This window comes from Hydrogenophaga sp. FG152 (assembly GCF_057809615.1).
Window position 1 is genome coordinate 54,734 of record NZ_JBMDKH010000018.1, and the last position, 54,564, is coordinate 109,297.

General features: G+C 68.7%; 56 protein-coding genes (2 of these 56 only partly in view). 32 read left to right on the forward strand and 24 right to left on the reverse strand.

Annotated elements, in window-relative coordinates:
* Window positions 1–568, forward strand: the final stretch of a protein-coding gene (locus ACODTB_RS20220) for a sensor histidine kinase (protein ID WP_291119647.1). The gene continues 851 nt to the left of window position 1, outside the view; only the last 568 of its 1,419 coding nucleotides appear in the window; its start codon lies beyond the left edge, outside the window; it ends in the stop codon at window positions 566–568.
* A 10-nt stretch (window positions 569–578) separates the two neighbouring features.
* Here the strand turns inward: ACODTB_RS20220 and ACODTB_RS20225 are convergent, their stop codons facing one another.
* Window positions 579–1,526, reverse strand: a complete 948-nt coding sequence (locus ACODTB_RS20225) for an alpha/beta hydrolase (RefSeq protein ID WP_291119645.1) — start codon at window positions 1,524–1,526, stop codon at window positions 579–581.
* Between the two features lie 206 nt (window positions 1,527–1,732).
* On the opposite strand from ACODTB_RS20225, the gene ACODTB_RS20230 reads away from it, so the two are divergent.
* Window positions 1,733–2,164, forward strand: coding sequence for a hypothetical protein (locus ACODTB_RS20230; protein ID WP_291119643.1), 432 nt, complete (start codon window positions 1,733–1,735; stop codon window positions 2,162–2,164).
* A 114-nt stretch (window positions 2,165–2,278) separates the two neighbouring features.
* Window positions 2,279–2,830, forward strand: coding sequence for a hypothetical protein (locus ACODTB_RS20235; RefSeq protein ID WP_291119640.1), 552 nt, complete (start codon window positions 2,279–2,281; stop codon window positions 2,828–2,830).
* Between the two features lie 8 nt (window positions 2,831–2,838).
* Here the strand turns inward: ACODTB_RS20235 and cls are convergent, their stop codons facing one another.
* A complete protein-coding gene (gene cls / locus ACODTB_RS20240; RefSeq protein WP_291119637.1) occupies window positions 2,839–4,266 on the reverse strand; it encodes a cardiolipin synthase in 1,428 nt (475 codons plus the stop codon).
* Between the two features lie 109 nt (window positions 4,267–4,375).
* Here cls and ACODTB_RS20245 point away from each other — a divergent pair, with 109 nt between their 5' ends.
* On the forward strand, window positions 4,376–5,335 hold the full coding sequence (locus ACODTB_RS20245) for a hypothetical protein (RefSeq protein ID WP_291119635.1): 960 nt from the start codon (window positions 4,376–4,378) through the stop codon (window positions 5,333–5,335).
* A 19-nt stretch (window positions 5,336–5,354) separates the two neighbouring features.
* On the opposite strand, the gene garD is transcribed toward ACODTB_RS20245, so the two are convergent.
* Window positions 5,355–6,995 (reverse strand): galactarate dehydratase, encoded by a 1,641-nt coding sequence (gene garD, locus ACODTB_RS20250; protein WP_291119633.1) that lies wholly within the window; start codon window positions 6,993–6,995, stop codon window positions 5,355–5,357.
* Window positions 6,996–7,082: 87 nt separating this feature from the next.
* Here garD and ACODTB_RS20255 point away from each other — a divergent pair, with 87 nt between their 5' ends.
* The 6 genes from ACODTB_RS20255 (at window position 7,083) to ACODTB_RS20280 (ending at window position 14,194) form a co-directional block, all read left to right on the forward strand.
* Window positions 7,083–8,117: a LacI family DNA-binding transcriptional regulator gene (locus ACODTB_RS20255; RefSeq protein WP_291119630.1), complete on the forward strand. Its 1,035-nt coding sequence runs from the start codon at window positions 7,083–7,085 to the stop codon at window positions 8,115–8,117.
* 435 nt (window positions 8,118–8,552) lie between these two features.
* Window positions 8,553–9,503, forward strand: a complete 951-nt coding sequence (locus tag ACODTB_RS20260) for a Bug family tripartite tricarboxylate transporter substrate binding protein (RefSeq protein WP_291121708.1) — start codon at window positions 8,553–8,555, stop codon at window positions 9,501–9,503.
* 119 nt (window positions 9,504–9,622) lie between these two features.
* The gene (gudD, locus tag ACODTB_RS20265) at window positions 9,623–10,963 is read left to right on the forward strand and encodes a glucarate dehydratase (protein ID WP_291121709.1); all 1,341 of its coding nucleotides are present in this window, start codon (window positions 9,623–9,625) and stop codon (window positions 10,961–10,963) included.
* A 37-nt stretch (window positions 10,964–11,000) separates the two neighbouring features.
* Window positions 11,001–11,789 (forward strand): HpcH/HpaI aldolase family protein, encoded by a 789-nt coding sequence (locus tag ACODTB_RS20270; RefSeq protein WP_291121710.1) that lies wholly within the window; start codon window positions 11,001–11,003, stop codon window positions 11,787–11,789.
* Between the two features lie 36 nt (window positions 11,790–11,825).
* Window positions 11,826–12,710 (forward strand): 2-hydroxy-3-oxopropionate reductase, encoded by an 885-nt coding sequence (gene glxR, locus ACODTB_RS20275; RefSeq protein ID WP_291121711.1) that lies wholly within the window; start codon window positions 11,826–11,828, stop codon window positions 12,708–12,710.
* Window positions 12,711–12,775: 65 nt separating this feature from the next.
* A complete protein-coding gene (locus ACODTB_RS20280; protein ID WP_488929685.1) occupies window positions 12,776–14,194 on the forward strand; it encodes a hypothetical protein in 1,419 nt (472 codons plus the stop codon).
* Between the two features lie 37 nt (window positions 14,195–14,231).
* Here ACODTB_RS20280 and ACODTB_RS20285 read toward each other — a convergent pair whose 3' ends face one another.
* Entirely contained in the window at window positions 14,232–15,197 is a 966-nt protein-coding gene (locus tag ACODTB_RS20285; protein ID WP_291118125.1) for an MBL fold metallo-hydrolase, read from the reverse strand.
* A gap of 2 nt (window positions 15,198–15,199) precedes the next feature.
* The gene (locus ACODTB_RS20290) at window positions 15,200–16,186 is read right to left on the reverse strand and encodes a Bug family tripartite tricarboxylate transporter substrate binding protein (protein ID WP_291118128.1); all 987 of its coding nucleotides are present in this window, start codon (window positions 16,184–16,186) and stop codon (window positions 15,200–15,202) included.
* A 110-nt stretch (window positions 16,187–16,296) separates the two neighbouring features.
* On the opposite strand from ACODTB_RS20290, the gene ACODTB_RS20295 reads away from it, so the two are divergent.
* Entirely contained in the window at window positions 16,297–17,541 is a 1,245-nt protein-coding gene (locus ACODTB_RS20295; protein WP_291118131.1) for a LysR family transcriptional regulator, read from the forward strand.
* Here the strand turns inward: ACODTB_RS20295 and ACODTB_RS20300 are convergent.
* Genes ACODTB_RS20300 through ACODTB_RS20315 form a run of 4 tightly spaced genes read right to left on the reverse strand, consistent with a single transcriptional unit; the run spans window position 17,469 to window position 20,825 of the window.
* On the reverse strand, window positions 17,469–17,873 hold the full coding sequence (locus ACODTB_RS20300; protein WP_291118134.1) for an ACT domain-containing protein: 405 nt from the start codon (window positions 17,871–17,873) through the stop codon (window positions 17,469–17,471). The two genes, ACODTB_RS20295 and ACODTB_RS20300, sit on opposite strands and share 73 nt — an antisense overlap.
* Entirely contained in the window at window positions 17,870–18,976 is a 1,107-nt protein-coding gene (locus ACODTB_RS20305; RefSeq protein ID WP_291118137.1) for a pyridoxal phosphate-dependent aminotransferase, read from the reverse strand. The genes ACODTB_RS20300 and ACODTB_RS20305 overlap by 4 nt, the downstream gene beginning before the upstream one ends.
* The gene (locus ACODTB_RS20310; RefSeq protein ID WP_488929686.1) at window positions 18,973–19,785 is read right to left on the reverse strand and encodes a trypsin-like peptidase domain-containing protein; all 813 of its coding nucleotides are present in this window, start codon (window positions 19,783–19,785) and stop codon (window positions 18,973–18,975) included. Before ACODTB_RS20310 ends, ACODTB_RS20305 begins: the two co-directional genes overlap by 4 nt.
* Window positions 19,782–20,825: an extracellular catalytic domain type 1 short-chain-length polyhydroxyalkanoate depolymerase gene (locus ACODTB_RS20315; protein ID WP_291118140.1), complete on the reverse strand. Its 1,044-nt coding sequence runs from the start codon at window positions 20,823–20,825 to the stop codon at window positions 19,782–19,784. The genes ACODTB_RS20310 and ACODTB_RS20315 overlap by 4 nt, the downstream gene beginning before the upstream one ends.
* 169 nt (window positions 20,826–20,994) lie before the next feature.
* Here ACODTB_RS20315 and ACODTB_RS20320 point away from each other — a divergent pair, with 169 nt between their 5' ends.
* The 5 genes from ACODTB_RS20320 to ACODTB_RS20340 all read left to right on the forward strand — a co-directional run bounded on the left by ACODTB_RS20320 (window position 20,995) and on the right by ACODTB_RS20340 (window position 26,771).
* A complete protein-coding gene (locus ACODTB_RS20320; RefSeq protein WP_488929687.1) occupies window positions 20,995–22,038 on the forward strand; it encodes an ABC transporter substrate-binding protein in 1,044 nt (347 codons plus the stop codon).
* Window positions 22,035–24,686 carry a PAS domain S-box protein gene (locus tag ACODTB_RS20325; RefSeq protein WP_291118146.1) on the forward strand — a complete coding sequence of 884 codons (2,652 nt, stop codon included), beginning with the start codon at window positions 22,035–22,037 and terminating at the stop codon, window positions 24,684–24,686. Before ACODTB_RS20320 ends, ACODTB_RS20325 begins: the two co-directional genes overlap by 4 nt.
* Window positions 24,683–25,114, forward strand: coding sequence for a response regulator (locus ACODTB_RS20330; protein WP_291118149.1), 432 nt, complete (start codon window positions 24,683–24,685; stop codon window positions 25,112–25,114). Before ACODTB_RS20325 ends, ACODTB_RS20330 begins: the two co-directional genes overlap by 4 nt.
* Window positions 25,115–25,139: 25 nt before the next feature.
* Complete coding sequence (locus ACODTB_RS20335; RefSeq protein WP_291118152.1) at window positions 25,140–25,586, forward strand: universal stress protein; 447 nt, start codon at window positions 25,140–25,142, stop codon at window positions 25,584–25,586.
* Window positions 25,587–25,685: 99 nt separating this feature from the next.
* Window positions 25,686–26,771, forward strand: coding sequence for a hypothetical protein (locus ACODTB_RS20340; protein ID WP_291118155.1), 1,086 nt, complete (start codon window positions 25,686–25,688; stop codon window positions 26,769–26,771).
* Between the two features lie 6 nt (window positions 26,772–26,777).
* On the opposite strand, the gene ACODTB_RS20345 is transcribed toward ACODTB_RS20340, so the two are convergent.
* Together ACODTB_RS20345 and ACODTB_RS20350 are read right to left on the reverse strand one after the other, a co-directional pair.
* Window positions 26,778–27,479: an ArsR/SmtB family transcription factor gene (locus tag ACODTB_RS20345; protein ID WP_291118158.1), complete on the reverse strand. Its 702-nt coding sequence runs from the start codon at window positions 27,477–27,479 to the stop codon at window positions 26,778–26,780.
* Between the two features lie 340 nt (window positions 27,480–27,819).
* On the reverse strand, window positions 27,820–28,389 hold the full coding sequence (locus tag ACODTB_RS20350; RefSeq protein ID WP_291118159.1) for a DUF2889 domain-containing protein: 570 nt from the start codon (window positions 28,387–28,389) through the stop codon (window positions 27,820–27,822).
* Between the two features lie 103 nt (window positions 28,390–28,492).
* On the opposite strand from ACODTB_RS20350, the gene ACODTB_RS20355 reads away from it, so the two are divergent.
* Together ACODTB_RS20355 and ACODTB_RS20360 are read left to right on the forward strand one after the other, a co-directional pair.
* Window positions 28,493–29,005, forward strand: a complete 513-nt coding sequence (locus ACODTB_RS20355) for a cupin domain-containing protein (protein ID WP_291118176.1) — start codon at window positions 28,493–28,495, stop codon at window positions 29,003–29,005.
* A gap of 142 nt (window positions 29,006–29,147) precedes the next feature.
* Window positions 29,148–29,900, forward strand: coding sequence for a hypothetical protein (locus ACODTB_RS20360; protein ID WP_291118162.1), 753 nt, complete (start codon window positions 29,148–29,150; stop codon window positions 29,898–29,900).
* A 9-nt stretch (window positions 29,901–29,909) separates the two neighbouring features.
* Here ACODTB_RS20360 and ACODTB_RS20365 read toward each other — a convergent pair whose 3' ends face one another.
* The 6 genes from ACODTB_RS20365 to ACODTB_RS20390 all read right to left on the reverse strand — a co-directional run bounded on the left by ACODTB_RS20365 (window position 29,910) and on the right by ACODTB_RS20390 (window position 35,755).
* Window positions 29,910–31,007 (reverse strand): protein-glutamate methylesterase/protein-glutamine glutaminase, encoded by a 1,098-nt coding sequence (locus tag ACODTB_RS20365; protein ID WP_291118165.1) that lies wholly within the window; start codon window positions 31,005–31,007, stop codon window positions 29,910–29,912.
* A 13-nt stretch (window positions 31,008–31,020) separates the two neighbouring features.
* The gene (gene cheD / locus ACODTB_RS20370; RefSeq protein WP_291118168.1) at window positions 31,021–31,653 is read right to left on the reverse strand and encodes a chemoreceptor glutamine deamidase CheD; all 633 of its coding nucleotides are present in this window, start codon (window positions 31,651–31,653) and stop codon (window positions 31,021–31,023) included.
* Window positions 31,654–31,776: 123 nt separating this feature from the next.
* The gene (locus ACODTB_RS20375) at window positions 31,777–32,637 is read right to left on the reverse strand and encodes a CheR family methyltransferase (protein ID WP_291118171.1); all 861 of its coding nucleotides are present in this window, start codon (window positions 32,635–32,637) and stop codon (window positions 31,777–31,779) included.
* Between the two features lie 80 nt (window positions 32,638–32,717).
* On the reverse strand, window positions 32,718–34,847 hold the full coding sequence (locus ACODTB_RS20380; RefSeq protein ID WP_291113602.1) for a chemotaxis protein CheA: 2,130 nt from the start codon (window positions 34,845–34,847) through the stop codon (window positions 32,718–32,720).
* 40 nt (window positions 34,848–34,887) lie between these two features.
* Entirely contained in the window at window positions 34,888–35,250 is a 363-nt protein-coding gene (locus tag ACODTB_RS20385; RefSeq protein ID WP_291113599.1) for a response regulator, read from the reverse strand.
* 61 nt (window positions 35,251–35,311) lie between these two features.
* Complete coding sequence (locus ACODTB_RS20390; protein WP_291113596.1) at window positions 35,312–35,755, reverse strand: hypothetical protein; 444 nt, start codon at window positions 35,753–35,755, stop codon at window positions 35,312–35,314.
* A 160-nt stretch (window positions 35,756–35,915) separates the two neighbouring features.
* On the opposite strand from ACODTB_RS20390, the gene ACODTB_RS20395 reads away from it, so the two are divergent.
* The 9 genes from ACODTB_RS20395 to ACODTB_RS20435 all read left to right on the forward strand — a co-directional run bounded on the left by ACODTB_RS20395 (window position 35,916) and on the right by ACODTB_RS20435 (window position 44,438).
* A complete protein-coding gene (locus tag ACODTB_RS20395) occupies window positions 35,916–37,064 on the forward strand; it encodes a hybrid sensor histidine kinase/response regulator (protein ID WP_291113593.1) in 1,149 nt (382 codons plus the stop codon).
* The gene (locus ACODTB_RS20400; protein ID WP_291113590.1) at window positions 37,042–37,671 is read left to right on the forward strand and encodes a response regulator; all 630 of its coding nucleotides are present in this window, start codon (window positions 37,042–37,044) and stop codon (window positions 37,669–37,671) included. Before ACODTB_RS20395 ends, ACODTB_RS20400 begins: the two co-directional genes overlap by 23 nt.
* Before the next feature lie 10 nt (window positions 37,672–37,681).
* Complete coding sequence (locus tag ACODTB_RS20405; RefSeq protein WP_291113587.1) at window positions 37,682–38,068, forward strand: DUF2845 domain-containing protein; 387 nt, start codon at window positions 37,682–37,684, stop codon at window positions 38,066–38,068.
* 278 nt (window positions 38,069–38,346) lie between these two features.
* A complete protein-coding gene (locus ACODTB_RS20410; protein ID WP_488929688.1) occupies window positions 38,347–39,126 on the forward strand; it encodes a contractile injection system protein, VgrG/Pvc8 family in 780 nt (259 codons plus the stop codon).
* A gap of 4 nt (window positions 39,127–39,130) precedes the next feature.
* Window positions 39,131–39,655, forward strand: a complete 525-nt coding sequence (locus ACODTB_RS20415; RefSeq protein ID WP_488929697.1) for a DUF2345 domain-containing protein — start codon at window positions 39,131–39,133, stop codon at window positions 39,653–39,655.
* 22 nt (window positions 39,656–39,677) lie between these two features.
* Window positions 39,678–41,030, forward strand: coding sequence for a phospholipase effector Tle1 domain-containing protein (locus ACODTB_RS20420; protein WP_291113581.1), 1,353 nt, complete (start codon window positions 39,678–39,680; stop codon window positions 41,028–41,030).
* Between the two features lie 106 nt (window positions 41,031–41,136).
* Window positions 41,137–42,333 carry a DUF2931 family protein gene (locus ACODTB_RS20425; RefSeq protein ID WP_291113578.1) on the forward strand — a complete coding sequence of 399 codons (1,197 nt, stop codon included), beginning with the start codon at window positions 41,137–41,139 and terminating at the stop codon, window positions 42,331–42,333.
* Window positions 42,334–42,399: 66 nt separating this feature from the next.
* Window positions 42,400–43,983 (forward strand): MFS transporter, encoded by a 1,584-nt coding sequence (locus ACODTB_RS20430; protein WP_291113575.1) that lies wholly within the window; start codon window positions 42,400–42,402, stop codon window positions 43,981–43,983.
* A gap of 26 nt (window positions 43,984–44,009) precedes the next feature.
* On the forward strand, window positions 44,010–44,438 hold the full coding sequence (locus ACODTB_RS20435; protein WP_291113572.1) for a hypothetical protein: 429 nt from the start codon (window positions 44,010–44,012) through the stop codon (window positions 44,436–44,438).
* Here ACODTB_RS20435 and ACODTB_RS20440 read toward each other — a convergent pair.
* Window positions 44,377–45,261 carry a dienelactone hydrolase family protein gene (locus ACODTB_RS20440; RefSeq protein WP_291113569.1) on the reverse strand — a complete coding sequence of 295 codons (885 nt, stop codon included), beginning with the start codon at window positions 45,259–45,261 and terminating at the stop codon, window positions 44,377–44,379. The genes ACODTB_RS20435 and ACODTB_RS20440 overlap by 62 nt on opposite strands.
* 96 nt (window positions 45,262–45,357) lie before the next feature.
* Between ACODTB_RS20440 and ACODTB_RS20445 the strand changes: the two genes are divergently transcribed.
* Both ACODTB_RS20445 and ACODTB_RS20450 read left to right on the forward strand, forming a co-directional pair.
* The gene (locus ACODTB_RS20445) at window positions 45,358–46,332 is read left to right on the forward strand and encodes a GlxA family transcriptional regulator (protein ID WP_488929689.1); all 975 of its coding nucleotides are present in this window, start codon (window positions 45,358–45,360) and stop codon (window positions 46,330–46,332) included.
* Window positions 46,333–46,379: 47 nt separating this feature from the next.
* Window positions 46,380–46,886, forward strand: coding sequence for a GNAT family N-acetyltransferase (locus ACODTB_RS20450; protein ID WP_291113564.1), 507 nt, complete (start codon window positions 46,380–46,382; stop codon window positions 46,884–46,886).
* A gap of 16 nt (window positions 46,887–46,902) precedes the next feature.
* On the opposite strand, the gene ACODTB_RS20455 is transcribed toward ACODTB_RS20450, so the two are convergent.
* From ACODTB_RS20455 to ACODTB_RS20480, 6 genes are all read right to left on the reverse strand, one after another.
* Entirely contained in the window at window positions 46,903–47,268 is a 366-nt protein-coding gene (locus ACODTB_RS20455; protein ID WP_291113561.1) for a cupin domain-containing protein, read from the reverse strand.
* A gap of 26 nt (window positions 47,269–47,294) precedes the next feature.
* Window positions 47,295–48,212, reverse strand: coding sequence for a quinone oxidoreductase family protein (locus ACODTB_RS20460; RefSeq protein ID WP_291113604.1), 918 nt, complete (start codon window positions 48,210–48,212; stop codon window positions 47,295–47,297).
* Between the two features lie 128 nt (window positions 48,213–48,340).
* Entirely contained in the window at window positions 48,341–49,240 is a 900-nt protein-coding gene (locus ACODTB_RS20465; RefSeq protein ID WP_291113558.1) for a beta-keto acid cleavage family enzyme, read from the reverse strand.
* Window positions 49,241–49,252: 12 nt separating this feature from the next.
* The gene (locus tag ACODTB_RS20470; RefSeq protein WP_291113550.1) at window positions 49,253–50,014 is read right to left on the reverse strand and encodes an SDR family NAD(P)-dependent oxidoreductase; all 762 of its coding nucleotides are present in this window, start codon (window positions 50,012–50,014) and stop codon (window positions 49,253–49,255) included.
* 30 nt (window positions 50,015–50,044) lie between these two features.
* Window positions 50,045–50,863 carry a dioxygenase family protein gene (locus ACODTB_RS20475; RefSeq protein ID WP_488929698.1) on the reverse strand — a complete coding sequence of 273 codons (819 nt, stop codon included), beginning with the start codon at window positions 50,861–50,863 and terminating at the stop codon, window positions 50,045–50,047.
* A gap of 47 nt (window positions 50,864–50,910) precedes the next feature.
* Window positions 50,911–51,057: a hypothetical protein gene (locus tag ACODTB_RS20480; RefSeq protein ID WP_488929690.1), complete on the reverse strand. Its 147-nt coding sequence runs from the start codon at window positions 51,055–51,057 to the stop codon at window positions 50,911–50,913.
* A gap of 12 nt (window positions 51,058–51,069) precedes the next feature.
* Here ACODTB_RS20480 and ACODTB_RS20485 point away from each other — a divergent pair, with 12 nt between their 5' ends.
* The 3 genes in view from ACODTB_RS20485 to ACODTB_RS20495 are tightly spaced (at most 34 nt apart) and all read left to right on the forward strand, a layout consistent with a single transcriptional unit that may run on beyond the window.
* Entirely contained in the window at window positions 51,070–52,137 is a 1,068-nt protein-coding gene (locus ACODTB_RS20485; RefSeq protein WP_291113543.1) for a LacI family DNA-binding transcriptional regulator, read from the forward strand.
* Window positions 52,138–52,171: 34 nt separating this feature from the next.
* Window positions 52,172–53,593, forward strand: coding sequence for an amidohydrolase family protein (locus ACODTB_RS20490; protein ID WP_291113540.1), 1,422 nt, complete (start codon window positions 52,172–52,174; stop codon window positions 53,591–53,593).
* On the forward strand, window positions 53,590–54,564 hold the 5' portion of the coding sequence (locus ACODTB_RS20495) for a tripartite tricarboxylate transporter substrate binding protein (protein ID WP_291113537.1). Its footprint extends 15 nt past the window's final position; the window shows 975 of its 990 coding nt (coding positions 1–975); the start codon lies at window positions 53,590–53,592; the stop codon falls past the right edge of the window. Before ACODTB_RS20490 ends, ACODTB_RS20495 begins: the two co-directional genes overlap by 4 nt.

Below are 54,564 nucleotides of genomic sequence, written 5' to 3' on the forward strand. Positions count from 1 at the left end.
CGGGGCGGAGCGCTCGCTGGAGCTGATCCGCCGCGAGGCGCGGCGCGCCACCGACATGGTGAGCGACCTGCTCACGCTGGCCAAGGTGGACCAGGGGCCGCCCAGCCCCGAGGCGGTGGACATGCAGGCCCTGCTGCGCGAATGCCTGCAGTCGCTGGCCGTGCAGTTCCCGCAGGCGCCCGAGGCGGTGCAGGCCGCGCCCCTGCCGGTGGTGCAGGCCGATGCGGGCCTGATGCGCCACGTGCTGATGAACCTGCTGGGCAATGCGCTGAAGTTCGGTGCCGAGCGGCGCGACCTGCACATCGCGCTCGACGCCCGCGAGGAAGGCGGTTTCTGGCGCTTCTCGGTGGCGGACAACGGGCCGGGCTTCGATCCCGACAAGAGCGGGGAGCTGTTCAAGCCGTTTTCCCGGCTGGACGAGCGCCAGGCCGGCGGCACGGGCCTGGGGCTCACGGTGGTCAAGCGCGCGGTGGAGCGGCACGGCGGCACGGTTGGCGCGTGGTCCTCGCCCGGCGAGGGCGCGGCCTTCTGGTGGACCCTGCCGGTGACGGCTGCCCCCCAGGGTTGAGAAAGCGGCTTCAGGCGCGCTGCTCGCCGTCTTGCATCGCCAGGCTTTGCACGATGCCCTCGAAGGCCCGGGCGGCGTTCGGAGAACCGTGGATCATGGAGAGGAAGGCGTGCAGCAGGCCCGGGCAGCGCACGGTTTCGCAGTCCACGCCCGCCGCCGTCAGGCGTTCGCCGTAGGCTTCGCCCTCGTCGCGCAGCGGGTCGCACTCGGCGGTGAAGATGCGCGCGGGCGGCAAGCCGGCGAGGTCGGTGGCCTGCAGCGGTGAGGCGTCGGGGTGGCGGCGCGCCGCCGTGTCGGGGCAGTAGTGGTCCCAGAACCAGCGCATGTCGTCCGCGCTCAGCAAGTGGCCCTGCGCGAAGTCGCGGTAGCTGGCGGTGTCGAAGCCGGCGTCGGTCACCGGGTACACCAGCACCTGCAAGTCCACCGGCCGCGCCCCGGGCAGCTCGCGCAGGCGCCGTGTGGCCACGGTGGCCAGGGTGGCGCCGGCGCTGTCGCCCATCGCGATCAGGCGCCGCAGGGGTTGGCGCAGCCAGGTCGCACCGGCCTGGCCGCCTTGCAGCAACGCGGCGATGGCGTCGTCCACCGGGCCGGGGTGGGGGCTCTCCGGGGCCAGGCGGTAGTCCACCGACAACACGGCCGCGTGGGTGCGGGCCGCCAGCGTGGCGGTGAACGGGTCGTGGTCGGCCACCGAGCCCAGCACCCAGCCGCCGCCATGGAAGTAGACGATCAGGTCGCCGTTGCAGGCTTCGGGCACGTAAAGGCGCGCGGGCAGCGGGTGGCCCTCGGGCGTGGGCAGGGCGAGGTCTTGCACCCGGGCCACCGGCAGGCCCTCGCCGAACAGGCTTTTCATCAGGGTGGGGAAGGCACGCGCCTCCACCGCGGTGCAGGCCGAGAAGGGCTTGCGGCCGGCGGTGCGAACACGTTCGAGGAGGTCGAGGGTGGGCGTGTCAAAGGTCATGGGACTCCGGGCGGTGGAATGAATTCGCGGTGAGTTGACAGGGCAACCGATGGTAGTCCCGTTGATCCATGGGATGGCACTCACGTGAGTCGGGCAACGGCGTGCGCGCGTCGCGTGAGAAAGCCCGCTCAGCGCGGGCTCTTGTTCGGGTGTCGCGCACCGATGTTATGGTCGCGCGTTTTTCTTCAACGCTGAAAGGATGTTCGATGCTGGCCCGCCGACTTGTCTGGACCTTGCTGCTGGTGCCCCTCCTGCTGGTGGGCTGCGGCAAGACCGATCCTCAGGCCGCGCTCGAAGCGGCGGTGCAGAAGCTGCAGGACAGCCTGGAGGCGAAAAAGACCGGGGCCGTGATGGACCAGCTGCACCCGAGTTTCCAGGCGGGCGAGGGCATGGACCGCGAGTGGGCCAAGCGCACGATGGCGCTCATGTTCATGCGCTATGCCAACATCAAGATCATCGCCGTCACACGCAGCAGCCGCATCGACAGTGGCAGTTCGCAGGTGGGCCACACCGACGCCAAGGTGGTGGTGACGGGCGCGCAGGGGCTCATTCCCGAGCGCGCCGAACCCTATGCCGTCCAGCTGCAATGGCGGCTGGACGGCAGCGAGTGGAAGCTGATCGAACTGCATTGGGAGTGAATGTCCGAGGCCTGGGTCGGACTGGGCCTACAGACGCTTCCGCTACCCCTTCCTAGCATGGTGAATCCAGGGGCGGTGCCCCCCGCGCCGCCTCGCTCTCAGGAGGTTCACACCATGTTTGCATCCATTTGTCACCACCCCCGCGGCTGGGTGGCCGCAGCGGCACTCGCCGTCTGCCTGCCTGCGGCCTGGGCCGCCGGCCCCGACAAGGCCGCGATCGAAGCCGCCTACCAGCGCGATCGCGCCGCCTGCCAGGCCCTCAGCCCCACGCAGGACCGCACCAGCTGCCTGCGCGATGCGGGCGCGCACCGCGCGCAGGCCCTGCGCTCCGGCATCCGGGGCGGCACGTCGCCGCAAGACCTTGAACGCAACGCGCTGCAACGCTGCCAGCGGCACACCGGCGAACAACGCACGATCTGCGAGCGCATGGCGCGCGGCGAAGGCTCGGTGTCCGGCTCCGTTCAGGGCGGCGGCACCATTCGCGAGTTGGTGACGCAGGAGACCCTGCCGGTGCCCCCACCACCACCGCCGCCGCCCCAGGCGCCCGTGTTGTCGCCGCCGCTGCAGCCGGCGCCCATGTCCCCACCACCGTCGCTCTCGCCACCGCCTTCGATGAACCCGACGCCCGCGCCGCTGCCACCAACGGCCCCGCTGCCGTCGCGCTAAGGTTCAGGTCAGAGCCAGTACTCCCACATCCGCGCGAAGAATTCCTTGAAGCGCAGGTTCAGGCCGCGCCGCTTCCATTCTTCGAGCGTGACCTGTTTCGACGCCGCGAGATCGGCGTCGAACAGCTTCTGCAACTGGGCGTTGAATTCCGCGCCCAGCACCACGGCGTTGAGTTCGTAGTTGTGCAGGAAGCTGCGCCAGTCCAGGTTGGTGGATCCGATGGTGGACCACACGCCATCGACCGACCCCGTCTTGGCGTGCAGGATCACGCCCTGGCGCTCGTAGATCTTCACGCCGGCCTTGAGCAGCTGCGTGTAGTAGTTGCGCCCGGCGTGGAAGATCAGCCACGAGTCGGTCTTGCCCGGCAGGATGAGCTTCACGTCCACACCGCGCCGCGCCGCGTCTTCCAGTGCCGTCAGCAGTTGCGGGTCGGGCGCGAAGTAGGCATTGGTGAGGTACACGGTGGTTTCCGCGCTGCCAATGGCGGAGAGCAGCGTGGCGTAGATCGCGCTGTAGCTGTCCTTGGGTGAGCTGCCGATGGCGCGCACCACGTCCGAGCCGGCGCGCACCGGGGTGGGGTAGTAGTTGCGCGCGACCATGGGCTCGCCCTTCTGTGCCGCCCAGGCCTCCAGGAACAGTTTCTGGAACTCCGCCACCACCGGGCCCTGCAGCTGCACATGCGTGTCGCGCCAGGGGATGCCGTCGATGTCGCTCTTTTTCCCATCCGTCTTGCCGCTGCTGCCCGACCCCATCGACAGGGAGCCGCTGGAGTACACGCCGCTGATGTTGATGCCGCCCAGGAAGGCGATGCGGCCATCCACGATCAGCAGTTTGCGGTGGTCGCGCTCATTGAGTTCCCATTCCTTGCGCGCCTGCGCGGGATTGATCGGATTGAACTCGACGACCTTGATGCCGGTATCGGCCAGGCGCTTGAAGAACTCGTCGGGTGTGCCGAGGGTGCCCACGCTGTCGTGGATCAGGTGCACCTGTACGCCCTGCAACTGTTTGGCCATCAGCGCGGCCGCGAACTGCTGCCCCACCTCGTCGTCGTCGAGGATGTAGGTCTCCAGGTGGATGTGGTCCTTGGCCGTGTCGATGGCCGCGAGCATGGCCTTGTAGGTGGCCGGGCCGTCCTCCAGCAGATCGACCTTGTTGCCGGCGGTCAACGGGCTGCCGACGATGGCCTCTTCCAGCGCGAGGTGCCGCGAGAGCACGTCGCTGCCCTGGCCACCCGCGCGCAGGCGCTCCAGGATGGCGCGGCTGCGCTCGGCCGACAGCGGGCCTTGGGAGCCTTCGAGGCGAACGGGCGGCGGGCGCCGGTCCAGATCCGGCACCACCCGCGGCAGGCTTTTGCAGCCGACCAGGCCGAATGCGAGCAGCAGACCCGCCGTCAGGCCCTGGGCCCTTCGCCATGATCCGTGGGGCTGGTGCAACATGCTTCGAACCTCTTTTGTGACTTTGTTGTGAACGGCGGCGGGCATGGTGTGCAGGCGAGTTGTAACGAATGGTATGTTCAACGCATTGACATTTTGTTGAGTGTTCATCATGTTGCATCACCTTTCTGCCGCCCGTTGGATGTCCTTGTGTTCCGCTGTGCTGTTGGCGGCTTGTGGCGGAAGCGGGGGAGGGGCTGGCGCGCCCACGGGGCCCGCCCCTTCAACGACGATCAGCCTGAGCGTTCCTGAGCTGGCCCTCGCGGTATCGGGCAAGGCGCGCATTGTCACGGTGACCAACACTGGCTCAGCGCCTGCGTTGTCCGTCATTTACTCCTTGACGCCAGCAACGCCAGTGGCTGTCAACACGGTGTCGAGTTGCAGTACGCTGGCTCCTGGTGCCTCCTGCCAGATCACCATCACGCCCGGCGCCTCGGCGACGGCGGCGCCAGGCATCACCAACCCGACGCCCATCACAATGAACGTGGGTGGCGTCAACACCAACCTTTCGACGACCGCGTTGCATGTACTGGACTACGGCAGCGTTTTTCAAAATGGTTATGTGTTCGCGCTGGATGACACCACGTCCAATGCCACCAGCGTGGGTGGCAAGGTTGCGGCGCTGAATGACCTGGCTTCGGCCCTCCCCTGGAGCACCACGTCAGCGCTGATCAATGCAGCCAGCCTGAACGATGGAATGGCCAACACACAGGCCATCGTGACCATCTACGATGCCCTTTCCGTCTCGCGCGCCGACTACGCGGCGGGCGCCTGCACTGCACTACCTAGCAATGGCCAGAACCCCTGGTACTTGCCCGCCATTTGCGAGATGAGTTCGGCTGCCGCTGGCTGCACGCCGGGCCAACCCAACATGCAGACCAACCTGGTCGACACCAACGGCACGCTGACGGGTCCGGTCACATGGCATTGGAGTTCCACCGAATCACTGGCACAGCCCGTGACGCAAAGTATCCAACACCAATTCGCGACAGGTGGCACGTCGAGTCAGCGATCGGAACCCAAGGGCTCTTCGTTCAGTGCCCGCTGCGTACGAGTCATCAAGACCCTTTGACGCGCGGTCCGCTCTTGAGTCAAGTCACCGGCGCCGGGTTGAACAGCACCAGCGCGTTGTGCAGCTTCCAGCGCTCGGCCCAGGTCTGCCGGCGGCCGCTGGCCACGTCGAGCATGAGGTGGAACAGCGCCCAGCCCACGTCCTCGATGCTGGCCGTGCCGTCGGCGATCGTGCCGGCGTTGAGGTCCATCAGGTCGTGCCAGCGCCGCGCCAGGTCGCTGCGGGTGGCGACCTTGATCACCGGCACCGGTGCCAGCCCGTAAGGCGTGCCGCGCCCGGTGGTGAACACGTGCAGGTTCATGCCCGCGGCCAGCTGCAGCGTGCCGCAGATGAAGTCGCTCGCGGGCGTGGCGGCGTAGGTCAGGCCTTTGGCCTTGAGCTTCTCGCCGGGTGAGAGCACGTTGCTGATCGGCGCGCTGCCCGACTTCACGATCGAGCCCATGGCCTTCTCCACGATGTTGGACAGGCCGCCTTTCTTGTTGCCCGGCGTGGTGTTGGCGCTGCGGTCCACGCTGCCGCGTTTCAGGTAGGCGTCGTACCAGGCCATCTCGCGCACCATGGCCTGGGCCACCTCGGGCGTGGTGGCGCGCGCGGTGAGCTGGGCGATGCCGTCGCGCACCTCGGTGGTCTCGGAGAACATCACGCTCGCGCCGGCACGCACCAGCAGGTCGGTGCAGAAGCCCACCGCCGGGTTGGCCGTGACGCCGGAAAACGCGTCGCTGCCGCCGCACTGCACGCCCACCACGAGTTCGCTGGCCGGCACGGTCACGCGCTGGCGCGCGTTCAGGCGCTTCAGGTGTTCTTCGGCCTGGCGCAGGATGGACTCGACCATGGACATGAAGCCCACGTGCGCGTCGTCCTGCAGGCAAACGGTGTCTAACCCCCCCGCGCCGCTGCGCGGCTCCCCCCCTGGGAGGGGGGGCACACCCTGTGGCCCGGCGAAGCCGGTTCCACGGGCGTTCTGGATCGGGATCGCGTCCGAGGGAAACAGGCGCTCGGGCTGCAGCTTCTCGCAGCCCAGGCTGACCACCATCACCTCGCCGCCGAAGTTGGGGTTCAGGCTGATGTGGCGCAGCGTGCGGATGGGAATGACCGCGTCGGGCGCGTCGATGGCCACGCCGCAGCCGTAGCCGTGTTCCAGCGCGACCACATCGTCCACGTGCGGGTACTTGGGCAGCAGCTCGGCCTTGATGCGCTTCACTGCGAAGTCGGTGACGCCGGCCACGCACTGCACCGTCTGCGTGATCGCCAGGATGTTGCGCGTGCCGACCGAGCCGTCCGGGTTTCGGTAACCCTCGAAGGTGTAGCCCTCCAGCGGGGGCTGTGGCTCGGGCTTTACCGTGGCCATGGGCAGGTTCTCCAGGCCGCGCGCCTCGGGCATCTGCAGCAGGCGCTCGTGCACCCAGCTGCCGGCCGGGATGGGGTCCAGCGCATGGCCGATGGGCACGCCGTAGCGCAGCACCGCCGCGCCGCGCGCCAGATCCACCAGCGCCACCTTGTGCCCTTGCGGCACCCGGTCGCGCAGCACCACGGCACCGCCGGGCAGGGCGGTGCCGGCCGGCAGGCCGCCGTCGTTGGCCACGATCGCCACGTTGTCGGCGGCGTGCATGCGGATGGTCAGCGGCGCTGCGGCCGGGGGGGAAGCCAGGGTTTCGGGCATGCGCATCTCCTATGATTCAGCGCGCATCGCTGGCCGTTTGAGGCTACGATGTGATCAATTTGGTACCGGTACCATTTTAAGCCGCAAATGAAAGAAACCGACAACACCCGGCGTTCGCGCCGTGGCAGCGGGGCCATCACCCTGCGCGACGTGGCCAGGCTCGCGGGCGTGGCGCCCATCACCGCCTCGCGCGTGCTCAACACGCCGGAGCAGGTGTCGGTGGACGTTCGCAAGAAGGTGCTGGACGCGGTGCAGAAGACGGGTTACGTGCCCAACCGCATGGCGGGCGGACTGGCGTCCTCGCGCAGCCGGCTGATCGCGGCGGTGGTGCCCAGCACGGTGATGTCGGTGTTCATGGAGACCATCGAGTCGCTCAATGGCACCTTGTTCGATGCGGGTTACCAGCTGATGCTGGGCCAGTCGAGCTACTCGGCCAGCCGCGAGGAGTCGCTGCTGGAGGCCATCATCGGCCGCCGGCCGGATGGCATCTTTCTCACCGGTGTGCTGCACTCGGGCAAGGGCCGCACGCGCCTGCTGGCGTCGGGCATTCCGGTGGTGGAGACCTGGGACCTGACGCCGGCGCCGATCGACATGTTGGTGGGTTTCTCGCACGCCGACATCGGCCGCGAGGTGGCGAAGTTCCTGATCGGCAAGGGACGGCGGCGCCTGGCGATGATCCGCGCGGACGACGAGCGCGCGGACCGGCGTGCCAAGGCGTTTGCGGCCGAGGTGGCGCGCAGCGGGCTGGCCGAGGCGAAGGTGGAGGTGGTGGACGTGGGGGCTTCGCGCACGATCAAGAGTGGGCGGGATGCATTGGCCCGCCTGTTGGAGATCGAGCCCGAGGTGGACGCGGTGTTCTGCAGTTCGGACCTGCTGGCTTCAGGGGTGGTGACGGAGGCGCGGGTGCGCGGCATCGACATCCCGGGCCGTCTGGCCATCGTGGGTTTCGGCGACGTGCCTTTCGTGGCGGACATGGTGCCGGCACTGAGCACGGTGCACATCAACGGCGCGGACATCGGGCGCATGGCGGGGCGGTGTCTGATCGACCGGGCCGAGGGGCGGGAGGTGGCCCAGCGGGTGGTGGATGTGGGGTTTTCCATCGTCGAGCGGGAAACCACCTGAGTTCTTTCTCCGGCTGATCCGGTCGTCGAGGGTGGGGGTGGCCGGCTCCGCTCATGTCCTCCGAACCGGCTGCGCCGGTTCTCCCCCTTTACTTCGCTGCGCCGGCCACCCCCACCCTCGACGACCTCGTTGGCACCTGTGCGGTCAGTCGCGTGGGGCGCCTGCATCGCTTCTGGCGCGGGAGTGGTCGGCGCTCTGCGCAGCGGGGTAAAGGAGGAGCCCCGGCGAAGCCGGGGCGGGGGACACCCGCGGAGCAGAGCGCCGGCCGCTCCCGCGCCCGCGAGGTGCCTCTCAACCCACCCCGCCCAAAAGCTCAACCAAAAAAACCGTTTGACGCCCCTATTTGGTACCGGTACCATCCGCATCACCTGCATTTGGTACCGGTACCAAATGGAGCCCTTCGTCACACGATTTCAACGACAGGAGACAAGACACATGAAGAAGCTGCTGTGCGCGCTCGGCGCGTCCATGACCCTGACCGCCGCCATGGCCTGGCCGGAAAAGCCCGTCACCATCATCGTGCCCTTCCCCCCCGGCGGCTCCACCGACCTGATCGCCCGCACCCTGCAACCCAAACTGCAGGAAAAATTCGGCGGCACCTTCGTGGTCGACAACAAGGCCGGCGCCACCGGCACCATCGGCGCCGCGCAGGTCGTGCGCTCCGCACCCGACGGCCACACCCTGCTCGTCGCCTCCCTCGGCCCCTACGTGATCGCGCCCCACCTCACCAAGGTCTCCTACGACGCCACCAAGGAGATGGACTACATCACCGTCGCCGTGCAGGCGCCCAACGTGCTCGTCGTGCCCGCCGCCTCGCCGCACAAGAGCATGGCCGACGTCATGGCGTTCCAGAAAGCCAACCCCGGCAAGATGACCTTCGCCTCCTCAGGCAATGGCAGCAGCGACCACCTCACCGCCGAGCTCTACTGGCAGCAGACCAACACCACCGGCGTGCACGTGCCCTACAAAGGTGGCGGCCCCGTGATGACCGACCTGCTGGGCAACCAGGTGGACTCGTCCTTCATGAACATCAACACCGCCATGCCGCAGATCAAGGCCGGCAAGCTGCGCGCGCTCTCCATCACCAGCGCCCAGCGCTCGCCCCTGTTGCCCGATGTGCCCACGCTGCAGGAACTCGGCATCAAGGACGCCAACGTGTACTCCTGGCAGGCCGTCTCCGGCCCCAAGGGCATGCCGGCCGACCTGAAGAACAAGCTGCAGGCCGCCATCAAGGACGCGCTCAACGACCCCGCCATCAAGCCCAAGCTGCTGGAACTGGGTTTCGAGATCGTGGCCAACACGCCCGAGCAGTTCACCGCCTTCCAGGCCAGCGAATTCGCGCGCTGGAAAAAACTGATCGAGACCCGCAACATCAAAGCTGACTGACCCCCGCCGCGCTTTGCGCGACCCCCTTCCAGGGGGCGACACCAGAGGCCCGGCGAAGCCGGTTCCTCGGTGTCTCTTGAAGAGACATCGCCCTCCGGACACCTTCTTTTGACCCCTTCATGCCGACCACCGCATCCACCACCCCCCGCGTCACCGAACTGCGCGTCATTCCCGTCGCGGGCCGCGACGGCATGCTGCTCAACCTGAGCGGCGCGCACGCGCCGTTCTTCACGCGCAACCTGCTCATCCTCACCGACAGCGCGGGGCGCACCGGCGTGGGTGAGGTGCCCGGTGGCGAGAAGATCCGCCAGACGCTGGAGGACGCGCGCGAGCTGGTGGTGGGCCAGACATTGGGGGCCCACCAGGAGGTGCTTCGCCAACTGCAGACCCGCTTTGCCGACCGCGACGCGGGCGGGCGCGGGCTGCAGACCTTCGACCTGCGCACCACCATCCACGCCGTGACGGCGGTGGAGTCGGCCCTACTGGACCTGCTGGGCCAGCACCTGGAGGTGCCCGTGGCCGCGTTGCTCGGCGAAGGCCAGCAGCGCGACGCGGTGGAGATGCTGGGGTATCTGTTCTTCATCGGCGACCGCACGAAAACCAACCTGCCTTACGCCAGCGAACCCGACGCCGACAACGCCTGGTGCCGGCTGCGGCACGAGACCGCCATGACACCCGAGGCCGTGGTGCGCCTGGCCGAGGCCGCGCGCGAGCGCTACGGCTTCAACGACTTCAAGCTCAAGGGCGGCGTGCTGCGTGGCGACGAGGAGGTCGATGCCGTGACCGCGCTGCACGAGCGCTTTCCGGACGCCCGCGTCACCCTCGACCCCAACGGTGGCTGGCTGCTGAAAGACGCGATCCGCCTGGGCCAGCGCATGCGCGGCGTGGTCGCCTACGCCGAAGACCCCTGCGGCGCGGAAGAGGGCTTCTCGGGCCGTGAGGTGATGGCCGAGTTCCGCCGCGCCACCGGCCTGCCCACGGCCACCAACATGATCGCCACCGACTGGCGCCAGATGGTGCATGCGCTCTCGCTGCAATCGGTCGACATCCCGCTGGCCGACCCCCATTTCTGGACCATGGCCGGCAGCGTGCGCGTGGCGCAGACCTGCCGCGACTGGGGTCTGACCTGGGGCTCGCACTCCAACAACCATTTCGACGTCTCGCTTGCAATGTTCACCCACGTGGGCGCGGCTGCGCCCGGCAAGGTCACCGCGATCGACACGCACTGGATCTGGCAGGACGGCCAGCGCCTCACCAAGGAGCCGCTGCAGATCGTGGGTGGCCACGTGCAGGTGCCGAAGAAACCCGGCCTGGGCGTCGAGCTCGACATGGCCGAAGTGGAGAAGGCGCACCGGCTCTACATGGAGCACGGCCTGGGCGCGCGCGATGACGCGATCGCCATGCAGTTCCTGATCCCGAACTGGCGCTTCGATCCCAAGCGCCCCGCGCTGGACCGCTGACAATTCCCCGTCCCATTTGAAAAAAAGAAGGAACCCGATGAGACCCAACCGTCTGCGTGAAATCTGGGCCCGTGGCGGCGCCGTGGCCAACGGCTGGCTGGCCATTCCCAACAGCTTTTCCGCCGAGACCATGGCGCACCAGGGCTGGGACTCGCTCACCATCGACCTGCAGCACGGCGTGGTGGACTACCAGGCCATGGTGACCATGCTGCAGGCCATCTCCACCACCGACACCGTGCCGATGGTGCGCGTGCCCTGGCTGGAGCCCGGCATCCTCATGAAGACCCTGGATGCCGGCGCCTACGCCGTCATCTGCCCCATGGTCAACAGCCGCGCCGACGCCGAGAAGCTGGTGGCGTACACCCACTACGCGCCGCGCGGCACGCGCAGCTTCGGCCCGGTGCGCGCGCTGCTCTACGGCGGTGCCGACTACCCGAAGCACGCGAACGACACCATCGTCACCTTCGCCATGATCGAGACCGCGCAAGCGCTGGACAACCTGGAAGAGATCCTCTCCACGCCGGGGCTGGACGCGATCTACATCGGCCCGTCCGATCTCTCGCTCGCCCTGGGCTGCAACCCGACTTTCGACGACCTCGACCCCAAGGCCGCCGCTGCCGTGGAGCACATCCTTGCGCGCGCCAAGGCGCACGGGCTGGTGGCCGGCATCCACAACGGTTCGCCCGAAGCGGCCGCGCGCCGCATCGCCATGGGCTTCCAGTTCGTCACCATCAGCTCGGACGCGCGCCTCATGGCCGCTGGCTCGCAGCAGGTGCTCTCGACGCTGCGCGCCTCGCAGCCCAAGGCCACGCCCGACGGCTACTGACCCCTTTTCTCCACCTATCGCCAGAAAGAGCCCCTCATGAAGATCGGATTCATCGGCCTGGGCATCATGGGCACGCCCATGGCCCTGCACCTCGTCAACGCCGGCCACTCGCTGTACGTCCACACGCGCAGCCAGGTGCCTGAAGCCATTCAGGCCGCCGGTGGCGTGCGCTGCGACAACGCCGCCGCCGTGGCGAAAGAGGCCGAGGTGATCTTCACCATGGTGCCGGACACGCCCGATGTGGAGACCGTGCTGTTCGGCGAGAGCGGCGTGGCGCAAGGCCTCAGCAAAGGCAAGGTCGTGGTCGACATGAGCTCGATCTCGCCCATGGCCACGAAAGAATTCGCGAAGAAGATCAACGCACTCGGCTGCGACTACATCGACGCCCCGGTCTCCGGCGGCGAGGTCGGCGCCAAGGCCGGCTCGCTCACCATCATGTGCGGTGGCGACGAGGCGGTGTTCGAGCGCGTGCGCCCGCTGCTGGAGCTGATGGGCAAGAACATCACGCTGGTGGGCGGCAACGGTGATGGCCAGACCACCAAGGTGGCCAACCAGATCATCGTGGCGCTCAACATCGCGGCCGTGAGCGAGGCCCTGGTGTTCGCCAGCAAGGCCGGCGCCGACCCGGCCAAGGTGCGCCAGGCGCTCATGGGCGGTTTCGCCGCCAGCCGCATCCTGGAAGTGCATGGCGAGCGCATGATCAAGCGCACGTTCAACCCGGGCTTCCGCATCAAGCTGCACCAGAAGGACCTGAATCTCGCGCTGCAGGGTGCGAAGGAACTCGGCGTGGGCCTGCCGCAGACGGCCAGCGCCGCGCAGCTCATGGGCGCCTGCGCCGCGAACGGCATGGCCGAACTGGATCACTCCGCCCTGGTGAAGGCGCTGGAGCTGATGGCCAACCACGAGGTGGCCAAGGGCTGAGCGCCCTGCTGCGGGGGGCCGAACCCCGCGTGGGCTGCAACCACTGAGTACAGGCTCTCCAGGGGATGTCCCTGGAGAGCATCAACCTCTGTTCTTCGTGGAGCTTTATGTCAATCCAGTTAACGAATTCCGGCACCTATTTCGATATCAACGATCCGAGCGGTTATTGGGCTCAGTATGTGGATATCAATGACCCCAGTGCTTATCCAGAGAACGTGCAGGGCGCGCCTCAAGATGAAGCGCAGCCAGACCCGGTGCCGGAACAGCCGCAGAATGAGCTACTTACGCGGCGGCTGCTGATGGGACTCGTGGCCACACACTACACCGACCGGCATGTGCACAAAAAGTTGGTGCTGGATGTGAGGTCTTCGGATCTTCAAGCAGGCCTTCTTCACCGGGTGCGAACGATGCGAGACAACGCGTCTGAGCTGTGTCGGTACATCGAGGATTTGGGGCGGAATCAACTGTCGACCCAGTTCGCGGAGGTGCTCGACCGCATCCAGGCATTGCGGGATGCCCACCAGCATGCTCCCCTGGGAATTCTGCTCATGCGATGTCAGCAAGAGAAGGTCTTGTCGAATCCCAAGGAGCTCTGCACGCTGGCGACGCTGGTCGCGAGCCGTCCCAGCGAAGAAAAGGTTGAGAAGCTTGTCCAAGCGCTGCATGTGTTTGTATGTGCGCACGGTGTGCCGGCGAGAACGGCCCTTGTCTGGCATTGCTTGTCGGGCGCCATGGGAGTGGGTAACAAAAGCGAACCAACGAATGGTTCTGAATATGCGGCGACCTTTTTGAGAGTCTTGGCGATCGTCATCCGTGAATTTCAACCTGGTTACGGTTCCATTGAGGGAAATCCTCCCGACAATTTTGATTGCTTGCTGGTCATGCGGGCCTTAAAGGATATGAAGGGGCGGTCGAACGACAAGTTGAGAGTGCTTTCTTTCTTGTTGACGGTCTCGCGGAAATTGAGTGATAAGGAGTATGAGGTTGTATTCAAACTTCTAAAAATCCTTCCCCTCAAGGAACACGTTCCCGAAAGTGAGTTGGTTTTTAAAGCCATCTTCCAGCGCATTGACGAGTGCGATGCAACGCTCAGGTCGACGGTGGTGAATGCCTGCATTCGGCTTATTTCTCCATTCGAATTGAGAGATCGCGAACGCAGCTTGCATTGGATGTTTGTCACAGAGCCTGCGTGGACCTATAAAGAACTCACAGACGCATTCTTTGATGCTTTGCGTCAATTCAAGCCACCTTTTGAGGACATGATCGAGCAGAGCATCTTCAGGGTGTCTGATACAACTCGCGCCCGCTTGCTACTCGAAGCATTTGTGCATTACATCCGGCGGCAGCCCATCGAGACGCAAGAAGTGATGCTGACGGATTTGTTGCGCCGTGTGGAAAAAGCTCTTCAATCCGGCAAAAACTTCAAAGTTGATGGGCATTGCGTCACTGTCCTCAAAAATGGCTTGGCCGCATTGAAGCCCTGACGCCAGACCATCCCGTCTGCCATCCACCCGCCGCAGGCTACGCCGACGCGAAGGCGTAGCCATTGCCTTCCGCCTGGATGCGGCCGAAGGCGGGGAACGGGAAGTGGTAGCCGCCCACGATGCCCTGCTCGGCCGCCGCGCGCGCCAGGGCGGCGCGGCGCGAGGCGCGGGCCCGTTCGGGGTCCATGTCGAACTGCACCTGCCAGTCCGGGTTGCGGGTGAACAGCGCGGGGTAGTGCGCCGCATCGGCCAGGTAGGTGAAGCTCGCGCTCGAACCGCGCAGCGAGAACAGCGTGTGCCCAGGTGAATGGCCGTACGCGGCGATGCTGTCCACCGCGCCCAGCAGCCGGTCGCCGGGCGTGAAGCGTTGCAGCCTGTCGGCCGGGTAGCCGTCCAGCACGCGCCGCGCGTTCACGAAACCCGCCTTGGCCGCCGGCGGCGCCGCTTCCAGCCGCTTCGCATCCATCCAGAAGTCGAACTCCGGTGTGGGCACCCACACGGTGGCGTTGGGGAACACCAGGCTGCCGTCCTTTCGGCGCAGGCCGCTCACGTGGTCGCCGTGCAGGTGGCTCAGCAGCACCACATCGATGTCGGCCGGGCCCAGACCGGCGCCGCGCAGGTTCTCCAGCAGGCGGCCGGTGTTGGGTGGCCCGTTGTCGGCGAAGCCGGTGTCGATCAGGCAGCGCTTGCCACCCACGACCAGCAGGAAGGCGTTGTACGGCACGTCGATGTACTCGGTGGGCAACTGCTGCGAAGCCAGCACGGCCTTCACTTGCTCCAGCGGCGCGTTGCGCACGAACTCCTCGCCCAGCGGGCGGCGCACCACGCCGTCGTTGAGCGCGATCACCTCGGCCGAGCCGAGCGAGAACCGCCGCCAGCCCTGGGCGGGCAGCGGGGCCGTGCCCAGGTTGCTCGCGCCCTGGGACCAGGCCGAGCCGAAGGCGAGCGCGGTGGAACTCACCGCACCCCACAGGAGGAAGTCGCGCCGGGTGGAGGTGGTCATGGTCAGTCCGCTTTCACGTTGCCGCGCTGGATCACTTTCGCCCAGCGGGGAATCTCGCGGGCGATCAGCTGCGAGAAGGCCTGCGGCGTGGTGGGCGTGGGCACGGCGCCTTCGATCGCCAGGGCGCGCGCCACCTCGGGCGAGGTGAGGGCCTTGTTGATCTCGCTGTTGTAGAGCGCGACCAGCGGCGCGGGCATACCGGCCGGGGCGACGATGCCGTACCACTGGTCGGCATCGAAGCCGGGGTAGCCGCTCTCGGCCACGGTCGGCACGTCGGGCAGGGCGGGCATGCGCTGCGGGCTGGACACGGCCAGCGGCCGCAGCCGGCCGCTGCGGATGTGCGCGATCAGGGCCGGCGAGCCGGTGAAGATCGCCTCCACCTGGCCGCCCAGCACGTCGCTCACCGCCGGGGCGGCACCCCGGTAGGGGATGTGCGGCATGAAGATGCCCGCTTCCTGCTTGAGGTACTCGAAGGTGATGTGGGCCGCGCTGCCATTGCCGCCCGACGAGTAGTTGAGCCGCCCCGGCTCGGCCTTGGCCTTGGCGATGAAGGCCTTGAAGTCGGTGGCCGGAAACTTCTCGTTGACCACCAGCACGTTGGGCACGCGGGCCACGAGCGCCAGCGGGGCGAAGCTCTTGACCGGGTCGTAGGGCAGCTTGGGGTAAATGGAGGGGTTGATCGCCAGCGTGCCGATGTGGCCCATCATGATCGTGGCGCCGTCCGGTGCCATGCGCGCGACCTCGCCCGCGCCCACCGAACCGGCGGCACCGCCCTTGTTCTCGATCACCACCGTGATGCCCAGTTGCGTGGCCAGGCGCGCGCCGATCGCGCGGCCGAGGATGTCGGTGGAACCCCCGGGCGGAAACGGCACCACCAGCTTGATGGTCTTCGGGAGTTGCGCCTGTGCCTGTGCGCGGCCGACGGCCAGGCCGGCGGCGGTGGCCAGCACGAGCTGGCGGCGGGTGATCCGGGGTGCAGAAGAGGTCATGAGATTCTGTTTATAGGAGAACGGGTAGGAACGCCGTCCAGTGTCCCGGTTGGCGTTGCTGGCCGCAACTGCAATATGCTTGTCCAGGATTGCAATCTGCTTATGACAGCATGGACCGACAGGACGACACACGAACCCGCTTGCGCGCGCTGCGCACCGTCGAAGCCACCCACGAAGGTGGCAGCGCCGCTGCGGCCGCGCTGCTTCTGCACGTATCGACCTCGACGGTGTCGCGCACCATCCAGCAGGCCGAACAGGCCTTGCAGGTGGGCCTGTTCGAGCGCGGCACCCGGGGCATGGTGTGCACCACACCCGGTCTGGCCGTGGTGCGCGGCTGCGTGGCCGTGCGCGCCGAGCTGATGCTCAGCGTGACCGACGGCGTGTCGTCGGCGCAGCGGCAGGTGGAGAGTCTGTTTCGCGTGCTCACGGTACCCATGCTGCGCTGCTTCGTTGCCTGCGCCGAGCTTGCCAACGAAACGCTGGCCGCGCGTTCGCTGGGTCTGTCGCAGCCAGCGGTCAGCCAGCAGCTGCGGTCGCTGCACCGGGCCTACGGCCGGCCCCTGATGCAACGCACCCAGCGCGGCCTGCGCCTCACGCGCGACGGCCAGCGCGTGCTGGGGCCACTCAAGCGCGTGCTCAGCATCCTGCGCGTGCTGGAAGAGCAGATGTCCGCCTACCGGGGCGAGGCCTCGGGCCGGCTGCACCTGGGCGTGCTGCCCATGGCCAGCACCTCATTGGCACCCCAGGCCCTGGCCGGGCTGCTGCAGCGCATGCCGAAAGTGGTGGTGACCGTGAGCGACGGCACCTACGAGGCCATGGCCCGGCAGCTCAAGACCGGCGACCTCGACATGATCCTCGGCCCCTTGCGCGGCGAGCTCGTGGCGCCCGAGCTGGAGGAGCGCGAGCTGTTCCAGGAGTCGCTGATCGCGGTCGTGCGTCCGGGCCATGCACTGGCTTCGGCGCGCCGCCGGCTCGCGTTGCGCCAGTTGCGCAGCCTGGCCTGGATCGCGCCGCTGGAGAACACGCCAGCCCACGCCGCCTTCGAGCGCGCGTTCCGCGCTGCGGGTGTGCCCTTGCCCGAGGCCTCGTTCCACGCCAACAGCCCGTCCCTGGTGCGGGCGCTGCTGATGAAGAGCGACCACATCGCGCTGATGTCGCCGCTGCAGGTGCAGGAAGACCTGGAGAGCGGTGCGCTGGTGCGCGTGCCGGTGACGCTGCACGAGGTGGACCGCCGCATCGGCATCACCGTGCGGCGGGCGTTCGCCTGGCCGCCTGCCTGCGTCTACCTGTGGAACGAGCTCAGCGCCCTGAGTGTTTCGGGCAGCTTGTCGACCGGCACCAGCAGGTGGTCGTGATAGAAGCCCGAGAGCACGTTGCAGGGAATGGAGGTGGCCGCCAGCACGCCACAGATGCGCGCCAGGAAACCCACGGCAGACAAAGAGGAATGCACGGACAAGGTGATCAGCGCGGACTCGAATTGGAAGTCAATGCCCAGCGCCACGGCCTGCGCTTTGGGCACGATGGCTGTCAGGCCCTCGACCTCATGGATGGTGGACACCGGTTCGAGTCCGCTGGGCAACGAGGCATCGGGGAAGGTGCAATAGACGAAGGTGCCCGGGCAGACGACGGGCGCCATGTGTTGCAGCAATTGGTCGAGATCACTTTCGCCGGCCATGGGGGTGTTCATGTCGTGTATTGAGGACGTGCCGTGTGTGGCGATGGGAGGCCGGCTGCCCGCAGGAACGCATCGTTCTCCTCCGGCGTGCCCACCGTCACCCGGAAGCAGCCTTGCAGGCCGTGCAGTCGGTCCTGCCGTCGCACCAGCACGCCGCCCGCGAGCAGTTGCGCGTGGGCTTGGGCTGCGTCGGGTGTGCGCACGAGCAGGAAGTTGGCGTGCGAGGGCAGGGGCCGCCAGCTCGGGTGGCCTTGCAAGGCGGTGAACAGGCGCTCGCGTTCGCGCAGGGTTTGCGCCACGCGTTCCTTCACGTAGCCGGGGTGCTCCAGCGCCACCTGCGCGCACACCGTCTGCAGCACCGACACGCCAAACGGCGGCACCAGCTTGCGCAGCTGGCGTGCCACGCCGTCGGACGCGAGCGCGTAGCCCATGCGCAGGCCGGCCAGGCCCCAGGCTTTGGAGAGCGTGCGCAGCACCACCACGTGCGGGTGCCGGCGCGCGAGCTCGCGCGCATCGTGCTCGGTGAAGTGGTGGTAGGCCTCGTCGATCACCAGCAGCCAGCCGTTGCTGCTGGCCTGCGCGAGCCGCTCCAGTTCGTCGAGTGCACACAGCGAGCCGGTGGGCGCGTGCGGGCGCGGCAGGTAGATCACGCCCTGCGGCGCGGGGCCGGGGGAGGTGCCCAGGGCGGCGATCACGGCATCGATGTCGATCGAGGTGTCGTCGCGCAGCGGCACCTCGGTGAGGGTGGCGCCAAGCAGTCCCGCGTCCAGGCCGTAGAGCGCGAAGTTGGGTTTGACGGTGACGACGCGCCCGCCGCCCAGTGCGCTGAGCTGGATCAGCAGGGCGATCAGCACGTTGCTGCCGGTGGTGACGACGGTGCCCTCGGGAGACCAGTTTTCGTGCCGTGCCATGGCTTCGCACAGGGCCTCGGCGTTGAGGTCGGTGTAGCGGTGCCAGGGCAGCTGGCGCAGGCGCTCGAGCGCGAGGTCCTTGAGTTCGTCGGGGAAGTCGGCGAAGGATTCGTTCTGGTCGAGCTTGATGGGCGCCGTGATCGGGGAGAAGGGGTAGTCGGGGCTGGCGAGGACGGCGGGGCGGACAGGAGGCTGCGGGTTCATTCGGCGGTGGCGGGTTCGGTCAGGGTGAGCAGGATGTCGGCGTACCAGGCGCAGTTCAGGCCCAGCGACTCGTCGAGCACGAGGTCGCGGTTGCCCATGTCCATGCGCGAGGAGTGCACGCCCAGCAGTTTCCAGGGCAGGGCGGCGGTGGCGGGTGTGGGCTGGGTGTCGCGCATGACCACGGCCGCGCCGCTGGTGCCCCGGTGGGTGCGCGCGTCGGTCAGGAAGAAGCCCTGGGCCTGGAAGCGGATGCCGAAGGGCGAGGCGATGGCCGCGTGGCGCAGCACCGGCAGGTGGTGCACCACGTCGTGGAAGCCGAGCGGAAAACCCACCACCATCAGCGAGGTGTCGGCGGGCACGGCGTCAAAGGCGGTCTGCAGGTGGGCTGGTGTGAAGGCGCGCACCACGGCCTCGGCGGGGAAGGCGCTGCGGTCGAGTTCGATCACCGCCACGTCGATCTCACCACCGCTGTCCTCGCCCTGGTGCCAGACGGCGAGGCCGTCCACGTACAAGGGTACCGAGAAGCCGGTGGAGACCGTGAGGTTGACCGCGTCCATGTGCAGGCCGATCTCGATGCGGTCGGGCCGGTGGTCGGTGGCTTCGTCGATCAGCACGTGGCGGCTGGTGACGAGGTACAGGCGCGTGTCGCGCTCGAAGAAGAAGCCGCTGGCGTTGGTCAGCGGCTGGGTGCCCACGAAGGTGGAGACCTGGGGCGCGGCCAGAAACAGCGGGTCCACCAGCACGGGGGCGGTGGCGGGGGCCGGGGCCTTGGCGACGGCCCTGGGGGCGGTGCGGGTGTGTTTCGTCATCGGTCCAGTGTGGCAGGTTTCGCGGGCGTTTCCGTGCCGGGCATCCGCCGGAACTGGCGCGAGACGAAAGCCCAGGCCATGCGCGAGGCATCGGGCCCCCGGGCGTCGCTGTAGGGCTGGCTGGCCGTGCCGCCGCTCCACGCATGGCCCAGCCGGGGCACCTCCACCAGGCTGACCAGGGCGTGGCCGCGTTGCTTGAAATCGGTCACCGTCATCGGGTGCCGCTGGCCGCGCCGCAGTTCGCGGGGTGCACCGGCGGTGGCGCCGAGTTGCGCGGCCCACAGCCGCGCGACGGCCGCGCCATTGCGGGGCGAGACCATGGCGTCGCTGCCGCCCTGGATGACCAGCAGCGGTGGCCAGCGCTCGGCCGTGGGGTCGGCGGGCGCTTCGCCCGGCGCTGGCAGGCGGCGCCCGCGCATGGCGGCGAGCGCGGTGGCGGTGGATTCGGCCACCCCGGGTGCCACGCCCGAGTGCATCACCACGGCCCGGAAGCGCGTGGGCTCGCGCGTGGCGAGCAGCGCCGCCATGCCCGCGCCGGCCGAGAGGCCGGCCAGCGCGATGCGCGCGGGGTCCGCCGCATGCAACAGGACGACCTGGTCGATCGCCGCGAGGATGAGCGAGGCTTCGGCCTGGGCGCGGCCGCTGCGCGTGTCGTACCAGTTCCAGCAGCGCTGCGGGTGGGCCAGGCGGTCCTGCTCGGGGTAGAGCACCAGAAAACCTTCGCGGCGCGCCAGGGCGTTCATGCGCGTGCTGGCCGCGAAGCCCGCGCTGTCCTGGCCGCAGCCGTGCAGCATCACCAGCAGCGGCACCCGCCCGTGGGGAGGCAGGTCGGGCGGGCGGTAGAGCCGGTAGCGCCGCGCGCCGCCGGGCCCCAGGGCCAGGCCGGGCAGCCAGTCGCCCGGGCCGGTGGCCACGCCGCGCGCTGCCTTGGCCCGCGCCACCCGGGGCGCGCGGGGCAGTTGTCGGGCCGCGCGCGCCATCGCGCGCAGGTTGCGGTTGAAGGCCTTGACCCAGCTGGACGTGGCGCGCCGGCGTGCCACGGCATCAGCCCCTGCTGCGCGGCAGCGGCGCCGGGCTCAGGTCGTGGAGGTCGATCATGCGCAATGGGGGTGGCAAAGCGGGCAAAAGTTCAGTTTTGCGGCCTGTCGTGGCCACGGGTTGGTCCGAAACCGCCCTTGATGGTGACAGAATGTTTTGATGGCAGATGGGATGCGGAGCAATTCAGGACTCGAAGGGAGGCTCGCTGGACACGGTGTCCTCGGGTGGTGGCTGCGCGCCCGCGCGGCGGTGGGGCTGCTCGCCTGCGTCGGCGCGCTCGCGGGCTTGGCTGCCTGCAGCGAGCCGCCCCAGCCACCGCTGGTGGTCGGTCTCAACACCTGGGTCGGCTACGACCCCCTGGTGCTCGCGCGCGACCGTGGCCTGGCCGATGCGAAGCAGGTGAAGGTGGTGGAACTCATCTCCAGCGCGGAGGCGCTTCGCCATTTGCGCAACGGCTTGCTGGACGCGGCGGGCCTCACCATGGACGAGGCCTTGCGCCTGGTGGACGGCGGCTTCGACGTGCGCATCGTCGCGCTGCTCGACACCTCGGCTGGCGCCGACGTGGTGGTGGCCGCGCCGCGCATCACGAGTCTGCAGAAACTGCGCGGTGAAAGCATCGCGGTGGAAGAGGCCACCGTGGGCACGCTGATGCTCGAACGCCTGCTGCGCAAGGCCAACCTGCGGCGCGAGGACGTGACCGTGTTGCGCATGGATGCCACGCAGCACAAGACGGCGCTGCTGAGCGACCGCGTGGCCGCGGCGGTGAGCTACGCGCCGATCGACGGGCCGATCCAGGCCCTGGGTTACCGCGCCATCTTCGACAGCCGCCAGATGCCGGGCGAGATCGTCGACGTGCTGGTGGTGCGGGGCGAGGTGTTGCGCCAGCGCCCCGAGGCGGTGGACGCGCTGATAGCGGCCTGGGCTGCCGGCCTCAACGTGATGCGGCTGGACCCGGGTGGCGCGGCCACCTCGCTGGCGCCCGGCGCCGACCTGACGCCCGCGCAATACCAGGCTGTGCAGCGGGGGCTGCGCTTCTATTCACCCGAGGAATCGCTGGCCATGCTCACCGGCAACCCACCCCCGCTGGCGCAGCAGGGCGAGGGCGTGGCCCGCCTGCTGGTGGAGCTCGGCGTGCTGCGCTCGGCACCCAACTGGGCCGCGCTGATCGACACCACACCGGCGCTGCGCGCGCCAATCTCGGGGCCCCTGCCGTGAAGCCGGTGGCCCGCCTGCTCTCCCTTCCCGCGCGCTGGCTCGCGCCTTTTCTGCTGGCCGCCTTCGCCCTCACGACCACGGGCGTCAACCTGGTGATGCAGTGGCGCGAGGTCGATCAGCAGGTGACCGACAGCGAGACCCGGCGCCTGCGCGAACGCCTGGGCGTGGAGCAGAGCCGGCTGAGCGCCGAGACGGGCAACGCCAACACGCTGCTGGTGCGCCGGCTCGTGGGCGGGCTGGGCCTGTACAGCGGCATGCAGCACGCCTACCTGATCGATGCGCGCGGCGTGGTGCTGGCGTCGCTGATGCGCACCGACATCGGCTTGCCGTTCGCCGATCTGCAAGGTCTCTACCCCGAGCTCGCGGGCGTGAAACCCCTGTTGGCCGAGCCCATGACCGGTGCCACCCTGCAGGTGGCGCGCGCGGCCGGTTCATCCCTCCTGTTTGGCCGGGCGGCGCTGGAGCCGGGGCACGAGTTGCTCACCGTCGTCGACCTGAGCCAGCCCATGGCCGTGCGATTCGTGGGCATGCGCTCGCAGGTGCTGCGCGAGAGCCTGGTGCTGCTCGTGCTGGTGGCGCTGCTCGCGCTGCTCCTGCACTGGGTCTGGTTCCGGCGCGCCGAGCAGCTGGCCCGTGCCCTGACCTCCATGGGCGAAGGCCAGTTGCAGGCGCGCACCGGGTTGCAGGGGCGCGACGAACTCGCGCTGATCGGCGCCGCCGCCGACCGCATGGCCGAGCGCCTGCAGGCCAGTCACGCGCAACTGCAGCGCATGAACGACGTGGTGGACCGCTCGCCGCTGGTGGTGATCGAGTGGGACAACGTGGTCGGCTGTCCGATCCGCTACGTGAGTCCCTCGATCGCCCAGTGGGGCTATGCGCCCGAGCCGCTGCTGCAGGGCCGCATGACCTACGACGACCTGATCCATCCCGACGACGTGGGCCAGGTCAACGCCGAGATCGACTGCTACCTGAAGCACGGGCCGGACACCTATCGCCAGGAATACCGCCTGCGCTGTGCGGATGGCCGCTGGATCTGGATCGACGACCGCAGCGCGCTCACCCGCAACGCCGAAGGCCAGGTCACGGCCATCAGTGGCGTGCTGCTGGACATCACGGTGCAGAAGGAAGCTCAGATCGCGCAGCGTGAGCAGGCCGAGTTCCAGCGCCTGTTCTACGAGCTGCCCCTGATCGGCATGGCGATTTCCTCACCCCACAACACCGGCTGGCTGCAGGTCAACGACCGGCTGTGCCAGATCCTGGGCTATCCGCGCGAGGAGCTGTTGCAGCGGACCTGGTCTGAGATGACCCCGGCGCCCGATCTGGAGCGCAACCTCGCGCTGCTCGACCGCATGAAGGCCGGCCTGACCGACAGCTACCAGATGCAGAAGCGCTTCGTGCGCCGGGACGGCAGCATCGTGCACACCGAGATTCACGTGCGCGCGGTGCGCGAGCCCGACGGGGCGCTCAAGCACCTGTTCTCCATCGTGCAGGACATCACCGAGCGGCTGCAGACCAGCCAGGCCCTGAGCGACCAGAAAGGCCTGCTGGAGCAGGCCGAGGCCATGGCCGGCCTGGGCAGCTGGCTGTACGACTCGCACACCAAACACATCTGGTGGTCGCGCCAGATGTACCGCAACATCGGCCGCGACATCGCGCAGGGCCCACCACCCACCCTCGACGACTACCTCGACTGCCTGCACCCGGACGACCGCGACCGCGTGGCGCGTTTCATGCGCGCCACGCCGAGCAACCGAGGTCGCCTGCACGCCGAGTTTCGCCGCCACCCCTCGCTCGGGCCCGAGCGCTGGTTCCGGGGCGGCGTCGAATGCCGCGCCATGGCGGAAAACGCCGGCCATCACTACAGCGGGACCCTGCTGGACATCACGCAGATCAAGCAGGCGCAGATGAACCTGGAGCGCATCAACGCCCGTCTGGAGCAGCGCGTGGCCGAGCGCACCGAGCAGCTCAGCGCGGCGAACCGCGAACTTGAAGCCTTCTCGTACACCGTCTCGCACGACCTCAAGGCGCCGCTGCGTGGCATCGACGGCTACAGCCAGCTGCTGCAGGAAGAGCACAGCGAGCGGCTGGACGACGAAGGCCGGCAGTTCATTGGCCGCATCCGGCGCGGCGTGCAGCAGATGGGCGCGCTGATCTCGGACCTGCTGGACTACTCGCGCATGGAGCGCCGCACCATGGAACACCAGGCGGTGGAATTGCGCCCGCTGCTGGACCTGGTGCTCGAAGGCCACGCGGCCGACATCGCGGCCGCCCGCACCGAGCTGCGCCTGCAGCTCGAGCCCATGACCCTGCAGCTGGACCGCGAGGGGCTCGCGGTGGTGCTGCGCAACCTGGTGGGCAACGCCATCAAGTTCAGCCAGGGGCGCCAGCCGCCTCGGGTGGAGATCGGTTCGCGCAGCGAAGCAGGGCGGCGCATCCTCTGGGTGCGCGACAACGGCGTGGGCTTCGACATGAAGTACCACGACCGCATCTTCGGCATCTTCCAGCGCCTGCAGCGCGCCGAGGACTACGCCGGCACCGGCGTGGGCCTGGCGCTGGTGGCCAAGGCGGTGCAGCGCATGGGCGGCCGCGTGTGGGCCGAGAGCGCACCGGACCAGGGCGCCACGTTCTACCTGGAGTTTCCGTCATGAGCGCCGCCCAACCGCTGCCCTCCATCCTGCTGGTGGAGGACAACCCCATGGACATGGACCTCACCCTGCGGGCTTTCAACAAGAAGAAGTTCTCCAACACCATCCATGTCGCGCGCGACGGGGAGGAGGCGCTGGCCTGGTTGCCCCGCTGGGAAGCCGGCGAGGCCCTGCCCGCCGTGATCCTGCTCGACCTCAACCTGCCGCGTGTCAATGGCCTGGAGGTGTTGCAGCAACTCAAGGCCCATCCGCGCTTTCGCAGCATCCCCGTGGTGATATTGACATCGTCGCGGGAGGACAGCGACCTCAAGTCCGCCTACGATCTGGGGGTGAGCTCGTACATCGAGAAACCGGTGAGCTTCAGCAAGTTCATCGAGGTGGCCGAGCGCATCGAGATGTACTGGTGCATGCTCAACGAGCGGCCCTACTGACCACAAGACAAGGAATGGAAAGACCATGCTGAAAATCCTCATCCCCGTCGATGGTTCCTCGCACGCCCTGCTGGCCGTGCACCACGCGCTGCGGCTCGTGGGCGCTGGTCTCAAGGCGCGCTTCGTGGTGGCCAACGTGCAGGAGTCGGCCAACCTCTACGAGCTTGTGGTGGCGCACGACCCGGCGGTCCTGCAGCAGGTGAGCGAGGCCGCCGGGCGTGACCTCGTGCGCCCGGCCGTCGCCTTGCTCAGCGCTGCGGGCCTGCAGGTCGAGTCGGCCGTGGCCAGCGGCGACCCGGCGCACCGGCTGGCCGAGATCCTGGAAGGCCATGCCTGCGACGCCGTCATCATGAGCACGCGCGGCGGTGGCCTGCGCTCGGCCGTGCTGGGCTCGGTGTCGCAGGACATGGTGCAGCGCTCGCCCGTGCCCGTGACCCTGGTCAAGGTGCCCGAAGACGCGGCACCCGACTGACGCCAGCGGCGCCGCCGCACCGAAGAGCCGGCCCAGGCCGGCTCTTCGCTCGTTCACCGACCCCCTTTCGGCTTTCCTTCCCGTTCCACACCCCTGCCCGTGACCCTGCTCTTTGCCGCCCCCGATGCCTCCGGCGCGCTTCGCTTCATCGGCGAGGTCGAGCGCGGGGCCGACTGCGGCTGCCGTTGCCCGGTGTGCGGCAGCGCCCTGGTGGCGCGCCAGGGGGCCGCCAACGAATGGCATTTCGCGCACGAGGCCTCGCAGGAGCGACCCGAATGCGCGGCGGCGGCGGCCAGCATGCTGCGCCGCTTCATGCTCGAACACCTGCAGGCCCGTGGCGAGGCCGGCGGGCTCTCGCTGCCGCCGTACCAGCAGCGGGTGGCGATCGTGCGCGCCCTGATCAACGTGCACGAAGACGTGCAGTGGGGCGCCCAGGCCATGGGCGCCCTGCAATGGCTGTCCGAGGCGGCGCTCCACGAACCGGTGGCGCGCGCGCGGCTCGACACCGGCGTGGACCTGCACCTGTTCGTGACGGTCGGCGAGGCCGACCTGCCACCCCCCGACACGGGCTGCGCGCAGCTGGTGTTTCGCTGCCGCCTGCCGCCGGCCTCGGTGCTGCGCGATCGCCACGCGGCCGAGCAACACCTGACGCAGCACGGGGAACTGGCCTGGGTGCACCACCCGGACACGCTGGGCCTGGTCGCGGCCGCGCAGGCGCGGCTGGAAGCGCGCAGCCGCCAGATCTATGCCAACTGGCTGGCCATGGCCGATGCCGCCGGTGGCCCGGCCACCGTCGTCGACACCCGCCCGCCGCCGCTGTTCTATGGGCCAAGCACACGCACCGAGCCCAAGGAAGCGCCGCGGTATGCCTGCGCGCCCGCGCACGCGCCGAACGTGAGCTTCACGCTCTACCGGTTGTCACCCACCGAAGCGTGGTTGCTCTACCTGCTCGAACGCGTGGGCCCGCTCGACTGGCGCACCGCCACGGAGAAGTTCTACGCGCTGGCGCCGTACCCAGGTCCTTTCGAGGGCTGGGCCCAGGCCTTGCCGCTCAGCGTGGGCGTGGCCGACCTGGATGTGGGCATCGTGCGCTGCACGGGTTTTCTGGACGCGGTCACCTACCTTTCGCGCCGCTCTCAACTCACGCGCAGCGGTCGCGACCCGACGGCCTTCCAGGGCGTGTGAGGCCCATCAGGCCGCGCGGCCGGCCGCCTGCTCCAGGCGGGGCAGCAGTTCGCGCTGCCCTTTGGGCATGAGGTCCAGCACCCGGCCGCTGCCGCGCCGCAGCCAGCCCTGGGTCGTGAGGTGCTGGAGGATGTCGTCGGCCAGCTGGCCGGCCAGGTGGTCGCGCCGTTCCGACCAATCCAGACAGGGGTAGGCAAAGCGCCGGCTGGCGCGTGGTGGCGCGGGCTGCAGGTCCAGGTGGTCGGACAGCCACGTGTGCCCGGCCTCGGTGAGGGCGTAGCCGCCGGCCTGGGCCGCCAGCGCGCCCCGGGCCTGCAGGGCGTCGTGCAGCAGGATGCCCAGGCGCCCCGCCATGTGGCCGTAGCAGCAGCGTGCGTAGCGCAGGCGTTGGCGCTCGGGATGGGCCCAGGCCTGGTCGTGCACGTCGCGTTCGGCCACCAGGGCCAGCGCTTCGAGCGCGTGCGCCACGTCGGCGTCGGCCAGCCGGTAGTAGCGGTGCCGTCCGCGCGGCTCGCAGACCACGAAACGCGCGTCCAGCAGCTGGGCGAGGTGGCCGCTGGCGGTGGCGGGGGTCACCGAGGCCGCCTTGGCGAGTTCGCCCGCGCTGGCGAACTCGCCGCTCATGAGGTAGGAGAGCATGCGCGAGCGCGCCGGGTCGGCCACCATGGCGGCCACGCGGGCGAGGCGGGGTTCGTGAGCGGCTTGCATGGAGGCAGCGTAGCGCACTCGGGGCGCCACGTGGCACGCCTTGTTTCGGTGGGGGCCAAAGCGTTGCGCCGGTCATCGGCGCCCAGGGGGAGCGGCTCCGCTCATGTCCCCCGGGCCGGCTGCGCCGTCCCTCCTCCTTCACTTCGCTGCGCCGCTCCCCCTGGCCACCGACGACCTCATTGGCACACGATCCGTTGGCGATCCAACATTCCTTCTGGCGCATGGGCCTCAGGCGTTCTGCGCAGCGGGGTAGAGGAGGAGGCGGCACCAGCCGCCGGGGGACACCCGCGGAGCAGAGCGCCTGAGGCCCATGCGCCCGCGAGGCAGTCGAATGAAGCGGCTAGGAAGTCACAGACGACCTGGCCGGCGGCTGCCAGCGAAAGAACATGGGATACACCCGCTCCACCACCGGTCCATTGAAATCCCAGCCCACGCACTGGCCCAGGTGCGCGGGCGGGCGGCCGTCGCCCTTGGGCGCGAACGCACCCGCGCCCGCGCAGGTCTGGAAGGCCGCCGTGGCGAGGTTGAACAGCAATTCCCGCAAGTGGGTGCAGCCCTGCACGTCGCCCAGGTGGCGCTGGATGGTCTGGCGCCAGCCGCGCCCCAGCACCTCGCCCACCATGCGCTGCAGGTTGGGCATGGCCTCGGGGCACGGACCGTGCGGAAAAGCGTCCATCGCGACCTCGACGCCGTGGATCACCATGCCCTCGTCGAAGGTGACGCGCAGGCGCATGTGGTGGATGGGCTCGCCCGCCAGCCAACGGCCTTCGTCGTGGATCTCGATGTCGTGCGGCTTGCTGTCGTGCAGTTCGCCTTCGACCTCCCACAGGCCGTCGTCGCGCCGGAAGCCCTGGTAGGTGACGCGCCGGGTGTGCATGGGCGTGCGGGGAGCGGGGGTGGGCAAGGGCAAGGCAGGTTCTCCGGACAACGTGGGATCGAACCCGCATTTTCCCGCCATGCGCGCGCCCGCGCAGGCTGGCACACTGAAGACCCGCGACCCGGAGACACCCGCCATGGCCCACGAGCACCATCCCCACGCACCCCAGGACCACGATCACCCCGCCGATCCGGCCTGGAAACACGATGGCGTGCGCGTGATCCCGGGCAACCAGCTCGACGGCAACGTGCCCTCCACCCCGGGCATGGACCGCAAGGCCGCCATCAACTTCGCGCGCGTGGGCGCGCAGAAACTCTGGGCCGGCACCGTCACCATCCACCCCGATGCCAAGACCGGCGCCCACCACCACGGTCCGCTGGAGAGCGTGATCTACGTGGTGCGCGGCCGGGCGCGCATGCGCTGGGGCGAACAGCTGGAGTTCACCGCCGAGGCGGGCCCGGGCGACTTCATCTACGTGCCACCCTACGTGCCGCACCAGGAAATCAACGCCAGCGCCACCGAGGTGCTGGAGTGCGTGCTCTGCCGCAGCGATGGGCAGGCGGTGGCGGTCAACCTGGACATCGAGCCGGTGGAAAAACCCGAGCAGGTGCTCTGGGTGGACCCGACGCACCCGACCGGCGGCGTCTGAGGCGGCCGCCCATTGGCCCGTCCGTCTGTCGGCCCCGCGCGCCGGGGGGCGAAGAAAGTTCTCAAGTTCGTGTGTCCCCGGCCGAAAACCCGGCAAGAACACCGGGCTTGTCTCGCCCGGTGGCCGCCGTGAGGGGAAGCCCATGCTGAACATTTCGAGCACCACTGCCGTGTCCTGGCCGACGCCGGTGTCCACCGCCGTCGCGCCGGTGTCGCCGGTCGCCGCCGTGCAGCCCGTGCAGCCCGTGCAGGCGGGCGGCAACGACGGCAAGGCCGAGACCGGTTTTGGCCGCGAAGGCCGCACCGCCACCCCGTCGCAGGCCGCTGCCGCAGCCCGCGCGGCCGTGGACGGGCGTGCCGCAGTGACCGACGACGCCGCCGCCGTCGCGCTGCCGGCTTCGCGCAGCGCCTCCGGTGTGCCAGCGGCGCCGCAGGACGTGGCCGCCCAGCGGCAGGCCCAGCAGGAAGCCACCCAGGTGGCCGAGCAGCGCCAGGCCAAGGACAAGAAGGCGGTGGAGCACCTGCAGAACGTGCTGTCCCGCATGTGGGAGGCCAGCGCCGCCGTGGTGGACCGCGCGCTGGGCATCGAGCCCGCGAAGGGCGGCAGCGAAGTGCCAGGCAACCAGAGCGATACCGCTCCCGACCTGTCGGCGGTGACGGCCTCGATGATTCCGCGCAAGCCCCCGTCGGCCGACCGCCCGGACCGGCCGGCGATGGAACAGCTGCCCTGGCCGCTGATGCCGCCAGGGACCGAGGGTGGCGAGGCGGTGGGGCTGGACGTGCTCGGCGATGGCGTGGGCCCCGAGGCGGTGGCCGAGCTGGTGGCCTACGACGAACATGGCAATGGCAGCGCCGCGCCGGTCGAAACCGGCACGATCATCAGCGAACGCGTCTGACCGATCCGTTCAGATCCGGTGCCGCACGCCCGAGGGCGAGCTGGCCAGCCGGTTCAACACCGCATTGGCGATCTGGTTGAGCGGCAGCACCTCGTGCGCCGCGCCGTGCTGGATGGCCATGCGCGGCATGCCGAACACCACGCAACTGGCCTCGTCCTGCACGTAGTTGTAGCTGCCGGCGTCCTTCATCTCGCGCATCGCGGCGGCACCGTCGCCCCCCATGCCGGTGAGCATGATGCCCAGGGCGTTGGGGCCGAGCACGCGCGCGGCCGACTTGAACAGCACCTCCACCGAAGGGCGGTGGCGGTTCACGGGTTCGGTGTCTTCCAGCACGGCCACGTAGTTGGAGCCGCTGCGGTCGATGCGCAGGTGGCGGCCACCCGGGGCGATGTAGGCGTGGCCGGGCAGGATGCGCTCGCCGTCGCGCGCTTCGGCCACGCGGATGCGGCACAGCGTGTTGAGGCGGTTGGCGAAACTGGTGGTGAAACCCGGCGGCATGTGCTGGGTGATCACGATGCCCGGTGCGTCGGCCGGCATGGGCACCAGCACCTCGCGGATGGCCTCGGTGCCGCCGGTGGACGAACCGATGCAGATGATTTTTTCGGTGGACAGGCGCGGCAGCGGCGCGCGCGGCGGCTCGGCCGGGTGGCCGGCGGCGGTGGGCGTGGCCTGGGCGGTTCCCGAGGCGGCGGCCAGGCGCTTCACATGGGCCTTGGCGGCCACGCGGATCTTGTCGACGATGTCGCCGGCCAGTTCGTTCAGGCCGCTGCTCACGCCGATGCGCGGCTTGGCCACGAAATCGACCGCGCCCATCTCCAGCGCGCGCAGCGTGATCTCGGCGCCTTGTTCGGTCAGGGTGGAGACCATCACCACCGGCATCGGGCGCAGGCGCATCAGGCGCGAGAGGAATTCCAGGCCGTCCATGCGCGGCATTTCCACGTCGAGCGTGATCACGTCGGGGTTGAGTTCGCGGATCATCTCGCGCGCCACCAGCGGGTCGCTGGCCGCGCCGATGCAGGCCATGTCGGGCTGGCGGTTGATGATTTCGGTGAGCAGGCTGCGCACCAGGGCCGAGTCGTCGACCACGATGACCTTGATTTTTGCCATGTTGTTTTCTCCCTTAGAACAGATCCACCGAGCCGCCGGCCGTGGCCTTGGCCACGACGGCCGCGCTGCCCTTGCGTTCCTGGGTCTCGATGGTTTCGGGGTGCGAGTGCGCCAGGCGCTTGACCATGGCCTTGCCGGTGGCCGGGAAGTAGCAGACCTTGCGCGGGTAGATGTCGAGCACGTCCTTGGAGACCACGGCGATGCGCTCGGTCTGCAGGTAGTCGAGCACGAAGGCGGTGTTGCGTTCGCCCACGTTCATGGTGGTGAAGGTGTGCATCACCTGCCCGCCGCCAAACACCTTGGCCTGCATGGTCTCGCGCCGGGCGCCGAGCTTGATCATCTCGTTGATCAGCAATTCCATCGCATAGGAGCCGTAGCGCCCGCTCGACTCGTTGCCGCCGTCGGGCAGCATGAAGTGGTTCATGCCGCCCACGCGAACGCGCGGGTCCCAGATGCAGGCGGCGATGCAGGAGCCGAGCACCGTCATCACCACCAGGTCGTCGGCGGTCACGTAGTACTCGCCGGGAAGGACCTTCACCGCGTCGTGCTTGAAGTGGTGGTCCTGGTAGAAGAAGCTGGCCTCGCCCGGTTTTGGCGCGCGAGCCCGAAGCGTGTCAATCCTGGAACGCGGTGGCGCCGAAATCATGCCGAGTCTCCGTCGGTCCGGAGGATTGACGTGCCTGCATCCAGAGGCACCGCAGAACCGGCTCTGCCGGGCCGCTGGTGTCGTCCCCCTGGCGGGAAGGCGCGCAGCGCCGCAGGGGGGCGTTCAGAGCCTTTCATACACGGTCTTTCCGCGCAGGGCGAAGAGGTTGCGGGCGTCGCTGAAGTTCTCCGCGTGGCCCACGAACAGCATGCCGCCGGGCTTCATCACGCGGTGGATGCGCTCGAGCACGGCGCGCTGCGTGGCGGCGTCGAAGTAGATCATCACGTTGCGGCAGAACACCACGTCGAAGGGTTCGCGGAACGGCAGGTTCTCGATCAGGTTGACGCTCAGGAACTCCATGTGCTTCTGCAGCTCGGGCTTCACGCGCATCAGGCCGGCGTTGCCCGCCTTGCCGCGCATGAAGAAGCGCTGCAGGCGCTCGGGGCTCAGGCCCTTGACGCCGTCGGCCTTGTAGATGCCGCGTTGCGCGGTGGCCAGCACCTTGGTGTCGATGTCGCTGTTGACGATCTGGAAACTGCCCGAGGCACCCAGCGCCTCGGTGGCCGTCATGGCGATGGAGTAGGGCTCCTCGCCGGTGGAGGCGGCCGAGCACCAGATGCGCCAGGCCTGCGTGCGTTTGGCGGCCAGCAGATCGTTCAGGATGCCGAAGTGGTGCGATTCGCGGAAGAACGCGGTGAGGTTGGTGGTCAGCGCGTTGATGAACTCCTGCCACTCGGCGCCGTCGTGCTGCTCCAGCCAGTCGAGGTAGGTCTTGAAGCTGTCGTGGCCGGTCTCGCGCAGGCGGCGCGAGACGCGGCTGTAGACCATGGCGTGTTTGCCGTCGTGCAGGCTGATGCCGGCCTTCTTGTAGATCAGGGCCTTGATGCGCGTGAAGTCGTCGTTGGACCAGACGAATTCGCGGCCTTCGGTCAGCGGGCCGTCTTCGGGCGCGGCCCGTGCCGCAGACGCCTTGTCCAGAAACACCGCGGAACCGGCTCCACCGGGCCGCTGGTGTTGCCCCCTCGAGGGGGTCGCGCGAAGCGCGGCGGGGGTGTTCGACATAGTCAGTGGCGCGAGCGGCGCACCAGGCCCGAGGTGTCCAGGATCAGCGCGACCTTGCCGTCGCCCAGGATGGTGGCACCCGAGACGTTGGGCACCTTGCGGTAGTTGGACTCCAGGTTCTTGATCACCACCTGTTGCTGGCCCAGCAGCTCGTCGACCATCAGCGCCACGCGCGAGCCTTCGGCCTCCACCACCACCATGATGGGGCTGGTGCCGTTGAATTCGAAACGCGGCACCTGGAACACGCGCTCGAGTTCGACCACCGGCATGTACTCGTCGCGCACCTTCACCACCTGGGCGCCCTGCGCCATGGTGTTGATGTCGCTCGGCTTGATCTGGAACGACTCGATCACGTTGGACAGCGGCAGGATGTACACCTCGTCGCTCACGCGCACCGACATGCCGTCCATGATGGCCAGCGTGAGGGGCAGGCGCACCGAGACGCGCATGCCGAAGCCCTCGGCCGAATCGATCTCCACCGTGCCGTTGAGCGCGGCGATGTTCTTCTTGACCACGTCCATGCCCACGCCGCGGCCGGACACGTCGGTCACTTCCTCGGCGGTGGAGAAACCGGGTGCGAAGATCAGGTTCCAGACTTCGGTGTCGGTCAGCGTGTCGGGCGCGTCGATGCCCTTCTCGCGCGCCTTGCGCAGCAGCTTCTCGCGCGAGAGGCCCTTGCCGTCGTCGCGCACCTCGATCAGGATCGAGCCGCCTTCGTGTGTGGCCGACAGCGTGATCGTGCCGTTTTCGCTCTTGCCCTTGGCGCGGCGTTCCTCCGGCATCTCGATGCCGTGGTCGCAGCTGTTGCGGATCAGGTGGGTCAGCGGGTCGGTGATCTTCTCCACCAGGCCCTTGTCGAGTTCGGTCGATTCGCCTTGCGTGACCAGCTCGACCTTCTTGCCCAGCTTGGTGGCGAGGTCGCGCAGCATGCGGGGGAAGCGGTTGAACACCACGGACATGGGGATCATGCGGATCGACATCACCGCTTCCTGCAGGTCGCGGGTGTTGCGGTCCAGGTCGGCCAGGCCGGCCAGCAGGGGCTGGTTGTCCTTGTCGTCGAGTTCGCGGCTCTTCTGCGCGAGCATGGCCTGGGTGATGACGAGTTCGCCCACCAGGTTGATGAGCTGGTCGACCTTGCTCACCGAGACGCGCAGCGTGCTCGATTCGAGGCCGGCACCGGCGGCAGCGCGGCCCTCCACCTTGGGGGCGGTCTTCGGGGCGGCACCCTCGGCGGGGGCGGCGGCGCGCACCGGCACGCCGGGAGCGCCTTCGAAGAAGCCGTAGTCGCGGCCTTCGGTGGTCGGGTTCGGGTGGCCGGTGCCCATGGGCTCGCCGTCTTCGCCAATGGTGATGTTCGGGGCGGCCGGCTGGGCCTGTTGCTCGACGATGCGGATGTCGTCCTTGCCCACGTGGAAGGTGAACAGGTCCATCAGGTCGCTGTCGCTGGCCGAGGTGCGGGCGCGCCAGACGCGGCGGGTGCTCAGGTCGCAGGGCAGGGCCTCGATCGTGCCCAGGCCCGGAATGTCGCGGAACAGCTCGGCGATGCCGTCGGCCGAGGCCGGGTTCTCCAGCGGGCCGATGTGGATTTCCAGTTCGCGCTCGACCTTGGCCGCCTTGCGTGCGGGGGCTGGCGCCGGGGCGGCCACGGGAGCGGGCGCCGCGACCACCACGGGGGCTGGCGCGGGAGCTTCTTCTTCGACTTCGGCGTCCTCGCCGTGGGCCAGCACGCTGATGCGCGCGACCAGGTCGGCCGTGGCGGGGGGCTCGACGCCCCGGCCCTGGTGGGCGCCCAGCAGGCCGCGCAGCGCGTCGGAGGATTCCAGCAGCACGTCCACCATCGCGGCGGTCGGCGTCAGTTCGTGGCGGCGCAGCTTGTCCAGAAGCGACTCCATCTGGTGCGTGAGTTCGGCCACGTCGGCAAAACCGAAGGTGGCGGCGCCGCCCTTGATCGAGTGCGCGCAGCGGAAGATGGCGTTGAGCTCCTCGTCGTCGGCCTTCTCCAGGTCGAGCGCGAGCAGCATCTGCTCCATCTGGTCGAGGTTCTCGCCGGCTTCTTCGAAAAAGATCGAATAGAACTGGCTCAGATCGATGTCGTTGCCGAGGTTCTGGCCCTCGTTCATCATTTCACCCATCGGGGTTCTCCTTGGCCGCTTTGTGGGCAGCGCGTTTCAATCAACGGATGACTTTTTGAATGACTTCGATCAGGCGGCCCGGATCGAAAGGCTTGACCAACCACCCGGTGGCGCCGGCCGCGCGGCCGAGCTGCTTCATCTGGTCGCTGGACTCGGTGGTCAGGATCAGGATGGGCACGGACTTGAACTTGGGGTGCTCGCGCAGCTTGCGCGTGAGGCCCAGCCCGTCCATGTTGGGCATGTTCTGGTCGGTCAGCACCAGGTCGATGCTGTGCGTCTGGGCTTTTTCCCAGGCGTCCTGACCGTCCACGGCCTCGACCACGTGGTAGCCCGCCCCGGTGAGGGTGAAGGACACCATTTTTCGCATGGACGCCGAGTCGTCTACGGCAAGAATCGATCGCATGGCTTACTCCGTTTGGAATCAAATATCGGCAATTGGGGCAAAGGCTTGAATCGGCCTGTGCTCAGAACAAGTCGATGGACCCGGCGTCCATCTCGCTTTGGGTCACCGGGCTGGGGCGCTCGGGCATGGGGTCGATGTCCATCGGCACCTCGCCTTCCTCGGGCTCCATGGTCTGGTCGGCCAGGCGCCAGGCGCAGCTCTGCAGCACCTTGCCGGTGTGCACGATCAGCTGGGTGGCCATGTCGTGGAACTGCAGTTCGGTCACGGCCTGGTGCAGGCTCTGGCGGATCGGGTCGAATTCCTCGCCCCGTTCGGCGCTGAGGTGGCCCAGGGCCTGGTTGGCCGAACCGAAACGCTCCAGCAGGTTGCTGGTGGCGTGGTCGAGCAGGCCTTCGAGCCGCTGCAGGTCCGTCATGGCCATGAGCAGCGAATCCTGGAGGTCGGCCACCAGATTCACGGGCAGGGAGACAGACGGCGGGGTCTGCTGCATCGTCGGTAGTTCCATGGTGGGTGGTGGGGGCGCTCGGCTACTGGGGTGGGTATTACAATTTTCGACAGCTGTCCGACCCTGTATCGACAGATAACGGGCCGAATTCAGCACCAATTTCCGCGTTGCCGGCCCAGCCCTGGGTGCAAAGTGGCATTCATCCCCCGAGAACACCAGAATGAGCGGACCGTCTCCAACCCCGGACAAGCGCTTTGTCCGCATCCTTCACCTGGAGGATTCGCGGGTGGACCACGCGCTCGTGAAATTCGCCTTGCAGCGCAGCCAGCTCGCCAGCGAGGTGGTGCTGGTGGACACGGTGGAGGACTTCCGCCGCGAACTGCAGAGCGCCCACTACGACATCGTGCTGGCCGACTACCACCTGCCCGGCTTCACCGGCATGGACGCCTGGGACGAGGTGCGGGCGATGAAGCTGGAGATCCCGTTCGTCATCCTCTCCGGTGCCATTGGTGAAACGGCGGCGGTCGACGTCATGCACCGGGGGGTGAGCGATTACCTGCTCAAGGACAGCATGCACCGCCTGTCGCACGTGATCGAGCGCGCCATCGAGATCAGCGAAACCCGGCGCGCCAAGGCCGCGGCCGACGCCGAACTGGCCGAATCGCGCCGCCGCCTGGCCGAACTGGCCGAACACCTGCAGACCAGCATCGAACAGGAGCGCGCCGACATCGCGCGCGAAATCCACGACGACATCGGCGGCGCGCTCGCCGCCGTCAAGCTCGACCTGGCCTGGGTCGGCCGGCACGTGGAGCAGGGCGACGTGCAGCGCCACCTGGGCTCGGCCATGGAGATGCTGCAGCACGCCCTGGGCGCGAGCCAGCGCATCATGATGAACCTGCGCCCGCCCATCCTCGACCAGGGCCTGGTCGCCGCCGTGCTCTGGCTGGCCTCGGGCTTCGAGCGGCGCACCGGCCTGCGGGTGGTGGTGCGGCGCTCGTCCGAGACGCTGGACGTGCCGCGCGAATTCCAGCTGGTGGCCTACCGCACCGCGCAGGAGGCCATGACCAACGTGCAGAAGCACGCCGAGGCCAGCTCGGTCGACATCGACCTGAGCGACCGCGAAGGCGTGCTCACCCTGGAAGTGACCGACAACGGCAAGGGCCTGGACGCCCAGGCCCTGCGCAAGGCCAAGTCCTTCGGCCTGCTGGGCCTGCGCGAGCGCGCCGTCAAGGTGGGTGGCTGGCTCGACGTGAGCTCCTCGCCCCGGGGCACCTCGGTCATTCTGTCGATACCCTTGCAGACTTCCAGCAACCCGGACAATGCGGCGCAGGCCGACGAGGAGCCCCATGATCAAGGTGATTTTGTGTGACGACCACGCCATGGTGCGGCGCGGCATCCGCGACACCATTTCGGAAGCCACCGACATCCAGGTGGTCGGCGAGGCCGGCAGCTACCCCGAACTGCGCGACCTGATGCGCAAGGTCGAGTGCGACGTGCTCGTGCTCGACCTGAACATGCCCGGGCGCGGAGGCCTGGAGGTGCTGGGCGCGCTCAAGGAAGAGGGCTCCAACGTCAAGACCCTGGTGGTCTCCATGTACCCGGAAGACCAGTACGCCATCCGCTGCCTGCGCGCGGGCGCGCGCGGCTACCTGAACAAGGCCGGCGAGCCGGCCGAGCTGGTGGCCGCCATCCGCACCGTGATGCAGGGCCGCAAGTACGTGACGCCCGACGTGGCGCAGATGCTGGTGGACACGCTCAACGCCCCCGAAAGCGAGGAGTTGCACGCCAGCCTGTCCGAGCGCGAGTTGCAGACCCTGCAGAAGATCGCCTCGGGCAAGAAGCTCTCCGACATCGCCGAAGAACTCATGCTCAGCCCCAAGACCGTGAGCGTGTACCGCGCGCGCGTGCTGGAAAAGCTGCACCTGGCGAACAACGCCGAACTCACCGTCTACGCGATCCGCAACGGCATCGTGTAGCCCGCCCGCCATGTTCGCCCCAGCCTCTCGACTGCCCTCGACCTTGCCGGGCTGGCGGTGGCAGGCGGGCCTGGGCTTGCTCGCGGCGTTGGCGGGTGGCATGGCCCCGGCGCATGCGGAGTCGCTGCGCTGCGCCGGCGGCATCGCGGCCGAAGGCGACTCCAAGCTCTCGCTGATGGCCAAGTGCGGCCAACCCGTGCTGACCGACACCTACTGCGCGCCGCTCTACCAGAACCCCCATTACTACCCGGTGCCCGAACCCTACGCCAGCCGCATCCTGCCCTGCCAGGTCACCGAGGAATGGCTGTACGACCGGGGCCCCGGCAACCTGTTCGCCACGGTGCGCCTGCGCTCGGGCGTGGTGCTCTCCATCACCTACGGCCACACGCCGCGCTGAGGCGCGGCCTTCTTCGGCCATCGCCAGGCTGATCCGTCGCGCCTTCGCAACGCAACGAAGGAATCTTGCGCCCGGTCCGCACCAGGCTTTCCCAAAGGCCCGCCCATGAAGCGAAGTCTTGATGGATTGAATTGACGGATTCCAGGAACAGGGAAACAGGCCTTCCGGGTGACAAGGCTTTGCTGAAAGTCAATCCAGTGAAGTCCGACCTTGGATGAACCGTTGAGGGTGGCCGAGCATGCGTCGCCATCTCAACGAGAACATTCAGGAGGAGTTCCATGACCCCATTCACCCCCCGGCGTGGGCTGACGATCCGCAGTGCGGCGCTTCCCGAGGTCAACGGCGCGCCGTTGCTGGAGCCCTTGAAGCTCGAAGGCGAAGAAGGCATCAACCAGCTGTTCGATTACCGGCTGGTGCTGCAAAGCGCGGAGGGCGGCGCCCCCCTTGAACTCGACACCTTCATCGGCCGAGAACTCACCTGCTGCATCGAACTCGAAGGCCAGGGCCGCTTCGTGCCCGGGATGCCCGCCGGAGCTGGCGCCAACCAGGGCGCGGGGGTGCGGGAGATCTCGGCCCTCATCACCGAAGCCCGGTACATCGGCGAGTCCGGGCGCCATGCGCTGGTGGAGTTCACCCTGAGGCCCTGGCTGCACCTGGCCACCCTCAGCACCGACTGCAAGGTCTTCCAGGACCAGAGCGTGGTGGAGATCATCGAAGCGGTGCTGGGGGCGTACCCACCAGGCCAGAGCATGCCGGTGGTGATACCAGGCCTGCCGCAGGTCCCCTGCGCACGGCTGCCGCGTGGCCAGATGCTGATCGAAAGGCGCTACGCGGATGACGCAGGCGCTGAGGAAGCCGCGTACAGGGTCCGGCTGGCGGATGGAAGCGTCAGAGAAGGCCGGCTGGACAACGCGGGCCGGGCATTGCTGCACGACGTACCGCAGGGGGTTCATGAAGTCAGCATTGGAGAAGACGCTCGCGAGTGGCGATCGACGCAGGGTGGGCGTGACCAGGGAGCCGTGGGAACGGTGATCTGGTATTTGAAGCGGCGGGCTTGATGGTCTGAGCGCGGGCAAGAGCTGGCTGGTGAGTGCCAAGGAGGCCGTCAAGCTCTTTGCCCACAAACAGCGCATGCGCCTGAGCAGCGCGCAGGCCGATATCGAAATCCAGGCCTTGCAGAAGAGCCTGAACCTGCTGTCCAAGCTGGACATCTCGATGACGGCCGAGCGCATCACGCTCAGCGCGACAGAAGAGGTCGTGATCAACGGCGGAGGCAGCTACACGATCTGGAACGCCAGCGGCATCACCTCGGGCACCACCGGCACCCACACCGTGCAGGCCGCGAGCTTCGGCTACCGCCCGGGCAAGAGCATGCCGGTGCAACCGCTGCCGGAGACGACCCCCTTCAACGAGTTGCCTGAGCTGTACGACAAGAAGGGACAACCTGTGGCCGGTTTCCCCTACGAACTCGTGCTGGGCAACGGTCGCACGCTGCGCGGTGTCACGGACGCCCAGGGCGGCACGCAACGGGTGGGCAGCGGCGAGGCGGCCGCGACCCTGCGAATGAACCACGACTCAAAGCTTTGAGGCACCCCCAAGGACACCCATCATGGCCACCAACTCTCATAGCCAAGGTCTGTACCAGAACGAGACCACCACCAACACCATCCCGGACAGCCGGTTCCGGGTGGAGATCGACAAGATCCAGGTCAACCTGTTCTTCGATGGCACGCTGAACAACTACTTCAACGTCACCACCAAGGACAAGGCCGTGCGCGACCGGTATGGCGGCAAAGAAACCAGCTACGACAACGCGCTCTCCAATGTGGCGCGCATGTGGGACTCGCTGGACAAGGAGCGAGACGGTCCCGACCTGGGCGTGTACGTGGAAGGCATGGGCACCACGGAACTGCAGGGCGACGACATCGCCGGCAAGGCCCTGGGCACGGGCGAGACCGGCATGCGAAGCCGCGCGCAATCGGCGTTTGGGCCTCTGAAAACCCTCGTGGCGAAAAAGCGAGGAAAGCAAGGCCTGCCTGCGCTTCTGGAACTCAACCTGTTCGGTTTCAGCCGGGGCGCGGCCACGGCGCGGCACTTCGCGAGCTTGCTGCGCAACCGGGAAGAAATCGCCAAACACTTTCCCGGCCGCTGGAGCCGGGTGGTGGTGCAGGTGAACTTCGTGGGCCTGTTCGACACCGTCTCGGCCGAGGGCCTGCTGCCCGGCAACGACGTGGACGATTTGCAGCTTCGTTTTGAGGACGATGCCGCGCGCCGGGTGTTCCACCTCGTGGCACTGGACGAATACCGCGAGAACTTCGCGCTCACCAACATCGCCAGCGCCTGCCGGGCCAAGAGCGAGGTCAACGGCATCCGCTCTCGCATGGGCTACGAGCTGGGCATCCCCGGGGCGCACTCGGACGTGGGCGGTGGCTACAAGGCCGGCACCGACAAGCCTGAACCCGAGGAGGTGCACAACCTGCCGGCCCTGCGCAGCGTGCACGACCGCGACGGCGGTACCACCACCTTGCCCGGGCCGCAGGCCTTTGTGTACGCCCAGGGCTGGTACAGCAAAGCGGACCACCAGCCTGCCTGGGGCCAGCCGCACCGCCATGTGCGCCAGGTGCAGGGCGACTACCACAAGGTGGGCCTATCGCTGATGGTGGACATGGCCGAGCGGCACACCACCACGCAGTACCCGGACAAGCTCAAAGCTGAGATGCAGGCGCAAAGCCCCGAGGTGGCTCAAGTGCAGCAACAGTTGCGAGCCTTCGCCAAGGACAACGCCTTCGTGGCGTGGAAGCCGGCGCAGCAGAGTTGGGGACTGGAGGCGAACCTGGGCACCGAGCAGGCCAAAGCCTTTCGGCGCCGATTCCTGCACCTCTCGTGCAGCGATGCCTTTGCCATGCAGCCGCGCTACCGCGCCGGCACCGAGCAAATGGAGCGTGGCCATGTCTTCGGTTGACGCCCCGATCTTTACCTCTCGCCGCCGCTGGCTGGCACAGGCGGCCGTATTGGGGGCTGGCCTGTCCGCCGGCGCTGCCCAAGCTCAATTCCTCAAAGGACTTTTCATGCGCAACACCACCCCCGAAACCGCCACCATGAAATGGCACGTCACGTTTTGCAGCTACGGCATCGACATCGAGCCAAGAGGCCAGAGCGATGTGACCACCTTGACGGGCGACAACTGGATGAAGGACGCCGAGGGTCAGGTCGTGGCCCAGTTCTACACCGGCTTTGGCGCGGCATGGGGTGCGGGCAGCAGAGGCATGAGCGCCATCAACGAAAGCGGCGCACGCCTGCCCAAGACACTGCGCCTGAAGTACTACGACTACTTGGAGGACCGCTTCTACCAGCTCGATGCCGAGTTGCCGCTGCGCCGCATCCACGATCTGTTCATTCAAGCACCTCAGATCATCGACAAGGATGTGACCTACGGCAAAGTCCGGCCGCGCTATGACGATGTTCGAATTGGTGTGGCACCCGATGGCCATGTGATGCTCTGGGCTGCGGGCCTGGGCAGTCAGGTGGAGCTGGCGCAGTACCGCGCCGTGGTGCTGCACGGCATCACGCGAAAGAGCTACAACGCCAGCCTGCCGGGCGGCACGTTCACGCTCACCGAAAGCGAGGACCGCCGCCTGATGCTGGACCGGCTCAAGCCAGCGACCATCGCGCGCATCGATGCCGGCTGGCGGCCCGACGCCATGTGGTACATGCGGCACATCCGCGTGAAGTTCCCGTGGCGGCATGTGATGACGGGCAATGTCTCTCGCGTGACCGAGCTGGAGAGTTACCAGGGCAACGCCGAGGCCGAAACGGTGGGGCAGTGGGAGATGGCGAGCTACACCCAGATCCACCGCATGCGCGGCATTCCCAACACAGCCAAGTTCTGGTTCCACGACAGAGAGGGCAAGCGGCATCACCTGTGGCTGGAGTTCTGCTTGCGCGAGCGCGCTGTGAGTGAAGACGATTTGAGCGAAGTGCGCGCGGCGTTTGATGAGCTGTTTCCGCAGCGCACGCTGGAAGACAACGACTACCTGCCGGGCGAGGCGGACATGGCGCGGGTGGAGGTGCACGTGAACGAAGACTTCAGCCGCATCACGGCTGCGCTGGTCAAGGGCGATGTGCGCCTGCCGCTGCCGGTGGGCAAGACGCAGCACTTCGAGCTGGAGCCCTTCACGCATTGGCCGGGGACGAAATCCGAAAGGCTGACACCCGAACTGAGGCAACTGTTTCAGTACGGGCCACAGCTGGACGGCCTCCGGTGACATCGGGAGGGCGCCGTACTAACCTCACGGAAGGCGGAAACGGAGGTCCTGCGGAATAATGGCCCGATGCCGCCGCCATCCCCATCCATCTGGAGCCCGCTTCGCCAACCCGCTTTCCGGGGGCTCTGGATCTGCGGCGCGGTCTTCTTCATCGGCAGTGGCATGCAGACCATGGCCGCCGCCTGGCTCATGGTCGAGCTCACCGGCTCCTCCTTTCTCGCCGCGCTGGTGCAGACGGCGGTGTTCCTGCCCATGTTCCTGCTGGCGTTGCCCGCCGGGGTGCTGGCCGACACCACCGACCGCCGCCGCCTGATCTCGGGCGCGCTGATGGCCCAGGTCGGCGCGAGCGTGCTGCTGGCCGGGCTGGTGCTGGCGGGCTGGGGTGGGCCGGCCTCGGTGCTGTTCCTGGTGTTTGTCTGCGGTTGCTGCACGGCGGTGCTCACGCCGGCCTGGAATTCCTCGGTGGTCGACCCGGTGCCCCGCCCCGAGTGGCCGCAGGCCATCACCGCCATCGGCATTGCCTACAACGCTGCGCGCGCCATCGGCCCCACGCTGGCCGGCCTGCTGTTCGCGCGCCTGGGCGCGGGCTGGGTGTTCGTGGTCACGGTGTTCACCACGGTGGTGATGTGGGAGTCGATCCGCCGCTGGCCGCCGCGCGCGCACCCGCCGTCCAGCCTGCCGGCCGAGCGCCTGTGGGGCGGCACGCTCAGCGGCCTGCGCTTTGCCTGGCATTCGCGCCTCATCCTGGCGCAGCTGGTGCGCGTCATGGCGTTCAGCGCGGCCGGCTCGGCGCTCTGGGCCCTGCTGCCCGTGATCGCGCAGCGCCAGCTGGGCACCGGTGCCGAAGGCTTCGGCCTGCTCATGGGCTGCCTGGGCACCGGGGCGGTGGCCTCGGGCCTCGTCATCGGGCGCCTTCGCGCGCGTTTTTCGCTCGACGCCATCGTGGCCGTGGCCTGTGTGGTGTTCGCCGCCGTGATGCTGGTGGCGGCCTGGGTGCGTGTGCCGGCGGTGGTGTACGTGGCCATGGCGTTCGGTGGCGCGGCCTGGATGGCGACCATGTCCACCTTCAACACCGCCACGCAGGCCAGTGCGCCACCCTGGGTGCGTTCGCGCGCGGTGGCGCTGCACATCGTCTCGGCGCTGGGTGCCTTCGCCATCGGCTCGGCTTTCTGGGGCGCGCTGTCCGATATCGTGGGCCTCACCGCCGCGCTCGCCGCGGCCGGCGTGCTCATGGCCTCGGGCCTGCTGCTGGCGCGCCCCTTCCCCCTGCGCGTGGGCGCGGACCACGAGGTGACCCAGGGCACGCCCTGGGACGAGCTCTTCGTGGAAGCCGAGCCCAGCCCCGAGTCCGGACCGATCGCGGTCGAGGTGGGCTACCGCATCCGCCCCGGCGCGGACCAGGCCTTTCTCGACACCATTGCCCAGATGAAGGCGCCGCGCCGCCGCGATGGCGCCACCTTCTGGCGCGTCTACAAGGACCTGGGTGAGCCCTCGCGCTATGTGGAGCGCTTCATCGTCACCTCCTGGGCCGACTACCTGCACCAGCGCGCCCGCGCCACCGTGGCCGATCGCGCGATCGAGACCGAGGTGCGCGCCTTCCTCGCCGATGGCGAGAGCGCGCGCATGTCGCACTACATTGCCGAACGCTGATCTGGCGCCCCTCCGAAAGGCACCTCATGAAGTTCCCACACCTCGCCTGCATGGCCGCAATCGCCGTCGCCCTGGCCGCCTGCCAGGACCGCACGCCCGAAGCCGCGCCGGCGCCGGCCGGCACGAGTGCCCCGGCCGCGCCGGCACCTGCGCCCACACCTGCTGCGCCCGCCCCGGCCACCGATGCCTGGCTGGGACAATGGAACGGACCCGAGGGCACTTACCTCCAGCTCGCGGGCAGCGGTGGCCAGTACGAGGTGACCATCCGCAACCTCGACGGCCCCCGCACGTTCCCGGGCAAGGCGGCGGGTGATGAGCGCATCGAGTTCGAGCGCGACGGCGTGAAGGAATCCCTGCGCGCCACCCACGGCGCCGAGACCGGAATGAAATGGCTCAGCGAGAAGAAGAACTGCCTGACGGTTCGATCGGGCGAGGGCTACTGCCGGGATTCCTGAGCCGCTGCGTGAAGAAGGCCAGGATCTGATCGCGCGCCGTGAGGGTGGGCTGGCCGGCCTCATCGATCAGGTGCGCCGTTACCACGCTGTGCGGGCTGTTCACCACCTGCTCGAAGAACGGGGGCAGGGCCGTCCGGTTGGCGGCGCTGTCGGGCAGCACCTGCGCCACGAAGCGCGGGCCCAGCGCGGCTTCGTAGGCCTTGAAGCGCTCGGCCTTGCAGAACTTGTCGCCCGCGAAGCGGTAGGCCATCACCGTGAGGTCCTCGCGCTCCAGGCGCGAGCGCACCTCGGCCAGGTCCTCGGGTCCGATCTCCAGGCCGGCCGGGTCGTCCAGCGGCAGCGAAGGCTGCGACAGCACGGGCGCCAGCATCGAAGGCTCCAGCATCATCGTGAGCGCGAAATTGCCGGTGAAGCACATGCCGATGGCGCCCACCCCAGGGCCGCCGCAAGCCTCGTGCGCGTGCCGGGCCAGCAGCCTCAGCCAGCGCGTCACCGGGCTGGCCTGGTTGGGCCCCTTGCGGTTGGCGAAGGCGCGGAACTCCGCGCTCACACAGGCGCGCTGCATCACGGCCATGCCCGCAACGGCCTCGGGCACCGCGCCGTCCACGCCGAACAGCGACGGCATGTACACCGTGAAACCCGCGTCGCGCACCCAGCGCGCGAAGCGGGCCACGTGCGGGCTGATGCCCGGCATCTCGGTCATGACGATCACCGCCGGCCCATGGCCGGCCACGTGCACGCGCTTGGTGGCACCATCCAGCGTGATCTCGCGCGCCTCGAAATCGCCGAGGGCGTCGTGTTCGGTCAGATTCGGGTGGGGCATGTCCTGGGCTCTCTGGAGGTGGAAGGGCCTTGATTGCACCAAGGCCGGCGCTACACTGCCAGTGTCTGTTTCGACATCTTTCAAGCTATTCCTGCCATGCGTGATTTCACCGTTCTCGTGCTGCCCGGGGCCTGGGGGAGTGGGGTGGCCGTCACGCTGGACGTGTTGAGCGCGGCGGCGGCCATCGCGCCCCGGCTCGCCTTGCCGCAGCCCACCTGGCGCGTGTGCTCGCCCGGCGGTGGCCCGGTGGCGCTCAGCCACGGGCTGCAATTGCAGGCGCACGCCCTGCCGGCCCGAGCGGGTCGCGACAGCTCGACCTGGATCGTGCCCGGCCTGGGGGTGGACCAGGCCTCGGCGCTGGCCGACCGCCTGGTGCGCGACGACGCGCGGGCCGCCAGCGAGGGCCTGCGGCGGCACGCGGCGCGGGGCGGCGAGGTGGCCGCGTCCTGTTCGGCTGTGTTCCTGCTGCAGGCGGCGGGTCTGCTGGATGGCCGGCGGGCCACCACCTCGTGGTGGCTGGCGCCGCGCCTGCAAGGCCTCGCACCCCTGTGCCGCGTGGACGCGGACCGCATGGTCTGCGCCGACGGCCCCATCACCACGGCCGGTGCCGCGCTGGCGCAGACCGACCTCATGCTCCACCTGCTGCGCACCCGCTTCGGCACGGCGCTGGCGGACGCGGTGAGCCGCGTGCTGCTCATCGACGGCCGCCAGGCGCAGGCGCCCTTCGTGCTGCCCGCCATGCAGTCCAACGGCAACGAGCTGATCGGCCGCCTGACGCAACACATCGAATCCGCCTTGCCCCACCCGCCCGACGTGGCGGCGCTGGCCGAGGCCTTCGCCATGTCGCCGCGCACCCTGGCACGGCACGTCAAAGCCGCCACCGGACGGGGCGCGCTGGCGCTCGTGCAGAGCGTGCGGCTCAACCGCGCGCGCATGCTGATCGAGCGCAGCCGCCTGACGATCGAGCAGGTGGCGGCCCAGGTGGGCTACGAAGACGCGACCGCCCTGCGGCGCCTCATGCGAAAGTCGGCCGGGGCCTCGCCCAGCCGCTTCCGTTCGGGCCCGCATTGAACGCCCCGACACCCCCCGACACCCCCCAACGCCACCTCACATCGCGCATGCACATTCGCCGCCTCACCCCTCAAGACGCCAGCCCCTTTCGCGCGTTGCGCCTGTCCGCCTTGCAAGAGGAACCCACCGCGTTCGGTTCCAGCCATGAGGAAGAGGTGGTTTTCCCTCCCGAAACGACGGCGGCCCGCCTCGCGGTGCACCCCGACCAGGGCGCGTTCGGCGCCTTCGAGGGAGACCGGCTGATCGGCATCGTGACGCTGCGGCGCGAAGACAAGCGCAAGCTGCGGCACAAGGGGATGGTCTATGGCCTGTACGTGGCGCCAGAGGCGCGGAGCAAGGGCGCGGGCCGTGGATTGCTCGTGGAGGCGCTCGCGCTGGCCGCGTCGGTGCCCGAACTGCTTCAGGTGAACCTGAGCGTCAATGCCGGCAACGTGGCCGCCATCGCCTTGTACGAATCCCTGGGCTTCCAGACCTTCGGCCGTGAACCCGCCGCCCTGCGGATCGACGGGGTGTTGCACGACGAACTGCACATGTTCTGGCGTCCCGCCCGCTGAGCGGGCGGCAGGGGTTTCATGCGGGGGAGGCCGGTGGCATGTTGGCCATCACCAGCAGCACCATGGCCGGCCGGTTGCTCTCGTTGATGAGCTGGCGCGCCTCGCCCGGGGCGAAGCGGCAGGAGTCGAGGGCGCGCAGCGTGGCGCGCTGCGGCACGCCGTCCACCGCGCCCACCAGGGTGACCTCGCCCTCGACGACGAAATAGAGCTTTTCGACCGGCGACGGGTCCAGCGTGGTGTGGCCGTCGGGCAGCAGCTGGCTCATGCCCATCCACATCTGGGTGGACGGGCCGGCTTCCTTGCCCTGCAGGCGCAGGCAGCGCATGTCGAAGTGGTTGGGCGCCTCGTAGGTGGGCGCCTCGTCGAAGCGGGTGACGTGCATGGCGGTGGCTCCTCGCGGGTGGGCGTTCAGGGGCGCAGCACGATCCGGTCCGTGCTGCCGCCGAGCACGGCGCGGTAGGCCTCGGCCGCATCGGCCAGGTCGTAGGCGCGGGCGATGGGGAAGGGCTTGAGCGTGCCGCGTTCGAAGCCTTCGCGCATGGCGTCGAGCTGGGCGGTGGAGGTGGCGCAGTCCATGGCGAGCGAGTCGATGCCCACGTAGGTGTGCATGCCCCGGTAGAACGCGAAGATGTCGAAGGGCACGGCGCGGTCGTGCGTGGCGATGAAGATCTGCGTCGCGCCCTTGGCCATGGCCTTGTTGGCGGCGTCGAAGTAGGCGCTGCCCACGGTGTTGAACACGGTGTCGGCCCCGCGCCCCTGGGTGAGGTCGCGGGCGGTGGCGGCCACGTCGACCGCCGTGGCGTCGATCACGTCCACCGGCGCGCAGCTGAAGCCGGCGAACGGGCCGGGGCCGCGCTGCACGGCGATCACGCGTGCGCCGGCCTGCGCGGCCAGCTGCACCGCGGCCTGGCCCACCTTGCCGTTGGCGCCCATCACCATCACGGTCTGGCCGGCGCGGGGCATGCCGCTGCGGCGAAAGCCCTCGTAGGCGGTGACGAAGGGCACGCCGACCGCGCCCGCCTCTTCCATCGAGAGGTTGGCCGGCATGGCGCGCAGCGCGGCCAGCGGCAGTTCGAGGTAGCGCGCGTGCGAGCCGTCGCGCGTGATGCCGACATCGCCGCCCGAACCATAGACCTGGCGGCCGATCCATTCGGTGGGGCCTTCGACCACGGTGCCCGCGAAGTCGCGGCCCGGGGTGCGCGGCCACACGGCCTGCGGCATGATGCCCAGGCTGGCCTTGGCGTCGCTGGGGTTGACGGCCGCCGCGCCCACGCGCACCAGCGCGTGGCCCGGCGCGGGCACGCGCTGGGGGCTGTCCACCAGCATCAGCCGCAGGGTGTCGATGCTGTCGGCCTTCTGCAGCAGGCGCAGGGCCTGGCCGGTGTCGGTGGACGGGTGTGGCGCGATGCCGGTGTCTTCGTGGATGCGTGCGGTCAAGAGCGTTCTCCCTGTTCTTATGGTTGCGGCAGGCCGAGCATCGTGCGCGCCTCGCGCGCGCTGGCAATGGTGCCGCCCATGCTTTGAATGATGTCCCGCGCGCGGGCGACGAGCTGGGCATTGCTCTGGGCGAGCACGCCTTTGTCGAGGTAGATGTTGTCCTCCATGCCCACGCGCACATGGCCACCCGCGAGCCAGGCCTGGGCGACGATGGGGAATTCCATGCGGCCGATGCCGAAGGCCGTCCAGATGGCGCCGGGCGGCAGCATGTCGCGCGCGTAGAGCACGGTGGCGGGCGAGGGCGCGAAGCCGTACTTCACGCCGAGCACGAAGGTCCACATGCCGGGGCCTTCCAGGCTGCCGTCGGCGATCAGGTCGAGCGCGAGGTGGATGTCGCCCGAATCGAAGATCTCCAGCTCGGGCTTGACGCCGGCGGCGCGGATGGTGGCGGCCATGCGGCGCACGTTGCGCGGCGTGTTGATGACCACGTCCGGCCCCGAGTTCATGGTGTTGAAGTCGAGCGAGCACACGTCGGGCTTGATGAGCGCGATGTGTTCCACCCGCTGGTCCGGCGGCAGCAGCGTGGTGCCGGGCGCGTACACCTTGGGGTCGTCCTCGCTCGGCACGAAGCGCCCACCCGGGCCGGTGGTCAGGTTGATGATGAGTTCGCGGTTCTCGCGCCGGATGCGGTCCACCACCTCGCGGTAGAGCTCGAGTTCCATCGACGGCTTGCCGGTGTGGGGGTCGCGCACGTGGATGTGCACCTGGCCGGCACCGGCTTCGGCGGCGGCCAGGCATTCGCGGGCGATCTGCTCGGGCGTGACGGGCAGGTGCGGCGTCTGCTCAGGTTTGACCAGGTTGCCCGTGACGGCGCAGGTGATCAGGGTCTTCTGGGACAGCGGGTTGAAGAGGCTCATGGGCGCGGGGATTCAGAGGTGGCGGCCGCCATCGACCACGATGCGCGTGCCGGTGACGAAACGCAGGGTGGTGGCGAGGGCCTCGATGGTCGCGGCCACGTCGTCTGGCTGGCCCACGCGGCCCAGCGGCGTGGTGGCGGCGGTCTTGGTGTTGAACTCCGCGCCCCGGCCCGGCACGAAGCTGGACTCCACCGCGCCGGGCGAGACGGAGACCACGCGCACCGCGGGCGCCAGCGCCTTGGCCAGCGCGTCGCCCACCACGTCCAGGCCGGCCTTGGCCGCGACATAGGCGAGGTTGCTGCCCACGCCGGTGAAGCCCGCGATGGACGAGACGTTGGCGATCAGGCCGTCGCCGCTGGCCTTGAGCAGCGGCGCGAAGGCGCGGATGGTGGCGAAGACGCCGCGGAAGTTGGCCTGCATCAGCCGGTCGATCAGTTCGTCGTCGAGCGCGTCGAGGTCGGCGGCGGGCACGGCCTTGGTGAAGCCGGCGCTGTTGACCAGGATGTCGCAGCGCTGCCATTGCCGCGCCACCTGCTCGGCGGCGGCTTTGAGTGAAGCGCTGTCAACGATGTCGGCGCGCACCGCGCCATGCGCCTGCGTGCCGGGCAGGCCGGCCGCGAGCTCGGCGGCGGCCGCGCCGTCGCCCCGGTGCAGCAGCACGCAGGCCGCGCCGAGCGCGGCCAGGCGGTGCGCCGTGGCCAGGCCGATGGCGCCGGTGCCGCCGGCAATGACGGCCACCTTGCCGTCGAGTCGTGTCTGGGGTTCAAAAGCCATGGGTTCTTGAGGAAGAGAAAGAGAGGGGGGTCAGGGAATCGGGGCCTTGGGGAACACGGTCTCGCCGGGCTCCAGCGTGAAGTCATGCTGCAGCCGGGCCTGGGCGCCATCGGCATCGAGTTCGAAGCGGCCCACCAGGGCGCGCGTGACGCCGAACACCGGGTCGCTGTCGAGGTTCTCGTCGGTGTCGGCGAACACCTGGGACACGCGCACCTTGAAGCCTGGCTGGCTGATCATGAAGTGCAGGTGGGCCGGGCGGTTGGGGTGGCGCCGCTGGGCGCGCAGCAGTTCGCCGCAGGGGCCGTCGGTGGGCACCGGGTAGCCCGCGGGCACCACGCTGCGCAGGAAGTAGGCACCCTGCGCGTCGGTGGTGAAGCGCCCGCGCAGGTTCATGTCGGGCTGGCTGTCGTCCTGGTTTTCGTACAGGCCCACGGGCGAGGCCTGCCACACGTCCACCACCGCGCCGGCCACCGGCTGGCCCTGCGGATCGCGCACCGTGCCACGCACCTCCAGCGGCACGCCGGGTGTGCCGGCGCGCGCGATGGATTCACCGGGCTCGCACAGCGGCGCGCGCTCGCGCCAGAAGGGGCCGAGCAGCGCGGCGGGCGATTCGCCACCGGCATGGCCCGGGTTGTTGAGCAGGGCCACCAGGGTGGACACGCCCAGCAGGTCGGCCGCCAGCACCACCTCGTTCTTCTTCGGGCCGGTGGCTTGGCCGATGTCGACCAGGAAACCGATCGCGCGCTCGAATTCGGCTTCGGTCAGGCGCACTTCTTGCGCGAAGGCATGCAGGTGGCGCGTCAACGCGGCCATCACTTCGCGCAGGCGGGGGTCGGGCGTGCGCTCCATGGCGGCCAGCGCCACGGCCAGCACGGACTCGGGGGTGGAGATCAGGTTCACGGCGGTTTCTCGGAAAGCGGATTTTCTTGCAAACGTTTGCTTATTGTCACTCCCCAAAGTGGGGCAAGGCATAGGGTTTGCACCAAATTATCCCTGTTGAGGTTTTGAAAGAATCCCGCCAGAATGATGGCAAACGTTTGCATGAAACCTTCAAAGTGACCGAATCACCCCGCTCCCCCTCTGTCACGGAGCCCGCCGGCCCCGTCACCATCCGCGACGTCGCCCGGGCCGCCGGCGTGCACCTGTCCACCGTCTCGCGCGCGCTCGATCCGCGCCGGCGCGCCGCCGTCAGCGCCGAGGTGCTCGAGGCCGTCGAGCAGGCCGCGCGCCGCCTGGGCTACCGGCCCAACCGCGCGGCCTCGGCCCTGCGCACCGGCCGCACCCACACCATCGGCGTGCTGGTGCCCGACATCACCAACCCGGTGTTCCCACCCATCCTGCAGGGCATCGAAGCCTGCGCGGCCGCGCGCGGCTGGTTCGTGATGGTGGCCAACGTGGCCGCCAGCGCGCTGGCCCGGCCCACGGTCGAGCGCATGCTGGCCCAGCAGGTCGACGGCATCGTGCTGGCCATCGCCTCGCGCGAAGACCCGCTGGTGGACTTCATCGTCGGCGCCGGCCTGCATGCCGTCATGGTCAACCGCGCCGACGAGTCCGGCCGCCTGCCCTCGGTGGTGAGCGACGACCGGCTGGCCATGAAGCTCGCGGTGGACCACGTGGTGCGCACCGGTTGCGAGCGCATCGCCCACCTGGCCGGCCCCCAGAGCCTGCCCACCGGCCTGGGCCGTCTGCAGGGCTTCGAGCAGGCGCTGCGCGACCGCGGCCTGCGCAGCGCGGGCGTGGTGGCCTGCGAGTCCTACAGCCGCGAGGCCGGCCGTCTGGCCATGGCCCAGCTGCTCGCGCAAAGCGCGAAGCCGCCCGAGGCCGTGGTCTGCTCGAACGATCTGGTGGCGCTGGGCGCCTACGACGCGCTGCAGGCCGCCGGCCTGCGCGTGCCGACCGACGTGGCCGTCACCGGCCACAACGACATGCCGCTGGTCGACATGGTCAACCCCTCGCTCACCACCATCCGCCTGCCGCACCGCGAACTTGGCTGGCGCGCCGCGCAGCTGCTGTTCGACGGGCTGGACGGGCGGCAGATGTCGCCCGCCACCGTCGTGCTGCGGCCCGAGCTGGTCGTGCGCAACTCCACCCGCCCCGTCCCGCCGACGGATTCCCCGGCCTGATGTCCTTTCTCACCCCACGAACCCCACGAACCCCATGACCCGCCTCCTCATCAAGAACACCTGCATCCTCTCCATGGACCCCGCCGTGGGCGACTTCGACGACGCCGACATCCTGATCGAGAACGACAAGATCGTCGCCGTCGGCCCCAACCTGCAAGCCGATGGCGCCGAAGTGATCGACGGCAAGGGCCGCATCGTCACGCCCGGCCTGGTCAACGCGCACATCCACACCTGGGAATTCCAGCTGCGCGGCATCGGCTCCGACTGGGTCGGCAGCCGCGACTACCACGCCAACATGCACCAGAACCTCGCCACCAAGTACGGCGTGCGCGACGTGTACCTGGGCAACCTGCTGGGCTCGCTGAACCAGCTGCGCAACGGCACCACCACCATCGTCGACTGGTGCCACATCCTGCGCGACGCGGAGATGACCGACGTGGCCATCGACGCGCTGGAAGAGTCCGGCATCCGCGCCGTGTTCGCGCGCGGCACGGTGAAGCCGCCCGAGCGGCCGGGCGAGGTGCCGTACCACAAGAAGCCCTTCCCGCGCGAAGAGATCCACCGCCTGCGCACCGGGCGCCTCTCGAGCGACGACCGCCTGGTGACCCTGGCCATGGCCATCCTCGGGCCCGACTGGGGCGAGTACGACGTGGCGGCGCACGACATCCGCCTGGCGCGCGAGTACGGCCTCATCAACTCCGCCCACACCTACGGCCGCAAGGGCAAGCGCGTGGTCGAAGACGGTTACCCGCGCCTGGCCAAGGAAGGCCTGCTCGGGCCGGACCACAACATCGGCCACGGCAACTGCTTCGACGACGAGGAACTCAAGATCGTGCTCGACGCGGGCTGCACCATCACCGCCACCAACCTCACCGAGATGCTGAACTACGAGCAGCCCGCCATGCTCGGGCGCCTCGTCAAGCACGGCGCGATGCCCTCGCTCGGCACCGACTGCGATCCCTACTTCAACAGCTCGATGCTGGCGGTGACGCGCCACGCCTTCCTGCACCAGCGCGAGCTGGACAACCGCAGCCTCTGGCACGAAGGCAAGTGGCCCGCGAAGACGCAGCACTCCACGCTCACGCGCGACGCCCTCTACTGGGCCACCATGGGCGGCGCCAAGGCCTTCGGCCTGGACAAGAAGACCGGCTCCATCACGCCGGGCAAGCAGGCCGATCTCGTCATGTTCGACGCCCGGGGCATGAACATCTTCCCGGCGCTGCCCGGTGGCAACCCGGCGCACATCGTGGTGATGTACGCGGAAACCTCGGACATCGAAAACGTTCTGGTGGCGGGCCAGTTCGCCAAGCGCGGCGGCAAGCTCACCTTCGACGAAACGAAGCTGCAGAAGCTCAGCGAAGAGCTCATGGCTTCGCGCATGCGCATGTTCGGGGAGGGCAACTACCAATCACGGCCCGTCGAGCGCGGCCCCCAACCGGAGAAGTTCTTCCTATGAAACGCCACACCTTCACCGCCGCCCTGCTGGCCTGGGCAACGCTGGGCCTCTTCGGCACTGCGGCGCACGCCCAGGGCAGCGCGCCCGCCTGGCCCACCAAGCCGGTGCGCATCATCCACGGCTTCACCTCGGGTGGGCCGGTGGACAACCTCGCGCGCCTGATCGCCGCGCAGTTCGCCGAGAAATTCGGCCAGCAGGCCGTGGTGGAGGGCAAGCCCGGTGCCGGGGGCACCATCGGCGCGAACTACGTGGCCAAGGCCGAGCCCGATGGCTACACGCTGTTCCTCATGGCCTCGGGCCACTCCGCCGCGCCGGGGCTCTACAAATCGCTGCCGTTCGACCCCGTGAACGACTTCACCATGGTCTCCATGGTGGCGCGCAGCCCGTTCGCCATCATCGCCAACCCCAACGCCTCGTTCAAGACGGTGCAGGAACTGGTGCAGCAGGCCAAGGCCCAGCCCGGCAAGATCGACTACGGCACCGGCGGGCAGGGCAGCGGCATGCACCTGGCGGCCGTGCTGTTCCAGTCGCGCGCGGACGTCAAGCTCACCCACGTGCCCTACAAGGGCGGCAGCGCGCCGGCGCTGGCCGTGATCGCGGGCGAAGTGCCACTGCTCTTCACCTCGCTGGCGGGCATGGCGGCCCACATTGAGAACGGCAAGGTCAAGCCGCTCGCGGTCACCTCGAAGAACCGCTTCGCGCTGTTCCCCAACATCCCCAGCGTGGCCGAGACCCTGCTGCCCGACTTCGACGTGAGCGCCTGGTACGCGCTGGCCGGCCCCAAGGGCCTGCCACCGGCCGTCGTTGCGCAGCTCAACGAGATGGTGCAGAGCACGCTGGCGCGCCCCAACATCGTTGAAACCCTCCGCCTCCAGGCCGCCGACGCCTGGGCCACCTCGCCCCGCGAGGCGCAGGCCTTCCTGGCCACCGACGTGGCGCGCTGGACCAAGGTCATCAAGGACGAAAAGATC

Coding starts and splice junctions, on each gene's coding strand:
- ACODTB_RS20225 (WP_291119645.1), bottom strand. CDS start 1,526: ATGACCTTTGACACGCCCACCCTCGACCTCCTCGAACGTGTTCGCACC.
- ACODTB_RS20230 (WP_291119643.1), top strand. CDS start 1,733: ATGCTGGCCCGCCGACTTGTCTGGACCTTGCTGCTGGTGCCCCTCCTG.
- ACODTB_RS20235 (WP_291119640.1), top strand. CDS start 2,279: ATGTTTGCATCCATTTGTCACCACCCCCGCGGCTGGGTGGCCGCAGCG.
- cls (WP_291119637.1), bottom strand. CDS start 4,266: ATGTTGCACCAGCCCCACGGATCATGGCGAAGGGCCCAGGGCCTGACG.
- ACODTB_RS20245 (WP_291119635.1), top strand. CDS start 4,376: ATGTTGCATCACCTTTCTGCCGCCCGTTGGATGTCCTTGTGTTCCGCT.
- garD (WP_291119633.1), bottom strand. CDS start 6,995: ATGCCCGAAACCCTGGCTTCCCCCCCGGCCGCAGCGCCGCTGACCATC.
- ACODTB_RS20255 (WP_291119630.1), top strand. CDS start 7,083: ATGAAAGAAACCGACAACACCCGGCGTTCGCGCCGTGGCAGCGGGGCC.
- ACODTB_RS20260 (WP_291121708.1), top strand. CDS start 8,553: ATGAAGAAGCTGCTGTGCGCGCTCGGCGCGTCCATGACCCTGACCGCC.
- gudD (WP_291121709.1), top strand. CDS start 9,623: ATGCCGACCACCGCATCCACCACCCCCCGCGTCACCGAACTGCGCGTC.
- ACODTB_RS20270 (WP_291121710.1), top strand. CDS start 11,001: ATGAGACCCAACCGTCTGCGTGAAATCTGGGCCCGTGGCGGCGCCGTG.
- glxR (WP_291121711.1), top strand. CDS start 11,826: ATGAAGATCGGATTCATCGGCCTGGGCATCATGGGCACGCCCATGGCC.
- ACODTB_RS20280 (WP_488929685.1), top strand. CDS start 12,776: ATGTCCCTGGAGAGCATCAACCTCTGTTCTTCGTGGAGCTTTATGTCA.
- ACODTB_RS20285 (WP_291118125.1), bottom strand. CDS start 15,197: ATGACCACCTCCACCCGGCGCGACTTCCTCCTGTGGGGTGCGGTGAGT.
- ACODTB_RS20290 (WP_291118128.1), bottom strand. CDS start 16,186: ATGACCTCTTCTGCACCCCGGATCACCCGCCGCCAGCTCGTGCTGGCC.
- ACODTB_RS20295 (WP_291118131.1), top strand. CDS start 16,297: ATGGACCGACAGGACGACACACGAACCCGCTTGCGCGCGCTGCGCACC.
- ACODTB_RS20300 (WP_291118134.1), bottom strand. CDS start 17,873: ATGAACACCCCCATGGCCGGCGAAAGTGATCTCGACCAATTGCTGCAA.
- ACODTB_RS20305 (WP_291118137.1), bottom strand. CDS start 18,976: ATGAACCCGCAGCCTCCTGTCCGCCCCGCCGTCCTCGCCAGCCCCGAC.
- ACODTB_RS20310 (WP_488929686.1), bottom strand. CDS start 19,785: ATGACGAAACACACCCGCACCGCCCCCAGGGCCGTCGCCAAGGCCCCG.
- ACODTB_RS20320 (WP_488929687.1), top strand. CDS start 20,995: ATGCGGAGCAATTCAGGACTCGAAGGGAGGCTCGCTGGACACGGTGTC.
- ACODTB_RS20330 (WP_291118149.1), top strand. CDS start 24,683: ATGAGCGCCGCCCAACCGCTGCCCTCCATCCTGCTGGTGGAGGACAAC.
- ACODTB_RS20335 (WP_291118152.1), top strand. CDS start 25,140: ATGCTGAAAATCCTCATCCCCGTCGATGGTTCCTCGCACGCCCTGCTG.
- ACODTB_RS20345 (WP_291118158.1), bottom strand. CDS start 27,479: ATGCAAGCCGCTCACGAACCCCGCCTCGCCCGCGTGGCCGCCATGGTG.
- ACODTB_RS20355 (WP_291118176.1), top strand. CDS start 28,493: ATGGCCCACGAGCACCATCCCCACGCACCCCAGGACCACGATCACCCC.
- ACODTB_RS20360 (WP_291118162.1), top strand. CDS start 29,148: ATGCTGAACATTTCGAGCACCACTGCCGTGTCCTGGCCGACGCCGGTG.
- ACODTB_RS20365 (WP_291118165.1), bottom strand. CDS start 31,007: ATGGCAAAAATCAAGGTCATCGTGGTCGACGACTCGGCCCTGGTGCGC.
- cheD (WP_291118168.1), bottom strand. CDS start 31,653: ATGATTTCGGCGCCACCGCGTTCCAGGATTGACACGCTTCGGGCTCGC.
- ACODTB_RS20380 (WP_291113602.1), bottom strand. CDS start 34,847: ATGGGTGAAATGATGAACGAGGGCCAGAACCTCGGCAACGACATCGAT.
- ACODTB_RS20385 (WP_291113599.1), bottom strand. CDS start 35,250: ATGCGATCGATTCTTGCCGTAGACGACTCGGCGTCCATGCGAAAAATG.
- ACODTB_RS20390 (WP_291113596.1), bottom strand. CDS start 35,755: ATGGAACTACCGACGATGCAGCAGACCCCGCCGTCTGTCTCCCTGCCC.
- ACODTB_RS20395 (WP_291113593.1), top strand. CDS start 35,916: ATGAGCGGACCGTCTCCAACCCCGGACAAGCGCTTTGTCCGCATCCTT.
- ACODTB_RS20400 (WP_291113590.1), top strand. CDS start 37,042: ATGATCAAGGTGATTTTGTGTGACGACCACGCCATGGTGCGGCGCGGC.
- ACODTB_RS20405 (WP_291113587.1), top strand. CDS start 37,682: ATGTTCGCCCCAGCCTCTCGACTGCCCTCGACCTTGCCGGGCTGGCGG.
- ACODTB_RS20410 (WP_488929688.1), top strand. CDS start 38,347: ATGACCCCATTCACCCCCCGGCGTGGGCTGACGATCCGCAGTGCGGCG.
- ACODTB_RS20420 (WP_291113581.1), top strand. CDS start 39,678: ATGGCCACCAACTCTCATAGCCAAGGTCTGTACCAGAACGAGACCACC.
- ACODTB_RS20425 (WP_291113578.1), top strand. CDS start 41,137: ATGCGCAACACCACCCCCGAAACCGCCACCATGAAATGGCACGTCACG.
- ACODTB_RS20430 (WP_291113575.1), top strand. CDS start 42,400: ATGCCGCCGCCATCCCCATCCATCTGGAGCCCGCTTCGCCAACCCGCT.
- ACODTB_RS20435 (WP_291113572.1), top strand. CDS start 44,010: ATGAAGTTCCCACACCTCGCCTGCATGGCCGCAATCGCCGTCGCCCTG.
- ACODTB_RS20440 (WP_291113569.1), bottom strand. CDS start 45,261: ATGCCCCACCCGAATCTGACCGAACACGACGCCCTCGGCGATTTCGAG.
- ACODTB_RS20445 (WP_488929689.1), top strand. CDS start 45,358: ATGCGTGATTTCACCGTTCTCGTGCTGCCCGGGGCCTGGGGGAGTGGG.
- ACODTB_RS20450 (WP_291113564.1), top strand. CDS start 46,380: ATGCACATTCGCCGCCTCACCCCTCAAGACGCCAGCCCCTTTCGCGCG.
- ACODTB_RS20455 (WP_291113561.1), bottom strand. CDS start 47,268: ATGCACGTCACCCGCTTCGACGAGGCGCCCACCTACGAGGCGCCCAAC.
- ACODTB_RS20460 (WP_291113604.1), bottom strand. CDS start 48,212: ATGCTGGTGGACAGCCCCCAGCGCGTGCCCGCGCCGGGCCACGCGCTG.
- ACODTB_RS20465 (WP_291113558.1), bottom strand. CDS start 49,240: ATGAGCCTCTTCAACCCGCTGTCCCAGAAGACCCTGATCACCTGCGCC.
- ACODTB_RS20470 (WP_291113550.1), bottom strand. CDS start 50,014: ATGGCTTTTGAACCCCAGACACGACTCGACGGCAAGGTGGCCGTCATT.
- ACODTB_RS20475 (WP_488929698.1), bottom strand. CDS start 50,863: ATGGAGCGCACGCCCGACCCCCGCCTGCGCGAAGTGATGGCCGCGTTG.
- ACODTB_RS20480 (WP_488929690.1), bottom strand. CDS start 51,057: ATGCAAACGTTTGCCATCATTCTGGCGGGATTCTTTCAAAACCTCAAC.
- ACODTB_RS20490 (WP_291113540.1), top strand. CDS start 52,172: ATGACCCGCCTCCTCATCAAGAACACCTGCATCCTCTCCATGGACCCC.